Below are 57,046 nucleotides of genomic sequence, written 5' to 3' on the forward strand. Positions count from 1 at the left end.
CTTCGGAGAAAGACCAGACCTCATGTCCCCCTTCACGCTCCAACGCGCGATGGGGAAACGGTTCAAATCGGGGGTCGCCATCACCCAGACTTTTATCTTGCCGCCTCAAAAGCGATTGTCTGGTCGACGCGAACACTGTTTGCGACGCATCAAAGAAACAGATCGCCTCCGGAGCGATCCCCCATTCGAACTCCAGCGCGGCCACATCGATGGTCACAAAAATCGCACCTTTCGCAGGTGCAGCCCCATCGAGGACCCCCCGGCTCAGCCGGATCACCCTGCGGCCATCGTCGTCAAAAGCCGCTTCCAGCCCCAGACGACCGTTCAGCGCCGCGCGCAACAGGGATGTATCAACCGTGCCCTCGATCCGGTCCAGTTCCGTCTCGGGAGAGGAGGAAGCAACCAGACGACCGTCCGCGTCCGTCAGACTGATCCGGTCGGCGCCATATGTCAGAACCGAGTCGATCAGCAGATCGTCAGCGGCCTCAGGAGGAACCCCGTCAACGACACTACGGATCACCAGCGGATGTCGGGCCAGCAAATTGACCAGATAGGAATAGCCGGAAAGCTGTCCCATCAGGCGGTCGCTCGCCTGCTGCACGCGGATACGGCCTGTCTCCTCCAGTTGGTCGAGCGTCTCCAGATAGGCATAGCGATAGACCAGCCAGCCCGCGAGCAGGGAGACCAGCGCATAGAGCGCGCAAAGAATGACAACGATCGCTTTGGCCCGTGACATGGCACCCGGTCTGTTGAACGCATTCCCGAAACGAAAACGGGCCCACGAAATCTCAAGAAAATTTGCCCGAAAATCCGGACAAATGAACTTTTTGTGCACCTTAGCAAAAGTTAGTGCACTGACTTTAAAGAAAAAAAATTTCCTGCAATTTCACGATTGCCCAGTTGAAGCGGACAATTTCAGGTAACAGCCTATGCGGATTCAACCGCGTGTCTATTGGGAGGACACAATGAAGAAGTTTTTCGCTGCCGCTCTGGCGGCTGCCGCCCTTATTGCGCCTGGCGCCGCTTATGCCAATTGCGATGACGGCGAGGTTGTCATCAAGTTCAGCCACGTCACCAACACCGATCGGCACCCGAAGGGTATCGCCGCATCGCTGCTGGAAACGCGCGTGAACGAGGAAATGAACGGCAAGGCCTGCATGCAGGTTTTCCCGAACTCGACCCTCTATAACGACAACAAGGTTCTGGAAGCCATGCTCCAGGGCGACGTCCAGCTCGCCGCACCGTCGCTGTCCAAGTTCGAAAAGTTCACCAAGAAATTCCGCCTGTTCGACCTGCCGTTCATGTTCAAGGACATCAACGCGGTTGAAACCTACCAGGGCTCCGATGCCGGCAAGGGCCTGCTCGACAGCATGCAGCGCCGTGGCCTGCAGGGTCTGGCCTACTGGCACAACGGCATGAAACAGATGTCCGCCAGCAAGCCGCTGCTGATGCCGTCCGACGCCAATGGCCTGAAGTTCCGCGTGCAGTCTTCCGAAGTGCTGGTCGCCCAGATGGAAGCCATCGGCGGCACCCCGCAGAAAATGGCCTTCTCCGAAGTCTACGGTGCTCTGCAGCAGGGCGTTGTCGACGGTCAGGAAAACACCTGGTCGAACATCTACGGCAAGAAGTTCTTCGAAGTGCAGGACGGCACCACGGAGACCAACCACGGCATCATCGACTATCTGCTGGTCACCTCCGTCGACTGGCTGGAAAGCCTGAAGCCGGACGTGCGTGACCAGTTCCTGAAGATCGTTGCCGAAGTGACCGCAGCCCGGAACCAGGAATCCACCGCCGTGAACGAGGCTGCCAAGCAGTCCGTGATCAAGGCCGGCGGCACTGTCCGCTCGCTTACCCCGGAGCAGCGCGCTGCCTGGGTTGAAGTGATGAAGCCGGTCTGGGCCAAGTTCGAGAAAGACGTTGGCGCCGACAACATCGCCGCCGCGCAGGCCGCGAACAACTAGACACCTAAACTCCAAGGCCAAGGCTCGGACTTTAGCCTTGTCGCGCGGTGCGGACCTCCCTCCGCACCGCGCTTATTTCTGGGGGCGCCCGTAATGACGATAAAACCCCTTTCCGACCGGGTTGAGGAAACCGCGACAGCGGCGATCCTCGGGTCGATGACCGTGATCACCTTCGCTAATGTGATCGCACGCTATGTATTCGATTCCGGCATTCTCTGGGCTCTTGAGGTCACCGTATTCCTGTTCGGCTGGCTCGTGCTGCTCGGCGCCGCCTATGCGGTCAAGATTCGCGCCCATCTGGGCGTCGACGTTGTCACCGCGGGTCTTACCCCGCCGAAACGCCGGATCCTGGCGCTGCTCGCCTGCGCCGTCTGCATTGTCTATGCCTTCCTGCTGCTGAAGGGATCCTGGGATTACTGGGCCAACTTCGCCAACCTACCCGCCACGGAAGGACGCTGGTTCCCGCTCGGCTTCGAGGACAAGTTCCGGGAAAAAGGCTGGTACGAGACCGAAGACACCCCGATGCCGGACATTTTCGGCTTCCGCCCGCTCGACTGGTTGCAGGACGTCTTCAACGAGGGCGAGGTCTACGAGAAGATTCCCCGTCTCGTCCCCTACGCCGTTCTGCCTTTCGCGATGGCCTTGCTGCTTATCCGCTTTGTCATGGCCGGTATCGCCATCTGGCGCGGCCGCATGGAAGGGCTGATTGCCAGCCACGAAGTCGAGGACGCAGTCGACGAAGCCGCCAAAAAACTGAAGGATCTCTGATCCATGGAAGTCGCTCTTCTCTTCCTCGCCATTATCGTGCTGCTGCTGATCGGGGTCCCCATCGCGGTCGCGCTTGGTCTGTCATCTATCCTGTTCCTGCTGGCCTTTTCGGATTCGTCCCTGGCTTCCATCGCGCAAACCCTGTTCAGCGCTTTCGAGGGGCATTACACCCTGCTGGCGATCCCGTTCTTCATCCTCGCCTCCTCCTTCATGTCGACGGGTGGGGTAGCGAAACGGATCATCCGGTTCTCCATCGCCTGCGTCGGGCATTTTCCGGGTGGCCTCGCCATCGCCGGCGTCTTTGCCTGCATGATGTTCGCCGCGCTCTCCGGCTCCTCGCCCGCGACCGTGGTCGCCATCGGCACCATCGTGATCGCCGGTATGCGCCAGGTCGGCTACACCAAGGAATTCGCCGCCGGCGTGATCTGCAATGCCGGCACACTCGGCATCCTGATCCCGCCGTCCATCGTCATGGTGGTCTATGCCGCCGCAGTGGAAGTTTCGGTCGGCCGGATGTTCCTTGCTGGCGTGATCCCCGGCCTCTTGGCCGGTCTGTCGCTCATGGCGGCGATCTACATCATGGCGAAATGGAAGAACCTGCCGAAAGGCGAATGGGCCGGCTGGGGCGAGATCTATTCCAGTGCCAAGGAAGCCTCCTGGGGCCTGCTGCTGATCGTGATCATCATGGGCGGCATTTATGGCGGTGTTTTCACACCGACCGAAGCGGCGGCTGTCGCGGCCGTCTATGCCTGGATCATCGCCACCTTCGTCTACCGGGACATGGGGCCGCTGGCGACGGAGGGCGAGACCCGGAATGTCTCCCTGTTCCGCCAACCCAGCGCGTTGCTGACGGCGCTCTATCATCCGGACACGCGCAAGACCCTGTTCGATGCCGGCAAGCTGACGGTGACCCTGCTCTTCGTCATCGCCAATGCCCTCATCCTGAAGCATGTGCTGACCGACGAGCAGGTGCCGCAGCAGATCACCGAAACCATGCTGGCCTACGGCTTCGGACCGGTGATGTTCCTTGTCGCGGTGAACGTGATCCTGCTGATCGGCGGTCAGTTCATGGAGCCGTCGGGCCTGCTGGTAATCGTGGCGCCGCTGGTCTTCCCGATTGCCATGGAGCTTGGCATCGATCCGATCCATCTCGGCATCATCATGGTGGTGAACATGGAGATCGGCATGATCACGCCGCCCGTGGGGCTCAACCTGTTCGTCACCTCAGGTGTCGCCGGGATGCCGATGATGGCCGTGGTGAAGGCTGCCCTGCCGTTCCTGGCAGTTCTCTTCGCATTCCTGATTGTCGTTACCTACGTGCCGTGGATCTCGACCGTGCTGCCCAATGCGGTGATGGGGCCGGAGATCGTCACGAACTAAAAACCAGCGGGGCGCGCCGTTCCTGGGCGCGCCCCGCTGGATTATCAGATCTCAAGGCTATCTGATCCCGGAGCGATCAGATTGACGACATCATCTTGTTGAGATCGTCGCCGCTCAACCAGTCCGTATTGGTATCGCTTGCATAGCGGAACTCGGCGGGAACCAACTTGTGGCCCTCGGCCAGATAGTCATCCAGCACCCGGTCGCTCTGGGCCGGAAGAATGACGTAGCGATCTTCCAGCTCAACCGTCGTGCGGGAATCGTCTTCCGAGATCATCACCTCGTGCAGTTTCTCTCCCGGACGGATGCCGACATTGCGCAGCGGCAGGCCGGGCGCCATGGCCTTCGCCACATCCGTAATCTTCATGCTCGGGATCTTCGGCACGAAAATCTCGCGGCCTTTCATCATCTGCATGCTGGACAGCACGAAGTTCACGCCCTGCTGCAAGGTGATCCAGAACCGTGTCATGCGCTCGTCGGTGATCGGCAGATCCGGCGACTTCTCATCGATCAGTTTCTGGAAGAACGGGATCACGCTACCGCGGGAGCCGATCACGTTACCGTAGCGGACCACAGAGAACCGGCAGCCGTCCGCTCCGGAGATATTATTCGCCGCAACGAAGATCTTGTCCGAGGCGAGCTTGGTCGCACCATAAAGATTGATCGGGTTTGCCGCTTTGTCCGTCGACAGCGCAATGACTTTCTTGACCCCGGTCCGGAGCGCGGCCTTCACGATATTTTCGGCGCCATAGATGTTGGTCTGCACGCATTCGAACGGATTGTATTCGGCGGCCGGGACATGCTTCATCGCCGCGGCGTGGACCACATAGTCGACACCGCGCATGGCCAGCTCCAGCCGGTCCACGTCGCGCACATCGCCGATGAAATAGCGGATCGGCTTGCCCGGAACCGAGGGGAACTCCTGCCCCATGTCGTAATGCTTCTGCTCGTCCCGTGAGAACACGATGCAGCGGCGCATTTCCGAGGATGCCAATGCGGTGCGGACGAACTCTTTGCCAAAGGATCCGGTTCCGCCGGTGACCAGCACCGTCTTGCCGTTGAGATCTATATGATCTTCATCGAATGAGAATGGTTGATAGCTCATGCGGTCCAAGGCCTCACCCTAAGATATTCGAATCACTTCATTTTGCCCTGTTTCCCGCACATGCGGAAGGGGCAGCCGATATCCGTTACATTCCAAGTACCGCAGCCAGTTCCTCGACCACCCGGTCGACGTCGTCTTCACTCATCGCCGGGAACAGGGGAAGACTGAGGCAACGCGCGTAATAGGCGTCCGCGCCAGGCAGGGATTTGGGTTGATACCGGTTCGCGTAGTAAGGCTGGCGATGTACCGGAATATAGTGCACCTGGGTGCCGATCCCGCGCTCCTTCAGGGTCGTCATCACCGCTGTCCGGGTCGTGCCCAACGCCGCGAAATCGATCAGGGCAACGGCAAGGTGCCAAGCCGGGTTGCAGCCCGGTGCGACCTTCTGCATCGCCACATGCGGGCCGAGCGCATCGAGCCGCTCCTGATAGCGCGCCCGGAGAGCGCGTCGTTTGGTGACGAAACTGTCGAGTTTGCCCAGTTGGCTGAGGCCAAGGGCTGCATTGACGTCAGAGAGCCGGTAATTGTAGCCGGGCTCATGCATCTCGTAATACCAAGGAGCCGGGACACCGTCCTCAAAGCCCATGCGCTTGTTCAGGAATTTCTCCGGCTCCCGCACAAGGCCATGGTTCCGCGTCTGCCGCAGCGATTCCGCGAAACGGTCGCTGTTGGTCGTCAGCATCCCGCCCTCGCCCGTGGCAATAGTCTTCACCGGGTGGGTCGAGAACATCGTGATACCGCCATGCGGACAGGATCCGACAGGCACCATGCTGCCGCCGGTCTCGTAGTCGGCGCCGAGTGCGTGACACGCGTCCTCGACTAATACCAGCTCAGGAAACTCCGCGGCGAGCTCGTCCAGATTGACCGTATGTCCTGTCAGATGCACCGGGAAGATCGCCTTGACCGTTCCCTTGGACATGCCGGCGATGGCCCGCTGCACGTCCTCCAGACGCATCACGCCCGTTTCCGGGTCCACATCGGCGAACAGAACGTCCGCCTTTACGTATCGGGCCGCATTGGCCGTGGCGAGGAAGGTCACGCTCGGAACGATAACGATGTCGCCAAAATCAAGATCGAGAGCGATCGCTGCCATGTGCAGGCCTGCTGTTCCGCTGGAGCAGGCAATTGCATGCTTGGCTTCGACACGCTCGGCAAACGCCGCCTCGTAGGCCTCCACCGTCGGGCCAGTGGTCAGCCAGTCGCCGCGCAACACGTCAAGAACGGCTTGCTCGTCGGCCTCATCAATCGTTTGCCTGCCGTAGGGAAGAAAGGAACGGTTATCGGACGTATCATTCATCGGATCAATTTTCCCTCAATCCAAGCTCGAAACTGCGGACCAGCGGGGCAAGCAGATATTCGAGCAAGGTCTGGTCGCCGGTCGAGATTATCACGGTTGCCGGCATTCCCTGCACAAGCTCCAGTTTCGGCTGCTTCGCGAGACTGTCCCCGTCGAGAACAACCCGAGCTTCGTAGAACGGCGCCCCCTGTTCGGGCTGCACGATATCCGCTGAAATACTGACAAGTTCGCCGTCGATCGGCTGCGTGGTGCGCTGGCTGAAAGAGGTCAGCCGGACACTCGCCACCGCACCAACTGTAACCACGTCGATATCGGTCGGATCGATCCGCGCCTTCACCACCAGCGTATCGCCCTGGGGCACGATGCCCATCACCGGCTCCCCCGGAGCGACGACACCACCGACGGTATGAAACCGGAGACCATAGACGCGGCCGTCCTGCGGAGCCCGGATGCGGGTCCGGTCCAGCGCGTCCCGCGCGCCTTTCAGGCGGTCCTTCAGGTCGATCATCTGATCCTGCACCTGACGCAGATTGGTCTCCACCTCGGTCTTGAAACGTTCCTCGGTGTTCAGCAACTGGAACTCGGTCTCGGCAATGGTTTGCTCGGCTCGTGCGATCAAAGCCTTGCGATTTCCGATGCTGCCTTCCAGCTGTACCGCGGTCCGTTCGAGAGACAGCAGGCGCGGCTTCCGCTCCAACCCCTTCTCGTACAATACCCGGACATCCGCGATCTCTTCCTGGATCAGCTCATATTGCCGCGCATCGGCCCGCTGCTGCGCCCCAAGTGCGGTGATCTCCTCGCGGGTCTTCTGGATGCGGCGGCGGAGCAGCCCGAACTGACTGTCACGGGCATTGATACGGGTCTCGAACAGGCGCCTCTGGCCAGCGATCACTTCCCCGACATCCTCGTCCGCCGATTGCGACAAGAGCTCAGGCGGGAAATTGACCTCCGCAAGGTCATCCCGCTCAGCCACCAGCCGTGCCTTGCTTCCGAGATGGGTCAGGAACTGTTTGTGCAGCAGCTCGTATTCGACCCGCGCCCGTGTATCGTCCAGCTTGATCAGAATGTCGCCTTCGCGCACCACATCGCCGTCCCGGACATTGATCGCCTCGATGATCCCGCCTTCCAGATGCTGAACGGTTTTCTGATTTGACGAGACCTGGAGCTGCCCCTGCGCAATGGCACCGCTGCCGAGCGGCGCTAGCGATGCCCACAGTCCAAAACCACCGAAGAACGCCAGCAGAACGATAAAGCCCATCCACACAACAGGCCGCCAGGCTTTCGGGTTCTCAGCCTCCGAAAGGTCAAGACCGTCGCTCAGATCATCTGCGGCATTCGACATTAGTGGTTCCTGACGAGGGGCATCGCCCCTGGTTCCGAACAGTTACTGCTTGGCACGGGGGCGTCCCGAAATGGACTGTATGTCCGCGATATTGAGAGCTGCGACCGGCCGGGCATTCGTCGGCGGTGGCGGCGAGAGAGGACGAGAGACCGACGGTTGTTCTACAGGCTTCTCGGCACGCGGCTCCTGCGTGTTCGCCGGCTTCGGGGCCGGGCGAACCGGGCTGGCCGGCGGTGGCTGCAGGTGCACTGTCGTTTCCATTTTCGGCGGCCGTATCATTGGCGCTGACCCATCGGACGAACGCGAAGAACCGGATGACGGCGGAGCGCCAGGCCCGGCAGCCGGGCGAGCCGCCAGGATTTCCATCGCCTGGGCAGATCCTTGACCGAGCTGCGGCCGGACACCATGACCGGTACCGGGCTGCAGGGTTGGCGGCGTTGTCTTCCCGGAACGGGCACGGCGTGCGGAGGGCATGTCGGGAACGCGCGGTGGCGGCGGTAAATTCGCTGCGGCGGGCACACCGCGAGGCGCCGGTCCGGGTCCGGCCGGAGGCGGCGGTGACGGCATGCGGCGGCGCTCAGTTTCGGGCTTGCCCTTTTCAGGCTTAGCCGGAGCCGGCTGCGCGGGTTTTTGGGCAGCGGCCTTGGCCTCACCCGAAGAAGGAGGCGCAGAGGCAGACGCAGCGCCCATGCCGGCACTCGCCAGCACCTCATCGCGGGAGCCGTATTTATTGATCATGCCATCCTGCAGAACCAGCAGTTGGTTCATGTTTGCGAGGGTCTGCACCCGGTGCGTGATCATTATGACGGTAGCGCCACGTTCCTTCAGCACATTCACCGCATGTGCCAGAGCCTCGTCGCCCTTCGAATCCAGGTTCGAGTTCGGCTCGTCGAGGACGACAAGCGAGGGATCGCCGTAGAGCGCCCGGGCGAGCGCGACGCGCTGCCTCTGACCGCCGGAGAGAATAGCCCCGGCATTGCCGATATCGGTATCGTAGCCATTGGGCAGCTGCAGGATAAGCTCGTGCAACCCCGCAAGCTTCGCGGCATCGATCACCTGCTCCGGATCGGGATCGGCATCGAGCCGCGCGATGTTCTCCGCCACGGACCCGCTGAACAGCTCAATATCCTGCGGCATATAGCCGACATGCTTGCCGAGGCTTTCCGTATCCCAGTTGAAGATATCGGAACCGTCGAGCCGGACATGTCCGACATGCGGCTTCTCCACACCGACGATAAGGCGCGCCAGAGTGGATTTGCCGGCAGCGGACGGGCCAACGACGCCGAGGGCCTCCCCCGGCTTCACTTCAAGGCTGATGCGCTGAAGGATCGGTCGGGGCGCACCGCGCGGCTGATATCCGACATTCTCCAGAACCAGATGCCCTTTCGGGGCCGGCAGCTCCATCCGGCGCATGCCGGACTGGGCATTGACCAGCGCCGTCTCGATGGTCTTGTAGGCCGCGAGCGCATCGACCAGCTGGCGAGCCTGACTGATCCCCATCTCGACCGGCTGAAGCGCCCGGCCTAGGATCAGGGAACAGGCGATCATCATGCCCGGAGTCATGTCGACCGCAGGATCGATGATCTGCAGAACGGCAACGGTCATGATGACCATCTGGATCAGCATCCGCGCAGACTTCGACATCGAGCTGAGAATGGCGGCACGGTCGCTCGCCCTGCCTTGCAGGCTGAGAACCTTTTCGTTTTCCCGGTGCCAGCGCGCCATGATGTTCCGGCGCATGCCCATGCTTTCGACCACGGCCGCGTTGCGCACAGCCGATTCCGCAGCCGAATAGGCCTTGGAGGAAAACTCCTGCGCTGCATTAAGTGCCGGCCGCGTCATCCGGTCATTGATGATGCCGAGCAGCAGCATGACCCCAGCGCCCCCGAGGGCGGCCATCCCCATATGCGGGTTGATCCACATGATCAGGGCGAGGAAAACCGGAACCCACGGCACATCCAGCATGGTGAGCATGCCGGGGCCCGTCAGGAACATCCGAAGCGTTCCGAGCGAACGCAGCGGATTGCTGTTCGGCTGGCTGCCCCGGTCGAGTGCGTCGGTGATGATTGAAGAGAGCAGAATCGGGCCGATTCGGCGATCGATCCAGCCGCTGATCCGAACAAAAGCGTAAGCGCGAATTGTATCGAGCGTCGCCTGGATGCCGAGGGTGAAAGCGGCAATTCCGAGCAGCAGGTAAAGCGTCGCCTCGCTGCGGCTTGCCAGCACCCGGTCGAATACCTGGAACATGAAAACCGGCAGGGTGAGCATCAGCATGTTCACGGCGAAACTGAAAATGCCAGCCGACATCAAGGCCGTGTAGCAGGCTCGCATCAACCGGTTTACGGTTACGGGCTGATCCGCCCCTGCCATTGAATCACCTCGGTATCGAATATCCAATCAAAGCCACACAACTCAACTTGCGCGGCTTTTGCCTCGAAAACTATCAATACCATACATGATTCGCCGATGCGAAACATGAAGTTGAGCGTCTTGTTTATTGATTTACCGTCAAAAAAGCCCTGCTGGCGAAAAGTCCGGCAGGCCTTGGGGATCAATCCTCGGTAAATTTCGCCAAGTCGATATCGCCATGACGGAAAGGAACCCAGTATTTGGTTTCCGGGTTGTATTGCAGACCGTAGATGTTCGTGCAGAAAACCTTGGTCGGCGGGCTCACGCCCTCGCTCTCGGTCCGTGCGGCATCAACCAGTTCGGCCGGCTTGAAATAAGTTTCCCATGCCACCGACACGTCAGAGCGCTCTTGCTCGGAAAGATCATTCACCTGCATGGCGAGATCCCAAGTCCGCTCAAGGTCGTTCCAAAGGTCGTCGAGATACTTGCCCATCGATCGAAAATCCACAATTTCAAGTGCGGTTTGGCTTAATCGCTTATATCGGATCGCTTTCGAGAGGTGAAGGCGTAATTTACAACTTGGCGAAGCGCTTGGCCTTGGCCTAACTAGGCACTCTCCGATCAACCGACACCCTGTATAGGGGCCGGAGCAGGCGTGCTCGACAAGATTATCGACAAGTTTTTCGTCCGTCAGGACACGACCGCTCCACTGCTGATCGGCGCTACCGGCGGATCGGGAACCCGTGCACTTCACGGCGCGCTGGGTGAGTCCGGCTTTTTCGTCGGCACCCGGCTCAACCACGCCGGCGACGCAATGGATTTCGAACCTTTCCTGGACGAGATCATCAATCCCGTACTGCGGGAAACCCGCTCGCTCGACTATGCACTCGACCAGTTGTCCGGCGGAACACGCGCAGCCGCGGTGCGCGGCTTCAAGGCGGCCTTGAAGACATACACGGCAGAACTGCCGCAAAAAGCCAGGCATTGGGGTTGGAAGAATCCCCGCAGCATGTACATCCTGCCGATCATTGCCGCTGCCTGCCCGGGCATGAGCTTCCTGCATCTGGTGCGCGACGGGCGCGACATGGCGCTGAGCGACAACCAGAACCAGCCCAACAAGCATTACGAAGCCCTGTTCGGCGAAGCCTACGAAGATGCCACGCCCGAATTCGCCATCCGGCTTTGGGCGGCGGCCAACTCCCAGGTGGCCGATTGGGGCGAACGAGAGCTCGGTAACCGCTATATGCGCATCCGATTCGAGGATCTCTGCGCCGCCCCCGGCGCGGTTCTGTCCAATGCGTTGATCGGGGGCGGCATAGAGCCCGCGCTCGCCGACCGCGTCTGCGCCGGAGCCGACGCCGTGATAAGAACACCCTCTTCCATCGGCCGATGGCGCAACATACCGGGTGAAGACGCACACATCCTCACGGAGAAGGCCGCAGATGCGTTGGAGCGATTCGGTTACCAATCCTGAACCGGGCGAGGCGGCAATACCGCCAAAGCACATGGTTTGTGATATCCAAACGACCGGTCACGCGCGCCCCTGACGAAGCTCAATCGACGAGTCCCAGATTTATGGCATCCAAGTCCAAGACCTCCGCCAAGCCCCCAAGCAAACCGACAGCCGTCGTCATTCTCGGTATGCACCGGAGCGGCACGTCAGCACTGACGCGGGTCTGCAACATCCTCGGGCTGGACCTGAGCGATAATCTGCTACCGCCGGCCAAAGGCAATAACGAAACCGGGTTCTGGGAGCATCTGGACGCCGTCGTGACCAACGAGGAGCTGCTGGTTGCGTTCGACATGTTCTGGGACGACCCGCGCGCCCTGCCGGATGGCTGGACAGAAACGGAAGCAGCCAAGGCCGCGCGCGAGAAGATTCTTGCCTTCCTGAAGACGGACTTCGGCACGGCGCCGATCTGGGGCATCAAGGACCCGCGCATGTGCCGGCTGGTGCCGCTTTGGGAACCGATCATCGAACAGCTTGGCGCGGAGCCCGCTTACATCATAATGCAGCGGCACCCGCTCGAGGTTGTCGGCTCCCTGCTCCAGCGCGACGGTCTTTCGAGCGGCCGCAGCTTGGTGCTCTGGCTCCGGCATGTGATCGAATCGGAGCGGGCGACGCGCGGCAAACGCCGCGCCTTCGTCAACTACGACGCCCTGATGCAGGATTGGCAGCCAGCAATCGAAGGCATGGTAGGGCAGCTTGGCCTGCCTCTCGACAAGCTAACCGACGAGTCCCGCGCCGAGATCGAGAATTTCATTCGTCCCGACCTACGCCATTTTGCCTTTCATGACACCGAGCTTTACGGCTCTACCAGCCTCGCCCGCTGGACCGGTCGCGTCTTCGCTGCCTGCCGCACACTGGAGCAGGACCCACAGGCTCCTTCGGCCCTTGCCAATATCGACATGGTCGCGCGCGAACTCGATCAGGCCGGCAGCTATTTCGACGACATCGTCGGCGAAGGCGCCCCGCGCGAAAAAAAGCTGCGCGAAGAAATCTTCGACCTGCATTGCAAGGTAGCCGAGCGGGAAAACTGGCTAAAAGAGCAGATCAGCCGCGTGGCTGAGCGAGAGACTCGCCTGGTCGAACGCGATGCCCTGGCCGAGGCGAATAGACAGACAATCTCAGAGCTCCGGATCGAGAATTCCCGGCTGCATCGTGAGATCCAGTTCATCACCCGGACCTGGTCCTGGCGCCTGACCCGGCCGTTCCGTGGCGTGTCACACATTGCATTGCGCAGCCTCGGCGCCGTGCGCGTGATGACACATCAGATGACCGTCCAGTCCGTCGTCGATGCGGAGCCTCTGGGCAACAACAAGTTTCGTGCTTTGAAGCCTAACCCTCAGGTGTTGCTGGCATCGCCGTGGCGTTTCTTCCCACGCGGCTGGGTCGAGATCACCTACGAGATCGATGCTAACCGGATTGCGGCACCGTTCCTGTTCGCCGACACGGGCCAGGGCTTCGAGGAAGCAAACCGGTTCCGCCTGCCGCCGACGCGCAATGGCTTCGGGCGCGCCATCGTCCGCTTGCCGAACCATGTCTTTGCCCTGCGCTTCGACCCGGTGGATTTCGTCGGCACCTTCACGATCAAGGCGATTACCGTCCGCGAAGTCAGCCGGATCGGTCTCGGGCTGGCCGCACTGACACGCTGGCTGCACCACCAGATCGCGAGCGACCGCGCCCCCCGCAAGCCGGGCTGAACGGCCTTCTGGAAGGGTCTTGCCCGTGAGGCGAGAAACCCGTTGGCAAGCTGTATGCAATGGTACGGGACCCCTCGACTATTTCCGCGAGATCGAAAAAGGCGGGCATATCCGGGTGCACCGGGACAATGGCTTGGCTTACCGCCCTTCCCGCAACAGCTTCACGAAGTCCGTCAACCCCAGCCGCCGGTCGCGTTTCAGACGTTCGGCGGTGAGGATGGCGCGGACTGCCTCGACGCTCTCGTCGAGGTCGCGGTTGACGATGATGTAATCGTATTCGCGGTAATGGCTGATTTCATCCGCTGCCTTTGACATGCGCTGGGCGACAACTTCGGCGCTGTCCTGCGCCCGGCCCATAAGGCGGCGCTCCAACTCGTGGGTCGAGGGCGGCAGGATGAAGACGCTGACCAGATCCTCGCGGGCCGCATCTGCGACCTGCTGGGTGCCCTGCCAGTCGATATCGAACAGCACATCCTTGCCGCCACTCAGGACATCGTCCACCGGGCCACGCGGAGTGCCGTAGTAATTGTCGAAGACCTTGGCATATTCCAGGAACTCGCCGCGGTTAATCATCAGCTGGAATTCGGTCTGGTCGATGAAGTGGTAATCAACGCCATCGACTTCGCCCGGCCGCCGGGGCCGGGTGGTCGCCGAGACGGACATGGTGAGTTCGTCCTCGGTCTCCAGCAGGCGGCGGGAGATTGAGGTCTTGCCGGCACCGGACGGGGAAGACAGCACCAGCATCAGGCCGCGGCGCTGCATATCGGGGTAAAACTCGTCGGACATGCTCATTCGACGTTCTGAACCTGCTCGCGGAACTGCTCGACCGTCGATTTCAGCTCAAGGCCGATATTGGTGAGCGCAAGGGATGCCGCCTTCGAGCAGATCGTGTTGCTCTCCCGGTTCAGCTCCTGACAGATGAAATCGAGCTTCCGGCCAATCACCCCGCCAGCCGTCACCAGATCCCGGCAGGCCGCGACATGGGCGTCCAAACGGTCGACTTCCTCGCGGATGTCCGCCTTGGTCGCCAGCAGGGCCAGCTCCTGTCCCAGACGCTCCTCGGAGACAGGTGGGGACTGTTCCAGGATCTCGGCAATCTGCTGCTTCATCCGCTCCCGCTGCTGGCCCGGCTGCAGGTCCGCCGTATCCTTGGCGACCCTGGAGAGCCCGGCGAGCGTGTCGAGGTGCGTCGTCAGCATGGCGGCAAGATGGACGCCTTCCTCCCCACGCATTTCGGAGAGAGGTTTCAGCGCCTGTTCCAGCCCGGCCAGAAGCGCGGCGATGAGGGCTTCTTTCGCGGCCGCATCCTGCGCCGGCTCTTCCTCCGTCTCCAGAATACCGCGTACGGACAGCAGGCTGTCGAGACGCGGCGGCGACGGGTAGATCTTGCCCTCGGCTTCCAGCGTGGTCTGAAGCTCAAGGATCTGCTCGATCAGCTCGCGGTTCACGGTCAGCGCCTTGGAGGTTGTCTGGCGGGAGAGCATCAGGGAGACGGAAAGCGATCCCCGGCCGAGTTTGCTGCCGATCAGCTTGCGGGCCGGGATCTCCAGCGCATCGAAGCCGCCGGGCAGGCGGAAGCGGATATCGAGGCCCTTGCCGTTGACCGACTTGACCTCCCAGCTCCACTGCCATTGCGCCGCGCCGTCTCCAGCGTCATGGGTTCCCTCGACACGGGCGTAACCCGTCATGCTGTTGATCGCCACTCGCACCACCAGATCTTTGCTATAGATTTAGGAGGCGCACTATATCCGCGCCCTGTTACGGCAACAAGACGCGGAGCGGCCGATGCGCGCACCCAGAGCAATTCTCATCACCGGCGCCTCCAGCGGATTAGGCGCCGCACTCGCCGAAGCCTATGCGTCGCCGGGAAAGACCCTGTTCCTCGGCGGGCGAGATTCGGCCCGGCTGGAAGCGGTCGCCCGGATCGCAACGGCGAAGGGCGCGGAGGTCCACACAGAGACGATCGACGTGACCGAGCGGACGCATATGGAGGTCTGGGTCGCCTCGGCAAACAGGATCGCGCCACTCGACCTTGTCATTGCCAATGCGGGGATCTCCGCCGGAACCGGTGATGGCGGCCCCGAGCCGGCGGATCAGGTGCGCCGGGTCTATGCGGTCAATGTCGATGGTGTGATGAACACCGTCCTGCCGGCCCTGCCGCTGATGCAGGAGCGCGGCCAGGGGCAGATCGGAATCGTCAGCTCCCTCGCCGGGTTCCGGGGTTTTCCCGGGGCGCCAGCCTATTGCGGCAGCAAGGCGGCGGTGAAGGTATTTGGCGAAGGACTTCGGCCGACCGCCGACCGCAGCGGGATCGAAGTGTCGGTTATCTGCCCTGGTTATGTCCGCTCGCCTATGACGGATGTGAACGACTTCCCGATGCCGTTCCTGATGGAGGCGGACGAGGCCGCGGATAGGATCCTGCGCGGGCTGGAACGGAACAAGGCGCGGATTGCCTTTCCGTGGCCGATGTACGCTGTCGTGCAGCTTCTTCAGATTATCCCGCCATCCTGGATCGACGGGTTGATGGGACGCCTGCCGACCAAGTCGGGCTGAACCGGAAGCGCATCTTGCGCTAGGTCACCCAGAATTCGCGGTCGAAGATGACCAGAATGGTAAAGATCTCCAGACGCCCGAGGATCATGGCAAGGGACAGCAGCAGAACCACAGCCATCACCAGGATACCGATACCGCCGATCCATTGCAGGATGGAGCGCCAGAGCAGGATACCCGGCGGCAATTCGTCCAATCCCTTCATCACGGTCGAGCCGGTTGTGGTAATGCCCGAGGTGGCTTCGAAGATGGCATCGGCATAACTGAGGCCAAGATCGAGAAACGGCAGAGCCGCGAACAGCGGCAGCACCAGCCAGGACAGCCCGGTCAGCAGGAACGCCGTGCGCAGGGATATCCCTTTCGAACGCTCGTCCCGCGTCGCCAGGAGGCAGGTCCCGCCAAAGAAGCCCATGGCGGCCGCCGACACGGCGAAAACGACCCATTCGTGCTGACCGCTGACCGCATCGACCAGCAGCGGCAGGATTGCGGTAATCGCGGTCCCGAAGATAACCATGCTGAGTATGTGAAAGACGAATTTTACTTGCGTCGTCAAACCTTTGGCCCCATTGAGCCTGAAACGCGAACGCGCTTGTAAGGCTGCAATAATGCATGCTGAAGCGGGCTATAGAGATCCCGCGCCTCAAAGGTGACAAGTGCAATTGGCGCCCGTCAGGGCCGTGCTTCACGCATGGCGCTCAGTTCGCGTCGCGGATCTTGCGCCATTTCCGGACGTTGCGATTGTGCTCGGCAAGCGTCCGGGCAAAGGCATGGCCTCCTGAACCATCGGCGACGAAGTACAGGTAATCTGTCTGCACCGGGTTCATGACCGCACGGATTGCATCGATTCCCGGATTGGCGATCGGTGTCGGCGGCAACCCCTTGATCACATAGGTATTATACGGCGTCGGCCCCTTCAGATCCGCCCGGGTCAGTGACCGGTCAAGGCCGCCGGGAGCGATACCGTAAGCCACGGTCGGATCCGACTGCAGGCGCATGCCGCGCTTCAGCCGGTTGACGAAGACGCCCGCAACCAGGCCGCGTTCCTGCGGCACTCCGGTCTCCCGCTCCACGATGGAAGCGAGGATCACAGCCTCTTCCGGCGTCTTGACCGGCAAATCCGGTGCTCGCATGTCCCACAGCCGGGTGACGGTTTCCGCCATGGAGGCCTGCATGCGTTTGACAAGATCCTCACGGCTGTCGCCGTAGGAGAAATGATAGGTTTCCGGCAGCAAGGAGCCTTCATCCGGATTTCCTGCTGTACCGGTCAGCCCTTCAGCCAGCTCCAGCCGGGCCATGACTTCGGCGGCGGTCAGGCCCTCCGGGATCGTCAGCCGGCGGACGACCGTCTTTCCCGATGCAAGGATGTCCATCACCTGACGTGGACTGGCACCCGCCGGGATCAGGTATTCGCCGGCTTTCAGGCTGCGGGCCTGCTGCGAGACCCTGGCACCGATAACGAAGACGAAGTCACGCCGGATTGCGCCCGCCCTCTTCAGGGAGGTGGCGATGCCTTCAAGGCCGGTTCCGGAGGGGATAACGATAGCAGTGGAGACGGGGAGCGGCCCCGGGCTGGTGAACTGCGCATAAAGCCATGCGCAGCACACGGCACCGGCGATAGCCAGAACCACCAGACCAAGGAATGCACGCAGCAGGGCCCGGCCCATGCTGGGTTAATCCACGGCGGAGAAAATCAGGGAAGCGTTGGTGCCGCCGAACCCGAAGGAATTGGAAAGCGCGTGCTTGATCTTGCGCTCCTTGGCCTTGAGCGGCACGAGATCGACCGGCCCGACATTCTCGGACGGCGACTCGAGATTAAGCGTCGGCGGCAGCATGCTGTCACGAATCGCAAGCACCGAATAAATCGCCTCGACCGCACCAGCAGCACCGAGCAAATGCCCGACGGCGGATTTGGTCGATGACATGGAAGCACCGCCCAGATCGTCGCCCATCAGACGCTTCACAGCGCCAAGCTCAATCATGTCGCCCAGCGGCGTAGAGGTGCCGTGTGCGTTGATGTAATCGATCTGGTCCGTCGCCAGATTGGCGCGCTTGAGAGCGGCCTTCATGGCACGGAAACCACCATTGCCGTCAGCGGCCGGAGCCGTGATGTGGTGGGCGTCGCCGGACATGCCGTAACCGGTCACTTCGGCGTAAATCTTCGCGCCACGGCGTTTTGCGTGTTCGTATTCTTCGAGAACAACACAGCCACCGCCTTCACCCATGACGAAACCGTCACGGCCATCGTCCCAGGGACGGGAAGCCGTCTCGGGAGCATCGTTGAAACCGGTGGACAGAGCCCGTGCCGCGGAGAAACCGGCAATACCAAGACGACAGACAGCCGCTTCGGCACCGCCAGCCACCATGACATCGGCATCGTCCAGCATGATCAGGCGCGCGGCATCGCCGATTGCATGAGCGCCGGTGGCACAGGCAGTAACAACGGCATGGTTCGGACCACGGAATCTGAAGCGGATCGAAACATGGCCGGAAATAAGATTGATCAGTGCAGCCGGGATAAAGAACGGGCTGATACGGCGCGGGCCACGCTCCCGAATCAGATCTTCCGTCTCGGAAATGCTGGTCAGGCCGCCGATGCCGGATCCGATAAGAACGCCGGTGCGATCCTGGCTTTCCTCATCTTCGGGCATCCATCCGGAATCGCGCACCGCCTGATCGGCAGCCGCCACACCGAAAAGAATGAAGCGGTCGATCTTGCGTTGCTCTTTCGGCTCCAGGTAGGCGGACGGATTGAAAAGGCCGCCCCCGCCTTCACCTTCCTCAACGACACCAGCGATTTTCGCGGGCAGATCGGAAACATCGAATGAATCGATAGCCTTGATACCGGACTCGCTGTTCAGGAGCCGGGACCAATTATGTTCGACCCCATCGCCGAGGGGCGTAACCAGACCGAGCCCGGTGATTACGACACGTCTCATGCTTTGCACTTTTCCAGATTGCAAACGTAACCCCGGGCGGAAAGCTCCGCCCGAGGGCAGTCGTCAGCCAATTACTTGGAGGATTCTTCGATGAAGGAAATAGCGTCCTTCACGGTCAGAATTTTCTCGGCGGCATCGTCCGGAATTTCGACGCCAAATTCTTCTTCGAACGCCATGACAAGTTCAACCGTGTCGAGGCTGTCGGCCCCGAGGTCGTCGATGAAGCTCGCGGAATCGACCACTTTGGCCTCATCAACGCCGAGATGTTCGACCACGATCTTCTTCACGCTAGCGGCGACGTCACTCATTTTTGTTTTCCTCGAATCTTAAGCTCAACGGTTTGTCAGCGAAACGCCTGCGTTCACCGACCTCTAATATACTCCAAGAAACCCGTGTTTCATCATGGAGTCCGGAATAGTTAGGCAGCACGCCTGTAAGCGGCGGCGAGATAACACACTTTTTTTTACTTGCCTAGCATCAGAAACACCAAGCACCGCCCCGTGAACCCGGCATTGAAAAGGCGAATCGCCGTCCCCGCGCCGGGCAATAAGGACCTAGAGCATTGCCATGCCGCCATTCACATGAATGGTAGCACCCGTAACATAGGCCGCCTCCTCGGACGCAAGATAAACGACTGAGGCCGCGATATCCTCTGGCGTTCCGAGACGGCCGGCGGGTACAGCGGCCAGCAATTTCTCATGCTGCGCATCATCCAGGGCATCGGTCATCGCGGTCTTGATAAAGCCCGGCGCCACGACGTTCGCGGTGATCCCCCGGTTCGCGACTTCCTGGGCCAGGGACTTTGTGAAACCGACCATGCCAGCCTTGGAAGCCGCATAGTTCGCCTGACCCGGATTACCGGTCGCGCCAACGATGGAGGAAATGCCGACGATACGGCCCCAGCGCCGCTTCATCATGCCGCGCATCAGAGCACGCGAGAGGCGGAAGCCGGAAGTCAGGTTGACGTTCATCACCGCCTCCCAGTCTTCGTCCTTCATCCGCATCATCAGGCCGTCACGGGTCACGCCCGCATTGTTAATCAGAATGTCGATTCCGCCGTCAGCGACCTCTTCGGCAGTCTTGGCAAGCGCGGCGATCGACTCGGCATCACCGAGATTCGCCGTCACCACATGGGCCCGCTCCCCCAGCTCCCCGGCCAGCGCCTGCAGCGCTTCCTCACGGGTGCCGGACAGAATGACTTCCGCTCCCTGAGCATGCAGAGCCTTGGCGATTGCATTGCCGATACCGCCGCTGGCACCCGTCACCAGGGCCGATTTTCCATCCAGACGAAACATATGAATTCTCCCTCGCCCTCGAACGGGCCGATTGGACCTTAAAGGGTTTCAAGAAAGGCCGCGATCTCTTCCGGTGTGCCAACGGCACTGCCCTTGAGAGAGCGGTCGATGCGCTTGGCCATGCCGGTCAGCACCTTGCCGGCGCCGAGCTCGACGATATCGGTGACGCCCTGGGACGCCATCCACAGTACAGACTCGCGCCAGCGCACCATGCCGGTTACCTGTTCCACAAGACGTGTGCGGATCTCGCTCGGATCCTCCAGCTTGTCGGCCAGGACGTTGGCAACCAGCGGCACCATCGGTTCACGCAGGTCCGTTATCGCCAAGGCTTCCGCCATTGCATCCGCGGCAGGCGCCATCAGGCCGCAATGGAACGGAGCGCTGACCGGCAGCATCACACTCTTTCGGGCGCCCTTTTCCGGGGCCGCCGCGACGGCACGTTCGACCGCTTCCTTGGCGCCACTGATCACCACCTGCCCATCGGCATTGTCGTTGGCGAGGTCGCAGACACCGCCTTCTGCCCGACCGGCTTCCGCGATCTCGCGCGCCACATCGAGCGACACACCGAGCAGCGCGGCCATGGCGCCTTCACCGACCGGAACCGCCGATTGCATGGCTTCGCCGCGCAGCCGGAGCAGCTTGGCAGCATCCGCAATATCGAGCGCTCGGGCCGCCGCCAGCGCGGAATACTCACCAAGCGAGTGGCCGGCGACATAGCTCGCCATATCGCTGATCGACTTGCCGCTCTCGGTTTCCAGAACACGGACAACCGCAAGGCTGACCGCCATCAGAGCGGGCTGCGCATTGCGGGTCAGGACCAGCTCCTCTTCCGGCCCTTCAAACATGAGCCGGGACAGGGGCTCGCCCAGAGCCTCGTCAACCTGTTCGAAAACCGCGCGCGCCTCGCCATAGGCATCGGCGAGTGCCTTGCCCATTCCAACTACCTGAGAGCCCTGGCCCGGAAATGTAAATGCGCGAACCGTCGTCATTTGTGACATCCTTGTCTTTACACGGCGTTTCCAAAGCCTCTTCATGCGACTGGGCACACGGCCGAGCCATGAGAAGAAGTGCCTGACCGGCACCGGCTTTTTAGCGGCGCCAAAGAGAGCGACCCGCCAAAGCCCTGTCAAGCGGAACCGACAGCGGAGTTGCACGCCTGCCGGATTTGTGTATATTCCGCCGGTCCCGCGCTAAGGCACAACGTGCCGGGGCGGGTTTTTACATAACTCCTTGCCGGTTTTGCAGCCGGCTTAGCAGCGTTCCATGTGGAACGTTCTGATTATCCGTAAGGAGCACCAATGCCTCTCTATGAGAGCGTGTTTATTGCACGCCAGGACATCTCGTCCGCCCAAGCCGAGCAGCTTACAACCGAATTCTCCGAAGTCATCACCAACATGGGTGGTGAGATCAAGAACACTGAATTCTGGGGTCTGCGCTCCCTCTCCTACAAGATTAAGAAGAACCGCAAGGGCCACTATGTGCTGCTGCACATCGAAGCCCCGGCCGAGGCCATCACGGAGATGGAACGCCTGATGCGTCTGAATGAAGACGTGCTGCGTTACATCAGCCTGCGCCTGGAAGAGCTGCCGGAAGGCCCGTCTGCGATCGTTCTCGCCAAGACCGAACGCACCGACCGCGGTGGCCGTGGCGGCCGTCCGGGTGGCGGTGGCCGTTTCGACCGTGGCGACCGTCCGGAACGCGGTGACCGTCCGGAACGTGGCGATCGCCCGGAACGCGGCGACCGCGAACAGGCCTCAAGCGAAGCCCAGGGAGACTGATCCATGAGCACTCTTACAATTTCCCGCGCCGCTGTCCGCAAGCCGTTCATGCGCCGTCGCAAGTCCTGCCCGTTCGCCGGCGCCAATGCGCCGAAGATCGACTACAAGGACATCAAGCTGCTGCAGCGCTTCCTGTCCGAACGCGGCAAGATCGTTCCGAGCCGCATCACGGCCGTTTCCGCCAAGAAGCAGCGTGAGCTGGCGAGAGCCATCAAACGCGCCCGTTTCATGGCCCTGCTGCCGTACGTGCTCAGCTAAGGAACGTGCTCAGCTAACGGATTGGCCGATGCCCGCGATGCGGGCTTGACGAGGCAAGATGTGGTCCAGGTGGTTTCCCATCGGAGCGGCGGCAATCGCAAGCGCGCTCATGTATCTCTCCACGATCCTCGGATCGCTTGGGGCGATTCTGCTTGCGTTCCTGTCGCCTCTTCCGCTGTTCGCCATCGCTCTCGGGCGGGGGTGGATTGCGGGATTGGCCGCCGCACTGGCGGGGAGCGCCATCGTGCTGTTCGCCGCCAACGGTCTGGCTGCATTGTTCTTCCTGATCTTCTGCGGACTGCCCGCAGCCCTGCTTGCACGGCAGGCGTTGCTGGCGCGCCCGTTGAACGAGGATCAGGAGAACCCGGATCTCGAATGGTTCCCTCCAGGCATGCTGGCCATGTGGCTGACGGCTATCCCAGCAACGGGATTGCTTACAGCGATCGTGGTCGCCGGCTTACAGGGGGAAGGTCTCGAAGCCATCGTGAGGATGGAAGTCGAGGCGCTTTTCGAGGCCATGGGAACAACCCTCGAAGGACCATTGGCCCTGCCTCCGGAGCAGCTTGCTGCCGCCCGGGAGCTGACCATCGCCGTGTTTCCCGGTGTTGCCGGGTTACAATGGGCGGCGATGATCCTCGTCAATGGCCTGTTGGCGCAGGGCGTGCTCGCACGCTTCAACGCCAACCTCAGGCCTTCGCCCGACATGCGGGACATCCGTCTGCCGAACTGGGCTCCCTTCCCGCTCGCCGTTGCCGCCTTGCTGGCAGCGGTCGCGGATGGAACCCTCGGTTATCTCGGATGGAACGCGGTGCCAATTCTGTGCCTGCCTTTCTTCCTCTCGGGACTGGGGCTGGTACATGCCCTGGCGAATGGCAAGCGCTGGCTTCTGCACGTGACCTACACGCTGATGATCCTGTCCTTTCTGCTGCCTGCCCTGCAATTCGTCTGGCTCCTGCTGGTTTTCGCGGGACTGGTCGATCACTGGGCGGATCTGAAGGGCCGGATCGCACGGAACTCGAATTGAACGTGACCCTGGCCGGAACCGGCCTGCTCCGCGGCAACGCGGCAACGGCTTCGGCCTTTAAGGAGTAAGAAAAATGGAAGTCATTCTTCTGGAGCGTATCGAACGTCTCGGCCAGATGGGCGACGTCGTTACTGTAAAGCCGGGTTTTGCCCGCAACTTCTTGCTGCCGCAGGGTAAAGCCCTGCGTGCCAACAAGAACAACCTGACCCACTTCGAGGGCCGGCGGGCCCAGCTGGAAGCGGAAAACCTCGAGCGTAAGGCAGAAGCCGAACAGGTTGCCAAGAAGCTCGAAGGCCTGGTGGTTCCGGTCATCCGCGCCGCCGGCGACAGCGGCCAGCTCTACGGCTCCGTCACCTCGCGCGACATCGCCGAAGCAGTGACCGCCGCTGGCGTCACCATCAGCAAGCGCCAGGCTATTCTCGATCGCGCGCTGAAGGTCCTTGGTCTTGAGGAAATTCGCGTCGTTCTGCATCCGGAAGTCGCGGTGAACATCACCGTGAACATCGCCCGCAGCACGGACGAAGCCGAACAGCAGAAACTCCTCGGCCGCGCCGTCGGTACCGAAGAGAACGAAAACGACGACGAGGACGAAGTCGAAGTCGAAGTCCAGGCAGCCCCGGAAGCGACTGAAGAAGTTGCCGAGGACGCCGCCGAGGAAGAGAAGACCGAAGAGGCCTGAGCCTCCCGATTCTTCTCCATCTGGGCTATTCGGAAACGGCCACCCTTTTGGGCGGCCGTTTTCTTTTTCACAAGCCGAAGCCGTTGAAACGTGCGGGTCCGGTTATACTTATCCCCGTTATTCTGCTTTATCCACAAGCATAAGCCTTTGATATGTCACGGCTTGTGGATAAGATTGCAGAAGACGTCCACAGCCCTTCTTGGTATGTGTAGGCAATGTCGAATTCAGAGCCCGTTTCCACTGTTGCATCGCTCCCGCTCGCGGAACCCCAAGCCAGCGCGTATCGGGAGCCACCCCATAACCTGGAAGCGGAGCAAGGTCTGCTCGGCGCGATCCTTGTCAACAACCGCGCCTTCGAGCGGGTGAGCGAATACCTCGCTGCCGACCATTTCGCCGATGCTGTTCATGGCCGGATCTTCGCCGCCTGCGGACGCTTGATCGAAAAGGGCCAGATCGCCAACCCTGTCACCCTGAAAGGCTTGTTCGATCAGGATGAGTCCCTGCAGGAGGCCGGCGGCGCCCAGTATCTCGTCCGCCTCGCCGCCTCCGTCGTCACGGTGATCAACGCCGACGATTACGGCCAGGCGATTTACGACAGCTTCCTGCGGCGCGAGTTGATCGATCTCGGCGGAGAAATCGTCAACGAAGCCTATGAGCACGATCTCGAACTGCCCGCATCGGAGCAGATCGAAGCAGCGGAATCGAAACTGTTCGGCCTCGCCGAACGCGGCTCCAGCCAGGGCGGTTTCCAGGATTTCGGAGAGGCTCTCACAAACTCGGTCCGGATGGCAGAAGAAGCCTTCAAGCGCGATGGCGGTCTCGCCGGTGTATCTTCCGGCCTGACGGACCTCGATGCCAAGCTCGGTGGCCTGCATCCGTCGGATCTGCTCATCCTGGCCGGACGGCCTGCCATGGGTAAAACGGCGCTGGCGACGAACATCGCGTTTCATGTGGCGACAGCATCCTTGAAAGATCCGGAGCTGGAACGGCAGGTCGTCGCGTTCTTCTCGCTGGAAATGTCGGCCGAACAGCTCGCCACCCGTATCCTCGCCGAGCAAACCGAGATTTCCTCGGAGCATATCCGACGCGGTGAACTTACCACCGAGGATTTCCAGAAGCTGGTTGCCGCCAGCCAGGATCTGGAACGCGCGCCGCTTTATATCGATGACACGCCGGCGATCTCTATCGCCACCATGCGTGCCAGAGCGCGGCGCCTGAAGCGCCAGCAGGGCTTGTCGCTCATCGTGGTCGACTACTTGCAGCTGATGCGCCCTTCCGTCGGTCAGCGGACCGACAACCGGGTGCAGGAGATCTCCATGATCACCCAGGGCCTGAAGGCGATCGCCAAGGAACTGGATGTTCCGGTCATCGCACTGTCCCAGCTCTCCCGCGCGGTCGAGCAGCGCGACGACAAGCGGCCGGTGCTTGCCGACCTTCGTGAATCCGGATCGATCGAGCAGGACGCCGACGTCGTCATGTTCGTGTTTCGTGAGCAGTATTATCTGGAAAAAGGCGAACCGGCGCAGCGTATCGAGGAATCGGACGAGAAGTTCCACGATCGTCACGACCAGTGGAAAGAACGATGCGAATCGTCCTACGGTAAGGCGGAAGTCATTATCGGAAAGCAGCGACACGGCCCGACTGGCACCGTGACCCTGCATTTCGAAGGCGCCACAACCCGTTTCTCCAACTTCGTCGCAGACGACCATATCCCGGACAATTTCTAATGCTCGACACTCTCCCGGCGATTAACGGCTCCGGCGCCGCGTCGGAACTCGTGATCGACCTTGGTGCGGTCAAACAGAACTATCTCGATCTGAAAGAGCGCCTCGGCGGAGTCGAATGCGGCGCGGCGGTGAAGGCGGATGCCTATGGAACCGGCGTCGACCGGGTTGGACCGGCGCTGTTCGAGGCCGGCTGCCGGACATTCTTCGTCGCCACTGTCGACGAAGGTATCGCCCTGCGGGACGTACTTCCCCGTGCCCGCATCGCCGTGCTGAACGGCCTGCTGCAGGGCACCGAGGAGGTTTTTCCCGAATACGGCCTGATCCCGGTGATCAACGATCTCGAGCAAGTTGCGCGAATCAGACAGATGTGTGTCCAGGCCGACCGCGCCCTGCCGGCGATGCTGCATATCGACACCGGTATGAGCAGGCTCGGCCTGACCGCCGACGATATGAAATGGATTTCCGAAGAACCGGATGTGCTTGGTGGCCCGGACTGGCTCTATGCCCTTTCCCATCTCACGACTGCGGATGATCCGGACAACCCGTCGAACGCCGCGCAGCTTGCGCGCTTCAAGGAACAGCTGCCGCGCCTGCAAGGCAGGATGCAGGCCAGCCTTGCCAATTCCGCCGGCATCTTTCTCGGGCCGGATTATCATTTCAATCTCGCCCGGCCCGGCTTCGCGCTTTATGGCGGGCGGGTGAAGGACGGCGAGCCCAGCCCCATGGCCCCCGTGGTTAGACTTTCAGGCCGCATCCTTCAGGTTCGTGCCGTTAAAGCCGGCGATACGGTCGGATATGGCGGCACACACAAGGTTCGTAAAGACGGGCGAATCGCGACCGTTGCAGTGGGCTATGCGGACGGATATCTCCGCTCTCTGTCCAGCCAGGGCGCGGCCTATCTCGGAGAGCACAGGCTTCCGGTTGTCGGCCGCGTTTCCATGGATATGCTCGCGGTCGATGTCAGCGATGTCGACCGGGCCGAAATACATCCCGGCGGATTTGTCGAGCTTCTGGGACCGCACTATACGGTGAACGATGCAGCCGACGCGGCGGGAACCATCGGCTATGAAATATTGACAGGCCTCGGCCATCGCTATACCCGACGCTACATTGACGCGGGGAGCGGAGAGACCTGATCATGCCAACCCAAATGCCCGGTTCCCATGCAGAAACCCCACGCGCATGAATTTTCTTGCAGCGATCGGACGGACCTTTCTCGGCTTTCTCGCCGCCACCGGACGGCTGGCGGTGTTCACAGGCATCACGATCGGTCATTGCGTGCGTCCGCCGATCTACTGGCGCCTGCTCGGCCGCCAACTGGTTGATATCGGCTACTACTCGCTGCCGGTCGTCGGCCTGACGACCCTGTTCTCCGGCATGGTGCTGGCGCTGCAGAGCTATACCGGTTTTTCCCGATTCAATGCTGAAAGCGCGATCGCCACCGTGGTCGTGCTGTCCATGACCCGCGAGCTTGGACCGGTGCTGGCCGGCCTCATGGTCGCCGGCCGTATCGGCGCTTCCATGGCTGCGGAAATCGGCACCATGCGGGTCACGGAACAGGTCGACGCGCTGACCACTCTGTCGACCAGTCCCTACAAGTATCTTGTCGTGCCGCGGGTGCTCGCGGGCATTATCAGCCTGCCCTTTCTGGTCCTGATTGGCGATGTCATCGGCGTCTTCGGCGGCTATCTGGTCGGCGTCAACAAACTCGGCTTCAATGCCGGCAGCTACCTGAAGAGTACTTTCGACTTTCTGGAAACCCAGGATGTGGTATCCGGCCTGGTGAAGGCCGCTGTTTTCGGTTTCCTCATCGCCCTCATGGGCTGCTATCACGGTTACCATTCCGGACGCGGCGCCCAGGGTGTCGGCCGGGCAACGACCAACGCCGTGGTCTCTGCATCGATCCTGATACTGATTTCGAACTATCTGATCACCGAACTGTTCTTCGCCCGCTAGGCGGCAGGGAAACGCTATGGCCGAACGCACGGCGGCACTGCCGAAAATCAGGATCCGGGGCCTTACCAAGTCCTTTGGCTCGAACCATGTGCTGCGCGGACTGGACCTCGATATTGCCGATGCGGAATCCGTGGTGGTGATTGGCGGGTCCGGTACCGGCAAGTCCGTCCTGATCAAGACCATTACCGGCCTGATGGACGCCGATAGCGGCTCGGTTGAAATCGACGGGACTGACGTGTTGTCCCTGCCTCCGTCCGAGCGCCGCACCATGATGAGCCGCTTCGGGCTGCTGTTTCAGTCGGGCGCCCTCTTCGACTCGCTGACCGTGCTCGACAATGTCGCCTTCGGTCTGGTCGAGGCGCAGGGCATACCGCGCCGTGAGGCCCATGAACGAGCCGTGGACTTCATGGCCCAGGTCGGACTGGAGCCGGATGTCGGTGCAATGTACCCCGGCGAGATATCGACCGGCATGCGCAAGCGCGCCGCACTCGCCCGCACCATCGCCACGCGTCCCGAAGTGGTGTTCTTTGACGAGCCGACCACCGGACTCGACCCGATCATGGGCGACATCATCGACGAGCTGATCGTCAAATGCGTAGAGGAATTCAAGATCACCGCGCTTACCATCACCCACGACATGGACAGCGCTCGTCGGATCGGTAACCGCATCGCCATGCTCTATGAAGGCAAGATCATCTGGCAGGGCCCGACCACGGAGATCGATACTTCCGGCAATCCTTATGTGCACCAGTTCATCAACGGCCTCGAAGAGGGCCCGATTGAACTCGTTGCACGTCAAGCCTGAGCGGAGCGCACGCGATGGCGAAATCCCAAGCCCGCTACGTCTGCCAGGAATGCGGTGGCGTCCAGCCTAAATGGTCCGGAAAGTGCGATGCCTGCGGCGCCTGGAACAGCCTGATTGAAGAGGTTGTCGAGAAAAGCGCGCCGAAGGGACTCGGTGGAGCGAAAGGCCGGAAGATCGATTTCGTCAGTCTCTCCGGAAGTTCCAAGAAATCGCCGCGCCGGGTCACGAACATCGCCGAGTTCGATCGGGTCGCGGGCGGTGGTCTCGTTCCCGGCTCGGTCGTGCTGATCGGCGGCGATCCTGGTATCGGTAAATCCACCCTGCTGCTGCAGGTGACTGCCAAACTCTCCGAAAACTCCCGCTGCGCCTATGTCTCCGGTGAAGAAGCACTGGATCAGGTGCGGATGCGCGCCCAGCGTCTCGGTGTCGCCGAGGCGCCCGTACAACTCGCTGCCGCCACCAGCGTGCGCGACATCGTCACCACGATGGACGGCGAGGATGCACCGGACGTGCTGGTGATCGATTCGATCCAGACCATGTATGTGGATGCCATCGACAGTGCACCCGGAACGGTCTCCCAGGTCCGCGCCTCGGCCCAGGAGTTGATCCGTGTCGCCAAACGGCGCGGGATCGTGCTGCTGCTGGTCGGACACGTGACCAAGGAAGGCACCATCGCCGGCCCCCGCGTGCTTGAGCACATGGTTGACACGGTGCTCTATTTCGAAGGCGAGCGCGGCCACCAATTCCGAATTCTGCGCGGCGTGAAGAACAGGTTTGGCCCGACCGACGAGATCGGCGTCTTCGAGATGACCGAAATCGGTCTTGCCGAAGTCACCAACCCGTCGGCCCTGTTCCTCGGCGACCGCCAGGACAATGTCTCGGGCGCCTGCGTCTTTGCCGGCATGGAAGGCACCCGGCCATTGCTCGTCGAGATCCAGGCACTGGTCGCCCCCTCACCTTATGGCACACCACGCCGGGCCGTGATCGGCTGGGATTCCGGCCGCCTCGCCATGGTCACAGCGGTGCTTGAGGCGCGCTGCGGTGTCGTGCTGGCCGGCAGCGACGTGTTTCTCAATGTCGCCGGCGGCCTGAAGGTCAGCGAACCGGCTGCCGATCTTGCCGTTGCGGCCGCCCTGCTTTCCTCGCTGACCGGGAAACCGGTTCCGTCGAATTCGGTCGTGTTCGGAGAAATCGGCCTCTCGGCCGAGATTCGTGCCGTATCCCATGCCGAGGCGCGGCTGAAAGAAGCCGCCAAGCTCGGATTTGAGCGCGCCATCATGCCGGAGCCGCGCCGCTCGTCGGGCGACAAGAAAGCTCCTCGCAATGGCAGCCTAACTCTTGCCACGATCAAGCATTTGCATGACCTGGTAGCCATGTTCCAGGACGAAACAAATATCGGCCGCAAAGCGGGAGAGGCGTAAGCCATGGATAATCTGCCGGTCAATGTGACCGACATTGCGATCATCGCCGTGGTTCTACTCTCCGGTATTCTTGCCTTTGCACGTGGATTTTTCCGCGAAGTGCTGTCCATCGGCTCATGGGTCGCGGCCTTTTTTGCCGCCCTCTACCTCTATCCTGTCGCAGCTCCCTATGTACGTCAGCTTCTGGGCTGGGGCGATATGGCCGATCTGGCGGCAGGTATCGCGGTTTTCGTCGTCTCGGTCATTGTAATGTCGCTGGTCACCCACTATGTTGCGGCCGCGTTACAAGGTAGCGGCCTCAGCGCCGTTGACCGCTCTCTCGGGTTTCTTTTCGGGATTGCCCGGGGCGCGGTACTGGTTTGCTTGCTCTATCTCGGACTTAACTGGCTGATCGAGGATGATGGCTATCCGCAATGGGTAACCGAAGCGCGCACACTGCCTCTCATCGAACAGGGAGCGGAGTCCCTTGTCAGCCTCGTGCCGCCAAAATTACGGCCGAAGCTTCGGAACGCCGCCGGAACCGCCGGCGAGAAAGCCCGACAGCAAACAGAAAAGCTGCTTTTCGAACGTCTGATCAGCCCGCCGGCAAAATCCGATGCGCCGAAGGACGGCGACGGATATACTGCCGATCAACGTCGGGGACTGGAAAAGGTCATCGAGAGCACGGATTGACGCTTTCGATGAATGTGCCATGGACAGCAACCGGCAGGAGGATGTCGCCGTGACGGATCTGAAACAACCGTTGGACCGGTCCCCCGATTGGGACGACGATCATCTCCACGAGGAGTGCGGCGTCTTTGGCGTCTTCGGCGCTCCCGATGCGGCCGCACTAACCGCTCTCGGGCTGCATTCCCTGCAACATCGCGGACAGGAATCCTGCGGCATTGTTTCCTGGGACGGCAACCACTTTCACGCCCACCGGGCGCTCGGACATGTGGGTGAGAATTTCGGCGACGAGTCGGCAAAGATCATCAACCAGCTCAAGGGCCACGCCTCCATCGGGCATAACCGCTATGCCACTACCGGCGGGGCCAATCTCCGAAACGTCCAGCCGCTCTTCGCCGATTTCGAATTCGGCGGCATGGCACTCTGCCATAACGGCAACCTGACCAACGCCATCGACCTGCGCGACAGCCTGGTCCGTCAGGGCTGTCTGTTCCAGTCCACCTCGGACACCGAAACCATCATTCATCTGGTCGCCCGCAGCCCGCAGCACACCGTGCTGGACCGGGTGGTCGACGCCATGCAGAAGATCGTTGGCGCCTACTCTCTGGTCTGCCTCTCCCGCGACTCGCTGATCGGCATCCGCGATCCGTACGGCGTTCGCCCGCTGGTACTCGGCAAACTGGGCGATGCTCATATCCTTGCTTCGGAGACCTGCGCGCTCGACATCATCGGCGCCGATTTCGTCCGCGACGTGGAGCCTGGCGAAGTTGTTTACATCACGGAAAAAGGCGTTCAGTCGCTGAAGCCGTTTGCCAGCAAGCCGAGCCGTTTCTGCATCTTCGAATATATCTACTTCGCCCGGCCGGACAGCGTGATGGAAGGCAAGAGCGTCTATAACTCGCGCAAGGAAATCGGCGCGGTGCTGGCCAAGGAAAGTCACGTTGATGCCGACGTTGTCGTCCCGGTACCGGATTCCGGAGTTCCGGCGGCCATCGGCTATGCAGCGGCGGCTGGTATTTCCTTCGATCTGGGTATTATCCGCAATCACTATGTCGGCCGGACCTTTATCGAGCCAACGGACCATGTCCGGCATCTCGGTGTGAAGCTGAAGCACAACGCGAACACAGCACAGCTCAAGGGCAAACGCGTCATTCTGGTGGACGATTCCATCGTCCGCGGCACCACCTCGACCAAGATCGTGGAAATGGTGCGCGCCGCCGGTGCCAAGGAAGTCCATATGCGGATCGCCAGCCCGCCGACGACCCATTCCTGCTTCTACGGTGTTGATACGCCGGAACGGGAAAAGCTGCTGGCTTCCAAAATGTCGGTGGATGAGATGGCTGAGTTGATCGGCGTCGACAGTCTCGCTTTCATATCCCATGACGGCCTCTATCAGGCCGTCGGCGAGGCCGCACGCAACAATGAAAGCCCGCAATATTGCGATGCCTGCCTCACCGGCGACTATCCGATCGCGCTGATCGACCAGAACGACGGATCGAACGTCCGGCAGCTCTCCCTGCTGGCCGAGGCGTCCTGACCAAACCATATTTGCTGAGAGTTCCATGACCGGCATCCTCGACGGCCGCATTGCGGTGATCACCGGCGCGTCCCGCGGCATTGGCGCCGCCGTTGCCAAAGCCTTTGCCCGCGAAGGCGCACATGTCGTGCTTGTCGCCCGCACCGTGGGCGCGCTGGAGGAACTGGACGATGAAATCCAGGCCGCAGGCGGCAGCGCCAGCCTGGTGCCCATGGATCTGATGGACTATCCGGCCATTGACCGGCTCGGCGCCGCTCTGCACGAGCGCTATGGCAAGATCGATATCCTGGTCGCCAATGGCGGCATACTCGGCAATCTGACGCCGATGCACCATTACGATCCCAAGCTCTGGGAGCAGGTCATCGCGACTAATCTCACCGCGAACCAGCGCCTGATCCGCAGCCTCGATCCTCTGCTCCGCCAGTCCGATGCAGGCCGGGCGATTTTCGTGACCGCCGATGCCGCTCACGGCGACAAGCCATTCTGGGGAGCCTATGCAGTCAGCAAGGCTGCTCTGGAGGCCATGGTCCGAAGCTATGCCGCGGAAAACACCAAGAGCAACATCAAGGCGAACCTGCTGAATCCCGGCGCAACGCGCACGAAACTCCGGGTCAACGCCTATCCGGGCGAGGATCAGGCATCGGTCAAACCGCCTGAAGACCTCGTGCCCCTGTTCCTTGAGCTGGCCTCGCCGGAATGCAAGCGCAACGGCGATCTGGTCAATGCCTAGCAAGATCATCGGGCCTTTTGCGCTCGCGACGGCCCTGATCGCCGGGGTTTCCGGCATCGCTACCGCAGTAGAGATCCAGGGTCACCGCGGCGCCCGCGGCCTGCTTCCGGAGAACACCCTTCCCGCCTTCGAGAAGGCCCTCGACCTCGGAGTCGATGTGCTGGAGCTCGACACAGTGGTAACGGCGGACGGCATTGCCGTCATCCATCATGACCGCGCGCTGTCAAAGGACCACACACGCCATGACGGCGCCTGGATCGATCAGGAGATCCGGCTGAATGAACTGACGGCTGCGGAGCTGGAAGCCTACGATGTCGGCCGGATACGGCCCGGCAGCCGCTATGCGAAGCGCTTTCCCGATCAGGCACCGGTCGATGGCACACGCGTTCCGAAACTGGCGGATCTCTTTGCCATGGTGGCGGCACGCGGCGACCAGGCGGTTCGCTTCAATATCGAGACAAAACGCTCCCCGCTCTCGCCGGGCGACACTCCCGAACCGGAAGCTTTTGCGCGGCTGCTGATCGAAACCGCCCGGGGCGCCGGTGTCGTGGACCGGATCACACTGCAGAGTTTCGACTGGTCCACGCTGATCGCCGCCAAGCGGATCGATCCGGCGATCCCGACCGTGTGCCTCAGCGCCGAAGCGCGCTGGCTCGACTCGGCGGAAGCCGGCAAGGAGGGTGCCTCTCCCTGGCTCGGCGGACTCGATGTCGACGATTTCGGCGGCTCCATCCAGAAGACCGCAAAGGCGGCTGGCTGCTCGGTCTGGTCGCCCTATCATCGCAACGTCACCAGACAGGCCATAGAGAACGCCCATGCAGAAGGGCTCCAGGTCATTGTCTGGACCGTCAATAAGACGGAAGACATGAGGCGGCTGGTCGATCTCGGCGTCGACGGCATCATCACCGATTACCCGGACCGGACAAACGGGTTCTGATCCGGCGGCCCGGCATTGCCCGTTCGCGCCGTCTACATATACTGATGACTGGTATTTCCGTAACGGGGACGCGCGACGGATGGATGCATCGGACAGCGAAGACGGATTGATCGCCGGCATCGGCCTCACAGATGGACCTGCCCCGAAAGAGCTCGGCTGGGGTGATATAACAGCGGGCCGGCCGGAAGGGCTTCGTCTCTGCTGGCTTCATCTCGACCTGAAGGAAGAGCGCGCCAGATCCTGGATCAAGGAGCTGGCGGGATTGCCGGAAATTGCCGCCGCCGCGCTGGTCGCCGAAGAGACCAGACCGCGCGTGCAGCGCTTCGACCATGGTGTTCTCATTGTCCTGCGCGGCGTGAACCTCAACCCGGGTTCAAGCCCCGAGGATATGGTCAGCCTGCGGATCTGGGTGGAACGAGGGCTGATGATAACCGTACGCCTGCGTCGTCTGATGGCGGTGCAGGATACGCTTGCAGCCATAAGGGAAGGTTTCGTTCCGGAAGATACGGACGAGCTGCTGGCTGTTCTCGCGGAGCGCCTTTTCCGCCGAATGGAGCCGGTGATCGACGACCTGGAGGAACGTATCGATCTGGTTGACGAGGAACAGACTTCCGGCAGCATCAATCAGTCCCCCGGTGAGCTCCAGACGTTGCGGCTGCGGACCATCATTTTGCGTCGTTATATTCTGCCCCAACGGGATGCGTTGCGCCATCTCACCGCAGACCCGCCTGCATGGTTTGCACGCAAGACCCTGAGCAGCCTGAACGAGGCCGCGGACCGGGTCATCCGTTACGTGGAAAGCCTGGACGAAATCCGTGAGCGCGCCATGGTCATTCAGGACACGATACAGAACCGCAACAGCGAGGAACTTAACCGGCGCCTGTACATTCTATCCGTGATCTCGGCGATCTGCTTGCCACTCGGCTTGCTGACCGGGCTGCTCGGGATCAATGTTGCCGGCATGCCTGGGGCCGAAACCACCTGGGCGTTCTGGGCCGTGACGCTGATCATGATACTGATCGTGGGCCTGGAAGTCTGGGCACTCAAATCGCTTAAATGGTTCAAGTAATCCGAAGGACCGGACCACTGGAAATCATGCCATATCGTTTCAAGACCATTCTGGCGGTTCTGACGCTCTCTCTCGGCCTCGGCGCTCTCGCCCCGGCACTAGCAATCGCTCAGGATACCACCGAGAACACCGCAGTTGATGAAGCGGCCAAAGTCGGACCGCAGAGGCTTCAATCTCTGCTAGACACGCTGAAGGACGAGACCAAGCGCGACGCTCTAATCACCGATCTGGAGACGCTGCTGGTCGCAACCGAGGAAGAAGAAAAAGCGGACGATGCCTCCTCCGTCGCATCTGCAATGTCGGATGTGGTCTCGGGGATCAGCGGCTTTCTTCAGCAGGCAGTGAGCCGGCTTTCCGATACAGCGATTGCCCTCACCGACGTGAAAAGCCTGATCCCGGCACTTTCCGCCCTGGCTGCCGATCCGGATAAGCTGTTCCGGATCGGGCAATGGATGGCCGTGATTGCCGGCATCGTGGCTCTTGGCCTTCTTACCGTGCGCCTGACGAACCGATTATTGCGCCGTCCAGTCGACAAGATTGAGTCCTGGGTCATGCGCGGCACGTTGCTGCGCAATCTTGCCGCCCTGGTGCCGCTGCTTCTGCTCCGGGGTATCCGGGCCGTGATCTTTTTCGCCGTCACGCAAGGCATCCTGACAACGGTGAGCAGCACCAATGTCCAACTCGCCGGACGGGCATTCGTCTTCGCGGTGGCGTCGCACCTCGCCTGCCTCGCCCTGATCCGTACCCTGCTGAAGCCGGCCGGACTGGTCAGCCGTTCGCTGAACATCACGGAAGCGACCGGCGCCTATCTCGCGCTTTGGGCCAATCGTGTGGTTGCAACCGGCATCTACGGCATCCTGGGTCTGCAGAGCGCCTACATCCTTGGCATGCCGGCCACGACCTTCCTGTCCCTTGAAAAGGTGGTCTACGGCGCTCTCTGGATGCTTCTGACAGCGTTCATCCTGCAAAACCGGGCAAGCTTCGCCCAGGTCATCGCGGGCACCGACGAAAAAGCAACGGGCCGTACCTTCTGGTCCATTCTCTCCGCGATCTGGCACCTGATCGCGATAGCCTATGTTACCGCCGGCCTGATGATCCTGATATCCATGGGCGATGCGGGCTTCAAGCGCCTCGGCGAGATCGCCGCCTTCATGGTCATCATCTCGATCGTCTGGCGGCTCGCATGGCTCGCGGTCGACACGGCCGGCCGCTGGGCCTTCTCCATCTCCCATGAGATGACCGACCGCTATCCCTCGCTGGAGCGCCGGGCGAACCGCTACGTGCCGCATCTCCTCGCCGGTGCCCGCGTTCTCATCTCCGTTGTAGCTCTCGGCGCGCTGCTCGAGGTCTGGGGCATACAACTTTCCGCCTTCTTTGCCTCCGCGAACGGGCAGGTGCTGATCCGTGCCATCGCCACGATTATCGTCGTCGGCGGCGGCGCCGTCGCTTTCAGCGAAATTGTCAGCCTTTTCGTCGAGCGCCGGCTGTTCGTGCTGGAAAGCGCGGGCATCCTGAGCGGGCGAGAACGTACCTTGCTGCCGCTGCTGCGGCGGGCCGTGATCATCGTCATCAGCGTACTCGCGGTTTTCGTCATCCTGTCCGAGTTGGGCGTCAACATCACGCCCCTGCTCGCCGGTGCCAGTATTATCGGTCTGGCCATCGGCTTCGGCTCGCAATCGCTCGTCAAGGATGTGATCTCCGGGATCTTCCTGCTGATTGAGGACACACTGAATGTCGGCGACTTTATCGATGTCGGCGGCATGTCCGGAACGGTCGAAGCCCTGAGCATCCGCACCCTACGGGTGCGCGACGTCAACGGCGATCTGCATACCATTCCATTCGGCACCGTCGAGATCATCACCAACAAGACAAAGGACTACGCCTATGCGCTGGTCGATGTCGGCATCGCCTATCGCGAGGACACGGAAGCGGTGATGAAACTGCTGCAGGAAATCGGCGACGAACTGGCAAATGACGAAGCCTTACAGGGAGATATCGCCGGGCCGTTCGAGGTCTTCGGACTGCAGGACCTCGCCGATTCCAGCGTCAACATCAGGACCCGTCTGAAAACCAAGCCTGGCCGGCAATGGTCGATTCGGCGCGAATTCCTGCGTCGCGTGAAGCGGCGGTTCGACGCCGAGGGGGTCGAAATTCCGTTCCCGCATCAAACACTCTATTTCGGCGAGGACAAGGACGGCAACGCACCGTCAGCCAATGTCATGGTCACCCAGGCCAAATCCCAACGCAGCGGAAAGGATGCCGGCGGCGCAGCGCCGCAAAGCCAGGAGTATTTCAAGACCGCGAACCCGGAAATGGCCGACGCGGAAGCCGCCCGGAACGCCGAGAAGGAGAGCCAGGAAGCGGAGCGCAAGCGTCTCCTCAAAGAGCGTGAAGAGGCCGCAGAAGAAGCCAAAGAGGTGGAGCAGGAACTGATCGGCGACGACGAGACTGTCGCCGAGAAGGACGACGCATCCCCGACCGGGAAAAAGCCGGGCTAGTCCCGGCTTTCGCCGCCATGCGCAAGATTGATTGTCTCATCATCGGTGCCGGTGCCGCCGGCATGATGTGTGCTGCCGAAGCCGGCAAACGCGGGCGTTCTGTGCTGCTCGTTGACCATGCCGGGGCGCCGGGGGAGAAGATCCGCATTTCCGGCGGCGGGCGCTGCAACTTCACCAACCTGCGAGCCGCGCCGGAAAACTTCCTCTCGCAAAACCCGCGATTCTGCATCTCGGCGCTGCGCCGCTATACCCAGCGCGATTTCATCGCCCTCGTCGAGAAGCACAACATCGCCTACCACGAGAAGACGCTGGGCCAGTTGTTCTGCGACAGCTCGGCAAAAGCCATCATCGACATGCTGCTGGCCGAACTCGGCGAGGCTGGCGTCCGGTTGGAACTGTCAACGAAAGTGGACGGCATTGAGCGGCATGGAGAGAGTTTCCGCGTCGCTCTCTCCTCCGGATTGGTCGAGACGGCATCCGTCGTCATCGCCACCGGCGGCAAGTCGATCCCGAAAATGGGCGCCACCGGATTTGCTTACAATATCGGAGAGCAATTCGGCATCGGGGTGATCGAGACGCGGCCCGGTCTGGTGCCCCTCACCTATGACGCCGCCATGCTGGAGCGGCTCAAACCGCTCTCCGGTATCTCCGTGGATGCGGTCGTCGCGTCCGGCAAGACCCGGTTCGCCGAAGGGCTGCTTTTCACCCATCGCGGCCTCAGCGGACCGTCGATCCTGCAGATCTCCTCCTACTGGCGCGAAGGAGAGGAAATCACAGTCGATCTTGCACCGGGAACAGACATTGCCGGCCGCCTGATCGCGGATAAATCCTCCAACGGAAAACAGGCGGCCCAGACCGCGCTGTCAGGCTACTTGCCAAAACGGCTGGCGGCGGCGATCACGGAAGAAGCAAATCTCACCCGTCCACTTGGCGATACCAGCGACAAGGCGCTCCGCCAGCTCGGAGAGCGGGTAAACCGCTGGCGCGTGACGCCCTCCGGATCGGAAGGCTACCGGACCGCCGAAGTGACCCTCGGCGGCATCGACACCGCCGCGCTCAACCAGAAGACCATGGAAGTGAAAGCCCAGCCCGGCCTCTATTTCATCGGCGAGGCAGTGGACGTGACGGGCTGGCTCGGCGGCTACAATTTCCAATGGGCCTGGTCCAGCGGCTGGAGTGCCGGGCAGGCTGTCTAAGGAACTGTCTTTGCCGCTGGCCTGTGGATCCCGAACACAAGCCCGAGCAGAAGCAGGGCACAGATCCCGGTCAGCACCCAAAGACTGACGGTGAAGCCGCCGGTGATGTCATGGATGACTCCGATGGCGACCGGGCCGGAAACACCGCCCACTTCCGCCGCCGAAAAGAACAGCCCGCCGGCTGAACCTGCATTCTTCGAGCCAACGCCGCGCGCCTCCACGAGGAACAGCAGCGCGATGGTCATCATCGAGCCACGCGCCAATCCCTGGAAGATCAGCGCCAGGATCAGCCCCGGCCCCTCACCCAGCTGCAGCAGCAGTGTGCAGAGCCCCGCGAGGACGAACAGTCCGCCCAGGATCGCGCCGCGCCGCTCCGGCGTTGCCAGGCGCGGGATGGTCAGCGAGCCGATCACGCCAACAATGGTTGGCAGAGCTGCCCAGTAACCGGCATCGACCGGACTCATACCGGTCGACTTCAGGATCTCCGGCAGCCAGTTGCTGGTTCCGTGATTGAAAAAGAAGATGCCTATACTCATCAGGAGAATGACCCGGACTACAGGATTTGCCATCAGCTCCCGGAAGATTTCGAGCTGCGGCCGTTTCGGCATCGCCTTTTCCGCCGCTTCCCGCGCCCGCGCTTCCGGATGCTGGGCGATCAGCAGCCAGAGCAGACCGGCAATTGCGGTGACAGCGGCATAGTCCAGCACCACCATACGCCAGTCACCGTCATGAAAAGGTAGTACCACCGCATTGGTCAGGCTGAGCGAAAGGATGCCGCCAATGGCCGGGCCGGTGATGTAAATGCCCATGGCGAAGCCGCGTTCCTTGCCCTCGAACCATTCGGCGATGATCTTCGGCGCCCCGATGGAAATCAGCGGCCCGCCAAACCCGAAAATACCGACGGCAAGAAACAGGGACAGGTGATCAACCGCCACCGCCCGGCACAAGCCGGACGCGGCCATGATCATTGCGGCAAGCAGCAACGCCCGCCGTGCGCCGACGCGGTCCAGCAAAATGCCGCAGGGCACCGCCGCACCGATATAGATGAAAGGCCAGGCTCCGAGCACGGTCCCCATGGCACCATGACTGAGCCCGAGATCTTTCGTGATCGGTCCAACCATCGGAGCCAGAGCGCTGATCGTCAGCCCGAAGGCGAAATAGATCAGCCAGACGCCGAACAGCATTGCCCAGCGGTAGGGGTGCTGCGTCGGATCCGCAGCGGAAACGCCGATGGTCTGATTCACGTGAAGGGCTCAATCGAAAAAGCAGAAATGACGTGATAACAGTACGGCCTTCGTCCAAGGCCACGCAAGGGCAGCGCCCTTCTACTTGTCCGTGATGTTTTTCACGCCCTGGGCCGCCAGCCGGAGATTGCGAGCCATCTGCTCCATCTCCCGGCGCTGGCGTATCGTGAGGTCCTCGTAGCGAAGGGCGTATTCAATACCGTCGGCCCGCTCTTGCAGGCGTTTCAGCCGGACTTCGTCCTGTACAACTTCACGTTTGCGCTTGGAATTGAACACGGGTGTCTCGACCTTCCAACGGCGGTAATAGCGCCTCTTCTGGCTCTCCAGAAGCGTGTCGTAGAGAGCGGCGATATCGTCGACCGTAAGCTGGTGACGGGTGATGCGGCGGCGGCTCATACCATGGAGTATGACGGCTAAGCCGCCGCCGAAACAAGGCCGGATCGCGGTACTGACGCACTCGCGATCCGGCGTGACACAGATGCTAGAGCAGTCCCTTGCGGCGCCAGAGTTCGTGGACCTGGATACCGTTCGCCCGCTCCAGACACTCCGCCGCGTCCAGCGTCAGGTCTTCCCGGAAGCGCCGGCCGATGATCTGAACCGAGAGCGGAAGCTCCTCGTGATACCCCGCAGGCGCAATGGAAGCAGGCAAGCCGAGGAAGTTGATCAGCCAGCTATAGACGGACGAGTCGAAGATATCCCTCACACCCGCCGAGCTCTCCGCATCCTCGTTCCAGGTGAAGCCAGGGCGCATCATGAACGGCGTCAGGACCAGCGGGTATTCTTCCAGGAAGAGGTTCCAGGCCCGCAGATACCGTGTCCGGCGGGACATCGTCCGCAGCAGACCGACGGCATCGGTCGGCGGATAATTCTCGAAATAGAAGTCGAAGACTTTCTTGATGTCGGCGCTGCCATATTTCTGGATCGCCTCACCGATGAAGATCTCGCAATCGGCATAGAGTGCCGGCAGGGCTTCAGCCGCTGCCTCCTGGATCATCGGAGGGCTTGCTTCCTCGACGATATACCCGGCCTTGTCCAGCTCAGCCGCTGCGCCTTCCAGAGCAGCCTCGACCGCCGGATGGATCTTGTAGCCGTTGGTCTCGCGACAGAACGCGACCTTGATCGGCTGGTCCACAGCCGCGCCGTCGAACGGCATCGGAACCTGCAATGGATCGTGCGGATCGGGCTGCATCAGCACCCGGGTCGCCAAACGCACATCGCGCACCTCTCGGGCGATGATGCCCTGAACCGACATCAACTGCGCCAGCAGGGAGCGTTCCTCGGCGCCGGAGGGATTGTAGGCTGGCACCCGGCCCTGGCCCGGCTTCACGGTCACGGTCCCGGTCTGGTAAGCCGGGAACCGCAAAGAACCGCCGATATCGTTGCCATGGGCGATCGGACAGAAACCCGCCGCCACAGCGGAAGAGGCACCACCGGAGGAGCCGCCCGGCGAATGGTTGTCGTCCCAGGGATTATAGGTCCGGCCATGCAGCTCGTTCACGGTGGTCGCCCGGAAAGAGAATTCCGGAGTGTTGGAGCGTCCGACGATGATCGCACCGGCCTTTTTCAGGTTCCGGACAACCGGAGCGTCATCCGGTGCAATCAGGTCCTTGAAGGCGATCACGCCATTGCTGTTTGCGGTGCCTTTCTGATCGACATTGATCTTTATGGCGACCGGGACACCGTGCAGTGGGCCGATCGGGCCATCCTGCTTCAGGATTTCGTCATAGGATGCGGCCTGTTCCAGCGCGGCGTCCGTCTGATCGACGACGATGGCGTTCAGATGGCCGTTCTCGGCACGAATCCGCTCAACGACAGAGTTCACGGCGTCCGATGCGCTGACACGCGCATCCCGGATGGCTCCGGATAGCTCTACGGCGCTCCATTGCCATAATGGAGCGGGGTTCTTTGGTGCGGCAGACATGGCGGGACCTCGATTGGGACAGGCAGGACCACCATGATGTCCCCTTCCCCAACGATTGCCAAGTCCACTCTGAAATCAGGCGCTTAGTCGTCGTTGACGTAAGGGTTCTTGCTGCCGCGCAGATAGAACCGGATCGGCACCGCCGTGAGCTGGAAGCTCTCCCGCAGGCCGTTGACCAGATACCGGATATAGGCTTCCGGCAGTTCAGTCGGTTGGCTGACGAAGGCGGCAAAGGTCGGCGGACGGGTCTTGATCTGCGTCATGTAGCGCAGCTTGATCCGGCGCCCCTTGGCCAGCGGCGGCGGGTGCTGGCCGGTCATGTCGGCAAGCCAGCGGTTCAGCCGCGAGGTAGAGACCCGGCGATTCCAGGTATCGTAGGTCTCGACAATGGAATGCAGCAGCTTGTCGAGATTGCGGCCGCGTTCGGCGGAAATGGTGATGTAGGGAATGCCCTTCACCTGCGGCAGAGAGGTCTGCAGACGGTCGCGGAGCTGACCGAGGGCCTTCTCACGGTTCTCGACGATATCCCACTTGTTGGCTGCGATGACGAGGGCCCGGCCCTCCTCGACCACCATGCGGGCGATTGTCAGGTCCTGCTTTTCCAGCATGGTGCTGGCATCCAGCATCAGCACCACGACATGAGCAAACTGAATGGCCCGGCGGGTATCCTCGCCAGAGAGGTATTCGAGCCGCTTGGTCACTTTCGAGCGGCGGCGCAGACCGGCTGTATCGAAAAGCTTGAAAGGCTGGCCCTCGAATTCCCAGTCGCTCTCGATGGCGTCGCGAGTGATCCCGGCCTCGGGGCCGGTCAGCATGCGGTCCTCGCCGAGCAGGGCGTTCACGAATGTCGACTTGCCGACATTCGGCCGGCCGACAATGGCAAGCCGGATCGTGTCCGGCGCCTTGGCGTCACGCCAGGTCACAGCCCCGTCGGGCGATTCCTCGATAATATCGTCAGCGGCTTCTCCGCCATCATCGAGGTCGCTGTAATCGTCATGCGCGCTCTCCGGCGCAAAGGCGGTGAGCGCATCGTAAAGCTCGCTCAATCCCTCGCCATGCTCGGCGGAAAGCGGTACCGGGTCGCCAAGCCCGAGGCCGAAGGACTCGTAAAGGCCCGGCTTGCCTGCCTTGCCCTCACATTTATTGGCGACCAGAATCACCTTCTGCTTCTCGCGGCGGAGCCAGCGGGCGAAGTGATCGTCCAGCGGCGTGACGCCAGCGCGGGCGTCAATCACGAACAGAACGGCGTCCGCTTCGGCAACGGCCGCCTCGGTCTGCTGCCGCATCCGGCCTTCAAGGCTTTCGTTATCGGCGTCTTCCAGACCAGCCGTATCGAACAGGCGGAAGGTCAGGTCACCGACCCGGCCCTCGCCCTCACGGCGATCGCGCGTGACTCCGGGCTGATCGTCGACGATAGCGAGACGCTTGCCGGAAAGCCGGTTGAATATGGTCGATTTGCCCACATTGGGCCGACCTATGATGGCGACTGTAAAACTCATGGCTGTTCCGTAGTCCTGAGACACGCCTCAGATCAAGCACTGTTGCGGCATAGCCGCCATGCGGGAGCCCCGCTCCCGCAGGCAAGAAGACTAGCGGTAAGCCTCGAGATCGCCATTGTCTGTCAGGAAGTATACCGTTCCCCCTGCGACGATGGGCGGCACGAAAACCGGCGAGCCAATATCGATCTTGCCAAGAATATCGCCTGTATAGGGCGAAAGCGCATAGACATCCCCGGTCGAGGCCCCCACCAGCAGGCGGTCGCTGACCAGCACCGGCCCCGCATAGGTGATGATGCCTTCCTTGTCTTCGGGATTTTCGAACACCGGCAATTGCTGGATCCACCGGATCTGGCCGCGGCGCTTGGTCAGGGCCAGCACTTCGCCGAGGTCCGAGACCACGAAGATATAATCGCCGGCGACCCATGGAGTCTGGTTCCCGCCGATCCGCGCTTCCCAGACCCGTCGGCCGGACTTCAGGTCCGTTGCCAAAAGGCGCCCGGCCTGGCTGATGGCGACAACGAGACCGTCATCCACCACCGGATTACCGCGAATATCGGACAGTCGGGAGACCGCGTTGCGGCTCCGGATTGCGCTCAGGTTGTCGCTCCAGATCAGGCGGCCATTCTCGACCCGGAGAACGAACAGCTCACCGGAGGAATAGGGAATGATCGCCGAGCCGCCACTCACAGCCGGGCTGGCGATGCCAAGCAGAGCTGATTCTTCGGAGATTCCGGTATGGGACCAGACCCGGGTGCCATCCCTGAGGTCGAGAGCGAAGGACTGATTGCCCAGAATGCTGACGAAGATCCGGCCGTCTATTACCGTCGGCGCAGCCCGGACCGGTCCCGGCAACCGGGAGCGCCAGAGTTCCATTCCATCCTTCAGATCGAAGGCGATCACTTCGCCATATCCGGTCGCTGTGATCAGCTTGCCGTCACCGGCAGCGATCGCGCCCGGAAAGATGGTTTCATCCTCGTCGTCCGGCCGCGTTTCAGCGGACCATACCCGCCCGCCATCCAGCACGGAGAGCGCAGAAACCTCCCCTTCGCTGTCCATCGTGTAGATCAAACCGTCCACGACGATCGGGCTCGCGATAAGCTGGGTTTCATCGTCCGAGCCACTGCCGATACTGGTCGACCAGGCCCGTTTCAGAACATCTCCAGCCGCCAGATGCTGCATGGCGTGCACGGCATTGCCGCCCGGCTGCGGCCAGTCCTTGTTCTCGAACGGGCGCGGCAGAACAATCTTCAATCCGGCAAGATTCGGATCCGCCGTCAGACTCTTTTCAAGTGCGAGGATCGGCAGGCGGTCGCCTTCCAGCGGCGGGCCTTCCTCTTCCTCTCCGAAAAACAGGGAGTCAGCACTACAGCCCTGCAGGAGAGTCGCCGCAAAAAATGCCAGGCCAAGGGCCCGCCAGGAACGCATACCGCTCATGGAACGCTCCCGCTCACTCGGCGCCGATGGCGCTGATCAGTTCCGTCACCCGGGCTCGCTGCTGCCGTGGTGTCGCCGCATCGGCATTCAGCATCTGCAGGATCTCAAGGGCCTTCGCATTGTCCCCGGCCTTGAGCGCGATCATCGCTTCGGTCTCGCGGGCCAGAGCGCGCCAAGGGCCAGTGGTGTTGGCGAGCGCAGAAACTTCCCGGGAAAGTTCCGCCGGGTCCCCGCTATCGATCCGATGCGAGATGGAAAGCAGGCGGGCCAGGTCGCGCAACAGTGCAGGCGCGCTCTGGTCCCCGGCCATTTTCTTGTAGATCAGCACCGCGCCTTCGGTATCGCCGGCCTCAATCGCGGCGGCAGCCTGACGCAGTGTCGCAAGAGCCGCGTAACCGGCATTGCCGTCGATTGCGAGCGCGCCGAACCCGGCCGCTGCTGCCGAAGGATCTTCGCCGAGAGCTTTTGCCGCAGCTTCATAGCGAGCGGACTGGGCCGCACGCTGATCTGCCTCGTAGGATTGCCAGAAACGGTATCCGGCAACTGCCGCGATAACCAGGACTGCAAGCGCGATGACATAGGGGCCATACCGTTTCCAGAGTTTGGCCGCCTTCTCCTGCTGGAGTTCTTCGTCAATCTCGCGAAAAATGTCTGCCACGCGTGTCTCCGTTGCGATGCGCCGTCCCCGTTTCGCTCGCTCGAACGAATGGCCGACGGACAAGTCCCTGCGCCTTTGTTCCAGACAGCATTCCGCGCGTCTGGCTTCCAGCGGAAGAGCGCAACCTACATGGCGCGCCCGCCGAAATCAAACCGCTCTCACGCTCTCCGTACTTTCCGGTATCGCGGCCTTTACGCCGGGCGATTTTTCGGGAAAACTGTCTTTCATGAAACGGCAACAAATCCAACGGTGATCAGCTCATGGCGGATTTGATTCGGCTCAAAAAAAGCCGGTCGCCGCAGCGCGGTCTCTTCTTCACAAAAAAAGAACTCGGCCAGCTCCTCGCGCTTTATTCAAGCCGCGTGATTTCCGGCGAATGGCGCGACTATGCAATCGACCATTCCGATGACGGCGCAGCCTTCTCGATTTTCCGCCACAGCCACGAGCTACCGTTGTTCTCGGTTTCCAAGAAGCAGCGCAAAGGCCAGCGCCAGCCGACCTTTGAGCTGGTGTCGGGTTACAAAAAGATCGCATCGTCACCATCTTTGGTAGACGTTATCTCTCGCTTCGAGAAATTGCCCCGCCTCGTCACCGGTTGAAACCATGTCCCCATTCGATGCCTTCCTCTCCGAAATCCGGAAAGCCGCCCGGCTGCCCGACCGGCCGGCGCCAACCGTCGCCAACCCGGGTGTTCTGCCCTCTGCCTATGCGGTAACGGATCTGGCATCCGCCTCCTTCGCCGCCGCCGGAGAGGCCATCGCCGAATTGATCAATGTACGGCACGACGCGGATCCCGCTGTCGAAGTGGACCGGCGGCTTGCCTCCTTCTGGTACAAAAGCTCGCTGCGGCCGGACGGATGGGACTTGCCCGCACAATGGGATGCCGTGGCTGGAGACTACGCAACGAAGGACGGCTGGATCCGGCTTCATACCAACGCGCCGCACCACCGCAAGGCTGCCCTGACGGCCCTTGGCGTACCTGACACCAAAGGAACCGAGCGAGCGAATGTCGCCGCCGCCGTGGCCGCATGGAATGCCGCGGAACTCGAAGACGCCGTGGTCTCCGCCGGTGGCTGCGCCGGTGAGTTGCGTTCCAGCGCCGCCTGGGCCGCACATCCACAGGGCGAGGCCGTCGCCAGCGAGCCACTGCTGCATCACGAGGCTTTCTCCGGCCCCTCTCCGGCGAGTTGGGAAGTGAACCGCGCCCGCCCGCTGGACGGTATCCGAGTGCTCGATTTGACCCGGGTTCTGGCCGGGCCGACCGCCACCCGCTTTCTTGCCGGATACGGGGCAGACGTGCTCCGGGTCGACCCGCCGGCCGATCTCTGGAACGAGGCGCTGGCAGAGGAAATGACCCTCGGCAAACGATCGGCCATTCTCGACCTGCGCAAGGATAAAGACCGGGAGCGCCTGAAAGAGCTGATTGCCGAAGCCGATGTCATGGTGCATGGCTATCGCTCCGATGCCCTTGCCGACCTAGGCCTTGGCGCGTCCGTACGCCGCTCCCTCAACCCCGGGCTGGTCGATGTCGCGCTTTGTGCCTATGGCTGGACCGGCCCATGGGCCGAGCGGCGCGGCTTCGACAGCATCGTGCAGATGAGCAGTGGCCTCGCCGAGACCGGAATGCGTCATTACGGCAAGGATAAGCCGACACCGCTTCCCGTCCAGGCACTGGATTACGCGACCGGTTTCATCGTCGCGACAGCGGCCGTAAGCGGTCTTGCCGAGCGCATCAGGAGCGGAGACGGCAGTCACTTCCGCACCTCCCTCGCCCGCACTGCCGTTCTGCTCGAAAGCCAAAGGCAGAGCACGGATATGCCGGAATTCGCCCCGGAAACGGAAGCCGATCTCGCCCCGGCTATCGAAGAGACCCATTGGGGCCCTGCACGCCGCCTGGCCTCCGCAGTCACGGTCGCAGGCGTGCCGGTTTCCTGGGATATCCCGGCCGGCCCCATCGGCACGGCGGAGCCCGCCTGGCCACGACGCTAATCGTCACCGGAACGTAGTCTGCAAGATCTCGTCATCCGCTTGTTCGCCACAAATGTTCTTGTTATGTTCTCATTCTGATTTCCAACATGGACACGACGGATGGGACGTTTCAAAGACAGGGCCCTGCAGCGGGACGAACAGCGCAGCCGACCGGCTACTCTCGCTGATCTTGCTCGCGCCGGGATCGGCGTGTTCTGCTGGTGCAACCGCTGCGGTCACAATGCCGAAGCGGCCACGGCCATGCTGATCTCGCAGCTCGGCCCGGATTATCCCGTGCCGGAAATCGGCACCCGGATGCGCTGCAGCGCCTGCGCCTCGAAAGATATTGCGACCCGGCCAGCCTGGCCCGCCCGTGATCAGGTCATTGCCCGGCATAGCTAGGCACGCGAAGCCGGTCCGGCAGTTTCAGTCCGGCAGAACTTGCCGAACCGGGCCAGGCCACGCACCCGTCCTTACAAAAAACAACAAAACTCAAACTATTTTAAGGAATTGTCGCGACGGCCGAAAAAATGGCACGCAGGTTGCTTACATTTCTGGCATCCACCGCGGGCCGGAACAGAAGGGCCGGGACCGCCAAGAAAACCGCGAATGACAGAAACGAGGCCGCAGATGTCGCAGTCCACCGCCCAGCCTGCCGAGCAGTCACTGGCAAATGAGCGCCGCCGTGCACCACGCGCAACAGCCCCGATGACGGCCGTGGTCGGATCGACCCCCTACACGATCGACGACTGGAATGCGCACGGAATCAAGATTGTCGGCTATTACGGCAACCTGAAGCCGGACGACCGGGCGGAACTCCGCGTGCTGGTGCCGACCGCCGGTCCCGGAGCGTTGTTCAACGCCAAGATCTCCGTCCGGCGCTATGATCCTGAAACGGCTGCCCTTACCCTGTTGTTCGATCCTGCCGAGCCTGTTGCAACGACGACCCTGAACCGCTACTTGCATGAAATGGTCGCGCAGGGATGCGCGTGAGGTTTATGCGATGAACAGCTTCAGAGGAGCCGCCAGCCTGATGGCCGACGACCGTACACCCTCCGTGTTCGATCTGACACGCGATGCCTCTTCTGACGACAAAAAGGACCGCGACAACGACTCGGCATTTCCCAGCCTGAAACGGCGCCCTGCGGAAGAGCGGGCGAAAGAGATCGTCGACGACCTGAAAGAGGTGATCCTCAATCCCGGCCGGACCGACGGCAAGACCGGGATGCGTGTCGGTGACTGGACCAAGCGCGCCCGCAAGGACATCACCAAGGCAATCCGTGATGCCGAAACCAGCGCCGCCTTCCGAGAGCTGATGTCGGCCAACCGCATCGGCGGACTCTGCATCCGCATCGGCTTCCTCTTGATGGCCGCCGTCGCCTCATTTTTCTCCTTCTGGTACGGCATCGTCTTCATCGGCCGCGAATACGGCCCGCTCTGGGGCTTCGGCGCCACCATGTCCGCCCTCGGCCTTTCCCTCGCCTTCGTTATCGCCGGCCTGGTCTATGGCAGCGAGAACAAGGAACAGGCCCGCGACAAAGCGAAGAGCCGGTTCGAAAAATAGTCTGGTTTTTCTCCTCCCTGGAATGAATCTCGCGCCGTTTTCCCTGCTGCCGCACTGCAGCAATCCCGCTATAGTCACTTTTCCAGACCATCGAAAATCTGAAAATTGGGGGAAACCATGAAGCTCGACTTAACGGGCAAGCGCGCACTGATCACGGCGGGCGCCGGGGGCATCGGCCGCCGCACTGCCGAACTGTTCAGCGAAGCCGGCGCCAAAGTGTTTATCTGCGATATCGATCAGGACCAGCTTGAAGACGCACGGGACAAGGTTCCGAATCTGAACGGCACCCTGACGGACGTCTCCGACAAAGAGGCGCTGAAAAAAATGTTCAATGCCGCGATCGATGATCTCGGCGGGCTCGACATCCTGGTGAACAATGCGGGCACCGCCGGGCCGACCGGACCGGTCGAAGATGTCGATCTGGAGGACTGGGAGTCCTGCATCGACATCAACCTTACCTGCACCTTCCTGATGACCCAGATGGCCGTGCCGTATCTGCGTGAGGCGGGAGGCGGCTCCATCGTCAATCTCTCCTCGGCCGCGGGTAAATTCGGCTTCCCGATGCGCAGCCCCTATTCCGCCGCGAAATGGGGCATCGTCGGATTCACCCGGACGATTGCCATCGAACTCGGCACCGACCGGATCCGCTGCAACACCGTTCACCCGGGCGCGGTCGAAGGCGCCCGGATCGACCGGGTGATCAAGGCGAAGGCCGCGGCAAAGAAGGTCTCCGAGAATGCGATGCGGGACGAGTTGGCGTCGATAGCCTCTCTCAAGACCTTCGTCACGGCGGACGATATTGCCTCCATGATCCTGTTCCTCTGCTCGAAAGCCGGCGCCCATATCACAGGCCAGGCGCTCGCCGTCGACGGTGGCCTCGAAGGACTCGTTTGATCCATGCCAAAAGCAGCGCTCTCCAACAATCTCCAGGGAGCGCTGTGGATCCTCGCCTCCTGTCTGGCGGCGACAGTGATGACCGTCGGGGTCAAGATGGCCTCCGACGGTCTCTCCTCCACGCAGATCGTATTCGTCCGCTGCGTGCTGTCGCTGGCCATGACGGCCCCTTTCGTCATCGGCTACGGCAAGCGCCTGCTGTTCAGCCGGCGCTGGAAAATGCATCTGGTGCGCGGCGCCATTGGCGCCATCTCGATGAATGCGGGCTTTTATGCTCTCAGTAACCTGCCGATCACCACGGCCTCTGTTCTGTTCTTCTCAACCCCGTTGTTCATGACCGCGCTGGCCGGGCCGATGCTCGGCGAGAAGGTTGGCATTCACCGCTGGGGCGCCACCCTGGTCGGCTTCGCCGGCATTGTCGTTGTGGTGAACCCGACCCTGGACACGATCGAGTTCGCCATGCTCTCGGCGCTGATCAGTGCCGTCCTGTTCGCCGTCCTGCTGATCCAGGGCAAGATCCTCTCCAAGGACGACCCGCCCGGCACACTGATGATCTATTTCATGGTGATGAGCACGCTGGCCAGCGCGCCGCCCGCACTGTCTCACTGGGTCTGGCCGGACCAGTCGCTCTGGATTGTGCTGATCGTGCTCAGCATCGGCGCCACGGCGCGTGTCTATTTCGACATCAAGGCCTACGCCGTCGGTGAAGCCAGCGCGATTTCGGTGTTCCAGTATCTCCGCCTGATCACCATCGCCGGTGCCGGCTATATCGTGTTCGCGGAGGTCCCGGACGAACGCACAATCATCGGCGCCGGTCTGATCGTCGCCAGCACACTCTATATCGCCCAGCGCGAGGCGTTCCGGCAAAGACGGGCGCGGCTTGCAGCGAAGGCACAGGCAGTCGAGTAAAGACTTTCGACTAACCGGCCAGCTCCTGATCCAACCAGCGGGCTGTGCGCAGCAGTTTACCGTCGTCGCCCGGCTTGCCGACGAGCTGAACACCGAGCGGCAAACCGTCGACGCTCAATCTCGGCAGGGTCACGCAGGGCACGCCGAGATAGGTCCAGAGACCGTTGAACACGGCCGATCCCGTGGTGGCGAAACCGTGCGGCGCCGGGCCGGTCGCCGGCAGGCAGAGCACCGCGTCGTAGCGATCCAGCAGCGATATCAGCGAGTCGTTTATCGGCCCGCGCGCCAGCACCGCCTCCACGTAATCACCGGCGGCGACCTTGCGGGCCGTGGCGAGGCGTGCCTTCACCATGTCGCTGGCCTTGTCAGGACTGGCGTCGATGAGGGGGCCATAATAGGGCACCATTTCCGCCGCCATGACCGTGGCGTGAAAGTCGAGAATGCGATCGAAGGGAGACGGCAGGTTCTCCCGGACGCACCGGGCGCCAAGCCCGTCTACCACGCGCTCAATGGCCTCGCGCGCACCCGCGTCGGCCTCCGGCCAGGCCGGGGTCTCGAGGAAGGCAAATCTCGGCGCTGGGGTTTCGAGCCTGGACTCCGCGACGAGATCCGGGCGCCGGCCGCCAAAGCTGAAAGAGTCCGCGGCATCGAAAGCGGAAAGACTGCCCGCAATCAGTGCAAGATCCTCCACGGAACGGCCGTAGACGCCGACCGTGTCGAGCGTATGCGACTGCATCAGGACGCCCTCGCGCTGGATCAGCCCGAGAGACGGCTTCAGGGCATGGATGCCATTGAACGAGCCGGGCCGGATCACCGAACCGCCGGTCTGGGTCCCGAGGGCCAATGGGACCTGGAAATCGGCGACCGCCGCTCCGGAGCCTGCGGAGGACCCTCCCGGCGAGTGCTCCGGATTATGCGGATTGCGGGTCTTGCTCGGGTTGGTGTTCGCGAGCTCCGTCGTCACCGTCTTGCCCATGATCACCGCACCGGCATTGCGCAGCCGGGCAACGCAATCGGCGTCGCGCCCGGTCCGCTGCCCCCGGAAGAGGTCGGAGCCGTTCTCGGTCGGCATGTCCGCGGTCTCGATGATGTCCTTGATGCCCACCGGCACACCGTGCAGAGGGCCGAGCGTGTTGCCTGCCTTGCGATGCCTGTCCGCGGCGCGTGCGTTGGCGAGCGCCAGTTCCGGATCGAGGAAAGCCCAGGCCCGGACCGTGTCATCGCGTGCGCCAACGCGGTCCAGGCAGGCGCGCATCATATCTTCGGCCGAGGCTTCCCCCGCCGCCAGAACCCGGACGGCTTCGGACGCAGTCAGTTCGTTCAATTTTGTCATCGCGGGTCCCCTATCCGGCTGAGCGAACGTCTATCAGGGCACCCGGATTCTCAAATGTCGAGCGTGGTTTCGCGCTCCCATTCGGTGAGGTGCGATGTGTAGGAATTCCACTCGCCCAGTTTCAGCTTCAGGAAAGCGGCCGAGAATTCCTCGCCAAGGATCGCTTTCAGCCCCGAATCCGCATCGAACGTCCGCAACGCGTCCAGCATGTTCAGCGGTAGGCGGGCTGCATCGGCCGCCAGCTCCGGCTGAGCATACATGTCGTTATCATGGCGCTTGCCTGGATCGGCCTTGGTTTTAAGGCCGTCGAGACCGGCGGCGATGACAACCGCCTGCAGCAGATACGGGTTCGTGGCCCCGTCCGGCAGGCGCAGCTCGAAGCGGCCCGGACCCGGCACACGGACCATATGGGTGCGGTTGTTGCCGGACCAGGTAACCGAATTCGGCGCCCATGTCGCACCGGACGCCGTACCCGCCGCATTGATACGCTTGTAGGAGTTCACTGTTGGATTGGTGATCGCCGTCATGCCCTGGGCATGTTTCATGATGCCGCCGAGGAAGTGCATTCCCTCTTTCGAGAGGCCCAGTTCGTCCTTCTTGTCGGCGAACGCGTTCTCCTTGCCCTTCTTGTCCCAGACCGAGACATGGCAATGGCAGCCATTGCCGGTCAGGTGCTTGAACGGCTTCGGCATGAAGGTCGCGCGCAGGCCGTGTTTCTCGGCCACGGACTTGACCATGAACTTGAAGAAAGAATGTTTGTCCGCCGTCTTCAGGGCGTCGTCGAATTCCCAGTTCATCTCGAACTGGCCGTTCGCGTCCTCATGATCGTTCTGGTACGGACCCCAGCCGAGCTCCAGCATGTAGTCGCAGATCTCGGAGATAACGTCATAGCGGCGCATCACCGCCTGCTGGTCGTAGCAAGGCTTCTCGGCGGTATCGAACGGGTCGGAAATCTCGGTACCGTCCGGCAGGATCAGGAAATATTCGGCCTCGATCCCGGTTTTCACGCGCAGTCCCTGCCCGGCGGCCAGATCGACCATTCGCTTCAGCGTATTGCGCGGCGCCTGTTCGACCGGCTTGTCCTCCATCACGCAATCGCCCGCGACCCAGGCCACGTCCTTACGCCAGGGAAGCTGGATCGCCGTCGAGGCGTCCGGCACCGCAAACAAATCCGGGTGGGCCGGCGTCATGTCCAGCCAGGCCGCGAAACCTGCGAAGCCCGCACCTTCTGACTGCATGTCCGCAATAGCCTGGGCCGGAACCAGCTTGGCGCGCTGGGCGCCGAACAGGTCGGTAAAGGAGATCATGAAATACTTGACCCCCTTCTCTTTCGCGAAAGCCGCGAGATCCTTCGTCATGAAACCTCCTGTCTCCGGTAAACGGTGCTGCACACCGCCCTGTCTGTCCCTGTCTTAAAGTCCGGTCTTGCCCGGTATCCAGTCCGTCCCGGCCAGCGGCACGCCCGCCATGGCCGATGCCTCAATGCTCAGCGCACAAAGGTCTTCCGGCTCAAGATTATGCACATGGTTCTTGCCGCAGGCCCGGGCGATGGTCTGCGCTTCCAGCGTCATCACCTTCAGATAATTCGCCAGCCTGCGCCCGGCCGCAACCGGGTCGACCCGCTTCATCAGCTCCGGGTCCTGGGTGGAAATGCCCGCCGGATCGCGTCCCTCGTGCCAGTCGTCATAGGCACCGGCAGTCGTGCCGAGGGCGCGGTATTCCTCTTCCCAGCGCGGATCGTTATCGCCGATGGCGACCAGTGCCGCCGTGCCGATGGAAACAGCGTCAGCACCCAGCGCCAGTGCCTTGGCGACATCCGCACCGTTCCGCACACCGCCGGAAATGACGAGCTGAACCTTACGATGCATGCCGAGATCCTGCAGCGCCTGTACGGCGGGCCGGATGCAGGCCAGCGTCGGCAGACCGACATTCTCGATAAAGACTTCCTGAGTCGCCGCCGTGCCGCCCTGCATGCCGTCGAGCACGACCACGTCGGCACCGGACTTCACCGCCAGCGCGGTGTCGTAATAGGGCCGCGCGCCGCCGACCTTCACATAGATCGGCTTTTCCCAGTCGGTGATCTCGCGCAATTCCTGGATCTTGATTTCCAGATCGTCCGGCCCGGTCCAGTCCGGATGACGGCAGGCGGAGCGCTGGTCGATGCCCTGCGGCAGGGTGCGCATCTCCGCGACCCGGTCGGAGATTTTCTGGCCCAGCAGCATACCGCCTCCGCCCGGCTTGGCGCCCTGCCCGACCACCACCTCGATGGCGTCGGCCCGGCGCAGATCGTGCGGGTTCATGCCATATCGGGACGGCAGGTATTGGTAGACGAGGATCTCGGAATGCCCACGCTCCTCCTCGGTCATGCCGCCATCGCCAGTGGTCGTGGAGGTCCCGGCGAGCGTCGCACCGCGTCCCAATGCCTCCTTGGCGGGACCGGAGAGCGAGCCGAAGCTCATACCCGCGATGGTGATCGGGATCTTCAGCTCGATCGGCTTCTTCGCGTGCCGCGCGCCGAGCACCACATTGGTACCGCACGCCTCACGGTATCCTTCCAGCGGATAGCGGGAGATCGAGGCACCAAGGAACAGAAGATCGTCGAAATGCGGCACCTTGCGCTTCGCACCGGCACCGCGAATGTCATAGATGCCGGTCGCGGCGGCGCGGCGAATTTCCGACAGCGTGTAATCGTCGAACGTGGCGGATTGGCGCGGCGTGGTCGGGGGATTTTTATAGGTCATCTGTCCGGCCTCAATACGCGTCGACATTGTCGATGTTGAAATTGTAGAGCGTGCGGGCGGAGCCGTAACGGGTGAACTCCTCCGGCTTCGCATCCGTGATACCGGCCTTTGCCAAGAGATCCGCCAGCAGCGCCAGATGTTTCGGCCGCATCTTCTTCTTCACGCAATCGGCCCCAAGGCTCTTCACCTCACCGCGCACGAAGAGTTTCGCTTCATACAGCGAGTCGCCGAGCGCATCGCCGGCATCGCCAAGCACGACAAGGTTTCCGGCCTGCGCCATGAAGGCGGACATATGGCCGATATTGCCTTTCACGACGATATCGATGCCTTTCATGGAGATGCCGCAGCGCGAGGAGGCATTGCCTTCGATCACCAGCAGGCCGCCATGGCCCGTGGCACCGGCATACTGGCTGGCATCGCCCTTCACCACGACGGTACCGGACATCATGTTCTCCGCCACCCCTGGGCCCACGCTGCCATGCACGGTGACCGTGGCCTCAGCATTCATGCCCGCGCAGTAGTAACCGACGCTGCCATGCACATCGACGTGCACCGGCTTATCGATCCCGACTGCCACCGCATGGGCGCCGCGCGGATTGATCACCTCGAAATCACTCTCGTTCGTTCCCGCCCCGACAGAATGGAGCGCCTGGTTCAGGTCCCGCAGGGGAACCGACGCCAGATCAAAGGTCGGCATCGCTCAATGCTCCCAGAAATAGACGGTTGCGGGCTCGGGCTCCCAGACCCGGGCTGTTTCGATGCCCGGCAGGTTGACCAGCGCCCGATATTCGGACCCGAAGGCGACATATTCGTCCGTCTCGGCCATCACCGCCGGCTTGCAGGCAATCGGATCGCGCAGCACGCCGAAGCCGGACTTGGTGCCGACGACGAAGGTGTAGAAGCCGTCGAGATCGCTCAACCCGCTTTCCAGCGCCGCGCCCAGATTGCTGCCGGTCGCCAGCTTGTGGGAGAGATAGGCGGCGGCAACCTCCGTATCGTTCTCGGTCTCGAAGCTGAGCCCGTTGCGGACCAATTCACGCCGCAGATTATTATGGTTGGAGAGCGAGCCGTTATGCACCAGACACTGGTCCGGCCCGGTGGAGAACGGATGCGCGCCGAAGGTGGTCACGGCGGATTCGGTCGCCATCCTGGTGTGTCCGATGCCGTGCGTGCCGCCCATCGCACCAATCTTGAAGCGTTCCGCCACGTCCTGCGGCAATCCGACTTCCTTGTAGATCTCGACACTCTCGCCGCTGCCCATAACGGTGACGCCCGGGCGGAGCTCCTTCAGGACTGTCCGCGTCTCATCCAACTTGGCGACATCAACCGCTATCACCGCATGGGTCGCCCGGACGGACACCGAGACGGCAACGCCCAGCTTCTTAGCAAGCGCAGCCTTGAGGCCTTTGAAGTCCGAGGCCGGATCGGCGGACTGCACCGTGATCTTTCCGGCACCCGCTTCGCTCGGGCCATAGATCGCAATACCGGCACTGTCCGGACCGCGATCCGTCATGGTGATCAGCATATCCGACAGCAGCGCGCCGAGCCGTGGCTCCAGCGCCTTGTCCTTCAGGAACAATCCAACGATGCCGCACATGGCCGGCAACCCTCCGTATCAAGTTCTGAGGGAGGTTAGCAGCCCACCTTCAGGAACTCAATTACGAAGAATAATAGTTTCCCCTAAGGAATAATTTATTCAATCCTGCGACCCACGCTGAGGATAAGAAATGATCGAGAGATAGCGGATCGGCCGGGTGATCAGCTCTTCCGGCCCGTGCGGCGCATCCGCATCAAAGAACAGGCTGTCCCCCGGCAGCATCCGGTAGGTCTCGTCCCCATGCCGGTACAGCACCTCGCCCTCCAGCATGTAGATCAGCTCGGTGCCCTGATGCTGGAAGGCCGGGAAGATATCGGAATCCTCGGTCAGGCTGATCACATAGGGCTCGACCAGAACGCCGCTGGTATTACCTTCGAGATAACCGAGCAGGTTGTACTGGTGCCCGGCCCGGGTCCCCCTGCGCTCGACCTGAACCCCCTCGCCCGCTTTCACAAAGACCGCGTTGCGCGGCTCCTCGAACCGTTTGAACAGATCGGTGATCGGCACGCCGAGTGCGCGGGCGACAGCCTGAAGCGTGGTCAGGGACGGAGAAATCGCGCCGTTCTCGATCTTCGACAGCATGCCGACCGACAGGCCGGTGGCGGTGGCGAGGTCCGCGACGGTGATCCCAAGAGCCTTGCGGAATTCCCGCACCTCGCGGCCGATCGCTTGCTCCAGATTGTTCTCCTTAGGCTCCTTGACCGCATGCGGGTCCTGGGCCAGCGCCGGCCTGCCGCTTGCGGTCGCCCCTTTATCGGCCTTTGGCTTACCGGAAGACATCAGGAATAACGGGAGAGGCGGTTGAGCAAACGGGCG

56 protein-coding genes (2 of these 56 running past the window's edge) are annotated in these 57,046 nt (G+C 61.8%); 29 read left to right on the top strand and 27 right to left on the bottom strand.

Translation table 11 applies throughout. The features are described from left to right. Positions 1–736, bottom strand: partial view of a sensor histidine kinase gene (locus tag IG629_RS07725; RefSeq protein ID WP_193171390.1) — the start only. It extends 983 nt beyond the left edge of the window; 736 of the gene's 1,719 nt are visible here — the first part of the coding sequence; its start codon is at positions 734–736; the stop codon falls past the left edge of the window. A gap of 229 nt (positions 737–965) precedes the next feature. Between IG629_RS07725 and IG629_RS07730 the strand changes: the two genes are divergently transcribed. From IG629_RS07730 to IG629_RS07740, 3 genes are all read left to right on the top strand, one after another. Next, positions 966–1,961 (top strand): DctP family TRAP transporter solute-binding subunit, encoded by a 996-nt coding sequence (locus IG629_RS07730; RefSeq protein WP_193171391.1) that lies wholly within the window; start codon positions 966–968, stop codon positions 1,959–1,961. A gap of 93 nt (positions 1,962–2,054) precedes the next feature. Continuing rightward, positions 2,055–2,729 carry a TRAP transporter small permease gene (locus IG629_RS07735; RefSeq protein WP_193171392.1) on the top strand — a complete coding sequence of 225 codons (675 nt, stop codon included), beginning with the start codon at positions 2,055–2,057 and terminating at the stop codon, positions 2,727–2,729. Between the two features lie 3 nt (positions 2,730–2,732). Next, positions 2,733–4,109 carry a TRAP transporter large permease gene (locus IG629_RS07740; protein WP_193171393.1) on the top strand — a complete coding sequence of 459 codons (1,377 nt, stop codon included), beginning with the start codon at positions 2,733–2,735 and terminating at the stop codon, positions 4,107–4,109. Between the two features lie 76 nt (positions 4,110–4,185). On the opposite strand, the gene pseB is transcribed toward IG629_RS07740, so the two are convergent. The 5 genes from pseB to IG629_RS07765 all read right to left on the bottom strand — a co-directional run bounded on the left by pseB (position 4,186) and on the right by IG629_RS07765 (position 10,695). Then, positions 4,186–5,214 carry a UDP-N-acetylglucosamine 4,6-dehydratase (inverting) gene (gene pseB / locus IG629_RS07745; protein ID WP_193171394.1) on the bottom strand — a complete coding sequence of 343 codons (1,029 nt, stop codon included), beginning with the start codon at positions 5,212–5,214 and terminating at the stop codon, positions 4,186–4,188. 85 nt (positions 5,215–5,299) lie between these two features. Continuing rightward, entirely contained in the window at positions 5,300–6,511 is a 1,212-nt protein-coding gene (gene pseC / locus IG629_RS07750; RefSeq protein WP_193171395.1) for a UDP-4-amino-4,6-dideoxy-N-acetyl-beta-L-altrosamine transaminase, read from the bottom strand. A 4-nt stretch (positions 6,512–6,515) separates the two neighbouring features. After that, on the bottom strand, positions 6,516–7,853 hold the full coding sequence (locus IG629_RS07755) for an HlyD family type I secretion periplasmic adaptor subunit (protein WP_193171396.1): 1,338 nt from the start codon (positions 7,851–7,853) through the stop codon (positions 6,516–6,518). A 42-nt stretch (positions 7,854–7,895) separates the two neighbouring features. Continuing rightward, on the bottom strand, positions 7,896–10,223 hold the full coding sequence (locus IG629_RS07760) for a type I secretion system permease/ATPase (RefSeq protein ID WP_193171397.1): 2,328 nt from the start codon (positions 10,221–10,223) through the stop codon (positions 7,896–7,898). A 181-nt stretch (positions 10,224–10,404) separates the two neighbouring features. After that, on the bottom strand, positions 10,405–10,695 hold the full coding sequence (locus IG629_RS07765; protein WP_193171398.1) for a hypothetical protein: 291 nt from the start codon (positions 10,693–10,695) through the stop codon (positions 10,405–10,407). A 162-nt stretch (positions 10,696–10,857) separates the two neighbouring features. Here IG629_RS07765 and IG629_RS07770 point away from each other — a divergent pair, with 162 nt between their 5' ends. Together IG629_RS07770 and IG629_RS07775 are read left to right on the top strand one after the other, a co-directional pair. Next, a complete protein-coding gene (locus IG629_RS07770; protein ID WP_193171399.1) occupies positions 10,858–11,676 on the top strand; it encodes a sulfotransferase in 819 nt (272 codons plus the stop codon). 101 nt (positions 11,677–11,777) lie between these two features. Next, complete coding sequence (locus tag IG629_RS07775) at positions 11,778–13,406, top strand: sulfotransferase family protein (RefSeq protein WP_193171400.1); 1,629 nt, start codon at positions 11,778–11,780, stop codon at positions 13,404–13,406. A gap of 138 nt (positions 13,407–13,544) precedes the next feature. Here the strand turns inward: IG629_RS07775 and gmk are convergent, their stop codons facing one another. Together gmk and IG629_RS07785 are read right to left on the bottom strand one after the other, a co-directional pair. Further along, complete coding sequence (gene gmk, locus IG629_RS07780) at positions 13,545–14,192, bottom strand: guanylate kinase (RefSeq protein WP_193171506.1); 648 nt, start codon at positions 14,190–14,192, stop codon at positions 13,545–13,547. A gap of 2 nt (positions 14,193–14,194) precedes the next feature. Further along, positions 14,195–15,109 (bottom strand): YicC/YloC family endoribonuclease, encoded by a 915-nt coding sequence (locus IG629_RS07785; protein WP_319025037.1) that lies wholly within the window; start codon positions 15,107–15,109, stop codon positions 14,195–14,197. An 82-nt stretch (positions 15,110–15,191) separates the two neighbouring features. On the opposite strand from IG629_RS07785, the gene IG629_RS07790 reads away from it, so the two are divergent. Then, complete coding sequence (locus tag IG629_RS07790) at positions 15,192–15,959, top strand: SDR family NAD(P)-dependent oxidoreductase (protein WP_193171401.1); 768 nt, start codon at positions 15,192–15,194, stop codon at positions 15,957–15,959. Between the two features lie 19 nt (positions 15,960–15,978). On the opposite strand, the gene IG629_RS07795 is transcribed toward IG629_RS07790, so the two are convergent. From IG629_RS07795 to fabD, 6 genes are all read right to left on the bottom strand, one after another. Further along, positions 15,979–16,509 carry a potassium transporter TrkG gene (locus tag IG629_RS07795; RefSeq protein ID WP_226886534.1) on the bottom strand — a complete coding sequence of 177 codons (531 nt, stop codon included), beginning with the start codon at positions 16,507–16,509 and terminating at the stop codon, positions 15,979–15,981. 142 nt (positions 16,510–16,651) lie between these two features. Further along, on the bottom strand, positions 16,652–17,620 hold the full coding sequence (mltG, locus tag IG629_RS07800; protein WP_193171402.1) for an endolytic transglycosylase MltG: 969 nt from the start codon (positions 17,618–17,620) through the stop codon (positions 16,652–16,654). A 6-nt stretch (positions 17,621–17,626) separates the two neighbouring features. Continuing rightward, complete coding sequence (gene fabF / locus IG629_RS07805; protein WP_193171403.1) at positions 17,627–18,892, bottom strand: beta-ketoacyl-ACP synthase II; 1,266 nt, start codon at positions 18,890–18,892, stop codon at positions 17,627–17,629. 71 nt (positions 18,893–18,963) lie between these two features. Then, complete coding sequence (locus IG629_RS07810) at positions 18,964–19,200, bottom strand: acyl carrier protein (RefSeq protein WP_028465581.1); 237 nt, start codon at positions 19,198–19,200, stop codon at positions 18,964–18,966. A 246-nt stretch (positions 19,201–19,446) separates the two neighbouring features. Further along, positions 19,447–20,187, bottom strand: coding sequence for a 3-oxoacyl-[acyl-carrier-protein] reductase (fabG, locus tag IG629_RS07815; protein ID WP_193171404.1), 741 nt, complete (start codon positions 20,185–20,187; stop codon positions 19,447–19,449). Positions 20,188–20,225: 38 nt separating this feature from the next. Then, positions 20,226–21,176 (bottom strand): ACP S-malonyltransferase, encoded by a 951-nt coding sequence (gene fabD / locus IG629_RS07820; protein ID WP_193171405.1) that lies wholly within the window; start codon positions 21,174–21,176, stop codon positions 20,226–20,228. 309 nt (positions 21,177–21,485) lie between these two features. Here fabD and rpsF point away from each other — a divergent pair, with 309 nt between their 5' ends. From rpsF to IG629_RS07900, 16 genes are all read left to right on the top strand, one after another. Beyond that, on the top strand, positions 21,486–21,965 hold the full coding sequence (gene rpsF / locus IG629_RS07825) for a 30S ribosomal protein S6 (RefSeq protein ID WP_193171406.1): 480 nt from the start codon (positions 21,486–21,488) through the stop codon (positions 21,963–21,965). Positions 21,966–21,968: 3 nt separating this feature from the next. Then, entirely contained in the window at positions 21,969–22,223 is a 255-nt protein-coding gene (rpsR, locus tag IG629_RS07830; RefSeq protein WP_193171407.1) for a 30S ribosomal protein S18, read from the top strand. A gap of 58 nt (positions 22,224–22,281) precedes the next feature. Further along, on the top strand, positions 22,282–23,247 hold the full coding sequence (locus IG629_RS07835) for a DUF2232 domain-containing protein (protein WP_193171408.1): 966 nt from the start codon (positions 22,282–22,284) through the stop codon (positions 23,245–23,247). Between the two features lie 73 nt (positions 23,248–23,320). Next, positions 23,321–23,926: a 50S ribosomal protein L9 gene (gene rplI, locus IG629_RS07840; protein WP_193171409.1), complete on the top strand. Its 606-nt coding sequence runs from the start codon at positions 23,321–23,323 to the stop codon at positions 23,924–23,926. A gap of 215 nt (positions 23,927–24,141) precedes the next feature. Further along, entirely contained in the window at positions 24,142–25,653 is a 1,512-nt protein-coding gene (locus IG629_RS07845; RefSeq protein ID WP_193171410.1) for a replicative DNA helicase, read from the top strand. Further along, positions 25,653–26,789 (top strand): alanine racemase, encoded by a 1,137-nt coding sequence (gene alr / locus IG629_RS07850; protein ID WP_193171411.1) that lies wholly within the window; start codon positions 25,653–25,655, stop codon positions 26,787–26,789. The genes IG629_RS07845 and alr overlap by 1 nt, the downstream gene beginning before the upstream one ends. 46 nt (positions 26,790–26,835) lie before the next feature. Then, entirely contained in the window at positions 26,836–27,609 is a 774-nt protein-coding gene (locus tag IG629_RS07855; protein ID WP_193171412.1) for an MlaE family ABC transporter permease, read from the top strand. Positions 27,610–27,625: 16 nt separating this feature from the next. Continuing rightward, positions 27,626–28,414 carry an ABC transporter ATP-binding protein gene (locus IG629_RS07860; protein WP_193171413.1) on the top strand — a complete coding sequence of 263 codons (789 nt, stop codon included), beginning with the start codon at positions 27,626–27,628 and terminating at the stop codon, positions 28,412–28,414. Positions 28,415–28,428: 14 nt separating this feature from the next. Next, positions 28,429–29,835 carry a DNA repair protein RadA gene (gene radA, locus IG629_RS07865; protein ID WP_193171414.1) on the top strand — a complete coding sequence of 469 codons (1,407 nt, stop codon included), beginning with the start codon at positions 28,429–28,431 and terminating at the stop codon, positions 29,833–29,835. Positions 29,836–29,838: 3 nt separating this feature from the next. Continuing rightward, a complete protein-coding gene (locus tag IG629_RS07870; protein ID WP_193171415.1) occupies positions 29,839–30,507 on the top strand; it encodes a CvpA family protein in 669 nt (222 codons plus the stop codon). Between the two features lie 19 nt (positions 30,508–30,526). Next, on the top strand, positions 30,527–32,038 hold the full coding sequence (gene purF / locus IG629_RS07875; protein ID WP_051284647.1) for an amidophosphoribosyltransferase: 1,512 nt from the start codon (positions 30,527–30,529) through the stop codon (positions 32,036–32,038). A 25-nt stretch (positions 32,039–32,063) separates the two neighbouring features. Then, positions 32,064–32,768, top strand: coding sequence for an SDR family NAD(P)-dependent oxidoreductase (locus tag IG629_RS07880; protein ID WP_193171416.1), 705 nt, complete (start codon positions 32,064–32,066; stop codon positions 32,766–32,768). Further along, on the top strand, positions 32,761–33,705 hold the full coding sequence (locus tag IG629_RS07885; RefSeq protein WP_226886535.1) for a glycerophosphodiester phosphodiesterase: 945 nt from the start codon (positions 32,761–32,763) through the stop codon (positions 33,703–33,705). Before IG629_RS07880 ends, IG629_RS07885 begins: the two co-directional genes overlap by 8 nt. Positions 33,706–33,784: 79 nt before the next feature. Beyond that, the gene (locus IG629_RS07890) at positions 33,785–34,774 is read left to right on the top strand and encodes a zinc transporter ZntB (RefSeq protein WP_193171417.1); all 990 of its coding nucleotides are present in this window, start codon (positions 33,785–33,787) and stop codon (positions 34,772–34,774) included. Positions 34,775–34,800: 26 nt separating this feature from the next. Next, on the top strand, positions 34,801–37,272 hold the full coding sequence (locus IG629_RS07895) for a mechanosensitive ion channel family protein (RefSeq protein WP_193171418.1): 2,472 nt from the start codon (positions 34,801–34,803) through the stop codon (positions 37,270–37,272). Between the two features lie 17 nt (positions 37,273–37,289). Beyond that, complete coding sequence (locus IG629_RS07900; RefSeq protein WP_193171419.1) at positions 37,290–38,468, top strand: BaiN/RdsA family NAD(P)/FAD-dependent oxidoreductase; 1,179 nt, start codon at positions 37,290–37,292, stop codon at positions 38,466–38,468. Here IG629_RS07900 and IG629_RS07905 read toward each other — a convergent pair. The 6 genes from IG629_RS07905 to IG629_RS07930 form a co-directional block, all read right to left on the bottom strand. Further along, the gene (locus tag IG629_RS07905; protein ID WP_319025038.1) at positions 38,465–39,712 is read right to left on the bottom strand and encodes an MFS transporter; all 1,248 of its coding nucleotides are present in this window, start codon (positions 39,710–39,712) and stop codon (positions 38,465–38,467) included. The two genes, IG629_RS07900 and IG629_RS07905, sit on opposite strands and share 4 nt — an antisense overlap. Positions 39,713–39,793: 81 nt before the next feature. Beyond that, positions 39,794–40,108: a hypothetical protein gene (locus IG629_RS07910; protein WP_193171420.1), complete on the bottom strand. Its 315-nt coding sequence runs from the start codon at positions 40,106–40,108 to the stop codon at positions 39,794–39,796. 85 nt (positions 40,109–40,193) lie between these two features. Beyond that, positions 40,194–41,633: an amidase gene (locus IG629_RS07915; RefSeq protein WP_193171421.1), complete on the bottom strand. Its 1,440-nt coding sequence runs from the start codon at positions 41,631–41,633 to the stop codon at positions 40,194–40,196. An 83-nt stretch (positions 41,634–41,716) separates the two neighbouring features. Further along, positions 41,717–43,132 carry a ribosome biogenesis GTPase Der gene (gene der, locus IG629_RS07920; protein WP_193171422.1) on the bottom strand — a complete coding sequence of 472 codons (1,416 nt, stop codon included), beginning with the start codon at positions 43,130–43,132 and terminating at the stop codon, positions 41,717–41,719. Positions 43,133–43,222: 90 nt separating this feature from the next. Further along, positions 43,223–44,566, bottom strand: coding sequence for an outer membrane protein assembly factor BamB family protein (locus tag IG629_RS07925; RefSeq protein WP_193171423.1), 1,344 nt, complete (start codon positions 44,564–44,566; stop codon positions 43,223–43,225). Positions 44,567–44,579: 13 nt separating this feature from the next. Beyond that, the gene (locus tag IG629_RS07930) at positions 44,580–45,224 is read right to left on the bottom strand and encodes a tetratricopeptide repeat protein (protein ID WP_193171424.1); all 645 of its coding nucleotides are present in this window, start codon (positions 45,222–45,224) and stop codon (positions 44,580–44,582) included. A 260-nt stretch (positions 45,225–45,484) separates the two neighbouring features. On the opposite strand from IG629_RS07930, the gene IG629_RS07935 reads away from it, so the two are divergent. The 7 genes from IG629_RS07935 (at position 45,485) to IG629_RS07965 (ending at position 50,559) form a co-directional block, all read left to right on the top strand. After that, on the top strand, positions 45,485–45,823 hold the full coding sequence (locus IG629_RS07935; RefSeq protein ID WP_193171425.1) for a DUF2794 domain-containing protein: 339 nt from the start codon (positions 45,485–45,487) through the stop codon (positions 45,821–45,823). Positions 45,824–45,827: 4 nt separating this feature from the next. After that, entirely contained in the window at positions 45,828–47,213 is a 1,386-nt protein-coding gene (locus IG629_RS07940; RefSeq protein WP_193171426.1) for a CoA transferase, read from the top strand. 99 nt (positions 47,214–47,312) lie between these two features. After that, on the top strand, positions 47,313–47,594 hold the full coding sequence (locus IG629_RS07945; protein WP_028465605.1) for a hypothetical protein: 282 nt from the start codon (positions 47,313–47,315) through the stop codon (positions 47,592–47,594). Positions 47,595–47,822: 228 nt separating this feature from the next. Then, positions 47,823–48,185 (top strand): hypothetical protein, encoded by a 363-nt coding sequence (locus IG629_RS07950; protein WP_156901203.1) that lies wholly within the window; start codon positions 47,823–47,825, stop codon positions 48,183–48,185. 10 nt (positions 48,186–48,195) lie between these two features. After that, the gene (locus tag IG629_RS07955) at positions 48,196–48,756 is read left to right on the top strand and encodes a hypothetical protein (protein ID WP_028465607.1); all 561 of its coding nucleotides are present in this window, start codon (positions 48,196–48,198) and stop codon (positions 48,754–48,756) included. A 117-nt stretch (positions 48,757–48,873) separates the two neighbouring features. Beyond that, on the top strand, positions 48,874–49,650 hold the full coding sequence (locus tag IG629_RS07960) for an SDR family oxidoreductase (protein ID WP_028465608.1): 777 nt from the start codon (positions 48,874–48,876) through the stop codon (positions 49,648–49,650). A gap of 3 nt (positions 49,651–49,653) precedes the next feature. Then, the gene (locus IG629_RS07965) at positions 49,654–50,559 is read left to right on the top strand and encodes a DMT family transporter (protein WP_193171427.1); all 906 of its coding nucleotides are present in this window, start codon (positions 49,654–49,656) and stop codon (positions 50,557–50,559) included. A 10-nt stretch (positions 50,560–50,569) separates the two neighbouring features. Here the strand turns inward: IG629_RS07965 and IG629_RS07970 are convergent, their stop codons facing one another. The 7 genes from IG629_RS07970 to IG629_RS08000 all read right to left on the bottom strand — a co-directional run. Continuing rightward, positions 50,570–51,892 (bottom strand): amidase, encoded by a 1,323-nt coding sequence (locus IG629_RS07970; protein ID WP_193171428.1) that lies wholly within the window; start codon positions 51,890–51,892, stop codon positions 50,570–50,572. Positions 51,893–51,942: 50 nt separating this feature from the next. Next, positions 51,943–53,250, bottom strand: coding sequence for a type III glutamate--ammonia ligase (glnT, locus tag IG629_RS07975; protein ID WP_193171429.1), 1,308 nt, complete (start codon positions 53,248–53,250; stop codon positions 51,943–51,945). Between the two features lie 54 nt (positions 53,251–53,304). Then, complete coding sequence (locus IG629_RS07980; protein ID WP_193171430.1) at positions 53,305–54,633, bottom strand: FMN-binding glutamate synthase family protein; 1,329 nt, start codon at positions 54,631–54,633, stop codon at positions 53,305–53,307. Positions 54,634–54,643: 10 nt separating this feature from the next. Then, complete coding sequence (locus IG629_RS07985) at positions 54,644–55,330, bottom strand: GltB/FmdC/FwdC-like GXGXG domain-containing protein (RefSeq protein WP_193171431.1); 687 nt, start codon at positions 55,328–55,330, stop codon at positions 54,644–54,646. A 3-nt stretch (positions 55,331–55,333) separates the two neighbouring features. Continuing rightward, a complete protein-coding gene (locus IG629_RS07990; protein ID WP_028465614.1) occupies positions 55,334–56,230 on the bottom strand; it encodes a class II glutamine amidotransferase in 897 nt (298 codons plus the stop codon). Between the two features lie 99 nt (positions 56,231–56,329). After that, positions 56,330–57,010: a helix-turn-helix domain-containing protein gene (locus tag IG629_RS07995; protein ID WP_193171432.1), complete on the bottom strand. Its 681-nt coding sequence runs from the start codon at positions 57,008–57,010 to the stop codon at positions 56,330–56,332. Next, positions 57,010–57,046: the end of a nucleoside hydrolase gene (locus IG629_RS08000; RefSeq protein ID WP_193171433.1), read on the bottom strand. The gene runs 875 nt beyond the window's last position; 37 of the gene's 912 nt are visible here — the last part of the coding sequence; the start codon falls outside the window, past its right edge; the stop codon is at positions 57,010–57,012. Before IG629_RS08000 ends, IG629_RS07995 begins: the two co-directional genes overlap by 1 nt.

It is taken from the genome of Nisaea nitritireducens (assembly GCF_014904795.1).
GTDB classification, from domain to species: Bacteria; Pseudomonadota; Alphaproteobacteria; order Thalassobaculales; family Thalassobaculaceae; genus Nisaea; species Nisaea nitritireducens.

Excerpts from the sequence above, each read along its gene's own strand:
- IG629_RS07730 (WP_193171391.1), top strand. The coding sequence starts at position 966 with ATGAAGAAGTTTTTCGCTGCCGCTCTGGCGGCTGCCGCCCTTATTGCG.
- IG629_RS07735 (WP_193171392.1), top strand. The coding sequence starts at position 2,055 with ATGACGATAAAACCCCTTTCCGACCGGGTTGAGGAAACCGCGACAGCG.
- IG629_RS07740 (WP_193171393.1), top strand. The coding sequence starts at position 2,733 with ATGGAAGTCGCTCTTCTCTTCCTCGCCATTATCGTGCTGCTGCTGATC.
- pseB (WP_193171394.1), bottom strand. The coding sequence starts at position 5,214 with ATGAGCTATCAACCATTCTCATTCGATGAAGATCATATAGATCTCAAC.
- pseC (WP_193171395.1), bottom strand. The coding sequence starts at position 6,511 with ATGAATGATACGTCCGATAACCGTTCCTTTCTTCCCTACGGCAGGCAA.
- IG629_RS07755 (WP_193171396.1), bottom strand. The coding sequence starts at position 7,853 with ATGTCGAATGCCGCAGATGATCTGAGCGACGGTCTTGACCTTTCGGAG.
- IG629_RS07760 (WP_193171397.1), bottom strand. The coding sequence starts at position 10,223 with ATGGCAGGGGCGGATCAGCCCGTAACCGTAAACCGGTTGATGCGAGCC.
- IG629_RS07765 (WP_193171398.1), bottom strand. The coding sequence starts at position 10,695 with ATGGGCAAGTATCTCGACGACCTTTGGAACGACCTTGAGCGGACTTGG.
- IG629_RS07775 (WP_193171400.1), top strand. The coding sequence starts at position 11,778 with ATGGCATCCAAGTCCAAGACCTCCGCCAAGCCCCCAAGCAAACCGACA.
- gmk (WP_193171506.1), bottom strand. The coding sequence starts at position 14,192 with ATGTCCGACGAGTTTTACCCCGATATGCAGCGCCGCGGCCTGATGCTG.
- IG629_RS07790 (WP_193171401.1), top strand. The coding sequence starts at position 15,192 with ATGCGCGCACCCAGAGCAATTCTCATCACCGGCGCCTCCAGCGGATTA.
- mltG (WP_193171402.1), bottom strand. The coding sequence starts at position 17,620 with ATGGGCCGGGCCCTGCTGCGTGCATTCCTTGGTCTGGTGGTTCTGGCT.
- fabF (WP_193171403.1), bottom strand. The coding sequence starts at position 18,892 with ATGAGACGTGTCGTAATCACCGGGCTCGGTCTGGTTACGCCCCTCGGC.
- IG629_RS07810 (WP_028465581.1), bottom strand. The coding sequence starts at position 19,200 with ATGAGTGACGTCGCCGCTAGCGTGAAGAAGATCGTGGTCGAACATCTC.
- fabG (WP_193171404.1), bottom strand. The coding sequence starts at position 20,187 with ATGTTTCGTCTGGATGGAAAATCGGCCCTGGTGACGGGTGCCAGCGGC.
- fabD (WP_193171405.1), bottom strand. The coding sequence starts at position 21,176 with ATGACGACGGTTCGCGCATTTACATTTCCGGGCCAGGGCTCTCAGGTA.
- rpsF (WP_193171406.1), top strand. The coding sequence starts at position 21,486 with ATGCCTCTCTATGAGAGCGTGTTTATTGCACGCCAGGACATCTCGTCC.
- rpsR (WP_193171407.1), top strand. The coding sequence starts at position 21,969 with ATGAGCACTCTTACAATTTCCCGCGCCGCTGTCCGCAAGCCGTTCATG.
- IG629_RS07835 (WP_193171408.1), top strand. The coding sequence starts at position 22,282 with ATGTGGTCCAGGTGGTTTCCCATCGGAGCGGCGGCAATCGCAAGCGCG.
- rplI (WP_193171409.1), top strand. The coding sequence starts at position 23,321 with ATGGAAGTCATTCTTCTGGAGCGTATCGAACGTCTCGGCCAGATGGGC.
- IG629_RS07845 (WP_193171410.1), top strand. The coding sequence starts at position 24,142 with ATGTCGAATTCAGAGCCCGTTTCCACTGTTGCATCGCTCCCGCTCGCG.
- alr (WP_193171411.1), top strand. The coding sequence starts at position 25,653 with ATGCTCGACACTCTCCCGGCGATTAACGGCTCCGGCGCCGCGTCGGAA.
- IG629_RS07855 (WP_193171412.1), top strand. The coding sequence starts at position 26,836 with ATGAATTTTCTTGCAGCGATCGGACGGACCTTTCTCGGCTTTCTCGCC.
- IG629_RS07860 (WP_193171413.1), top strand. The coding sequence starts at position 27,626 with ATGGCCGAACGCACGGCGGCACTGCCGAAAATCAGGATCCGGGGCCTT.
- radA (WP_193171414.1), top strand. The coding sequence starts at position 28,429 with ATGGCGAAATCCCAAGCCCGCTACGTCTGCCAGGAATGCGGTGGCGTC.
- IG629_RS07870 (WP_193171415.1), top strand. The coding sequence starts at position 29,839 with ATGGATAATCTGCCGGTCAATGTGACCGACATTGCGATCATCGCCGTG.
- purF (WP_051284647.1), top strand. The coding sequence starts at position 30,527 with ATGGACAGCAACCGGCAGGAGGATGTCGCCGTGACGGATCTGAAACAA.
- IG629_RS07880 (WP_193171416.1), top strand. The coding sequence starts at position 32,064 with ATGACCGGCATCCTCGACGGCCGCATTGCGGTGATCACCGGCGCGTCC.
- IG629_RS07885 (WP_226886535.1), top strand. The coding sequence starts at position 32,761 with ATGCCTAGCAAGATCATCGGGCCTTTTGCGCTCGCGACGGCCCTGATC.
- IG629_RS07890 (WP_193171417.1), top strand. The coding sequence starts at position 33,785 with ATGGATGCATCGGACAGCGAAGACGGATTGATCGCCGGCATCGGCCTC.
- IG629_RS07895 (WP_193171418.1), top strand. The coding sequence starts at position 34,801 with ATGCCATATCGTTTCAAGACCATTCTGGCGGTTCTGACGCTCTCTCTC.
- IG629_RS07900 (WP_193171419.1), top strand. The coding sequence starts at position 37,290 with ATGCGCAAGATTGATTGTCTCATCATCGGTGCCGGTGCCGCCGGCATG.
- IG629_RS07910 (WP_193171420.1), bottom strand. The coding sequence starts at position 40,108 with ATGAGCCGCCGCCGCATCACCCGTCACCAGCTTACGGTCGACGATATC.
- IG629_RS07915 (WP_193171421.1), bottom strand. The coding sequence starts at position 41,633 with ATGTCTGCCGCACCAAAGAACCCCGCTCCATTATGGCAATGGAGCGCC.
- der (WP_193171422.1), bottom strand. The coding sequence starts at position 43,132 with ATGAGTTTTACAGTCGCCATCATAGGTCGGCCCAATGTGGGCAAATCG.
- IG629_RS07925 (WP_193171423.1), bottom strand. The coding sequence starts at position 44,566 with ATGAGCGGTATGCGTTCCTGGCGGGCCCTTGGCCTGGCATTTTTTGCG.
- IG629_RS07935 (WP_193171425.1), top strand. The coding sequence starts at position 45,485 with ATGGCGGATTTGATTCGGCTCAAAAAAAGCCGGTCGCCGCAGCGCGGT.
- IG629_RS07940 (WP_193171426.1), top strand. The coding sequence starts at position 45,828 with ATGTCCCCATTCGATGCCTTCCTCTCCGAAATCCGGAAAGCCGCCCGG.
- IG629_RS07945 (WP_028465605.1), top strand. The coding sequence starts at position 47,313 with ATGGGACGTTTCAAAGACAGGGCCCTGCAGCGGGACGAACAGCGCAGC.
- IG629_RS07950 (WP_156901203.1), top strand. The coding sequence starts at position 47,823 with ATGTCGCAGTCCACCGCCCAGCCTGCCGAGCAGTCACTGGCAAATGAG.
- IG629_RS07955 (WP_028465607.1), top strand. The coding sequence starts at position 48,196 with ATGAACAGCTTCAGAGGAGCCGCCAGCCTGATGGCCGACGACCGTACA.
- IG629_RS07960 (WP_028465608.1), top strand. The coding sequence starts at position 48,874 with ATGAAGCTCGACTTAACGGGCAAGCGCGCACTGATCACGGCGGGCGCC.
- IG629_RS07965 (WP_193171427.1), top strand. The coding sequence starts at position 49,654 with ATGCCAAAAGCAGCGCTCTCCAACAATCTCCAGGGAGCGCTGTGGATC.
- IG629_RS07970 (WP_193171428.1), bottom strand. The coding sequence starts at position 51,892 with ATGACAAAATTGAACGAACTGACTGCGTCCGAAGCCGTCCGGGTTCTG.
- glnT (WP_193171429.1), bottom strand. The coding sequence starts at position 53,250 with ATGACGAAGGATCTCGCGGCTTTCGCGAAAGAGAAGGGGGTCAAGTAT.
- IG629_RS07980 (WP_193171430.1), bottom strand. The coding sequence starts at position 54,633 with ATGACCTATAAAAATCCCCCGACCACGCCGCGCCAATCCGCCACGTTC.
- IG629_RS07985 (WP_193171431.1), bottom strand. The coding sequence starts at position 55,330 with ATGCCGACCTTTGATCTGGCGTCGGTTCCCCTGCGGGACCTGAACCAG.
- IG629_RS07990 (WP_028465614.1), bottom strand. The coding sequence starts at position 56,230 with ATGTGCGGCATCGTTGGATTGTTCCTGAAGGACAAGGCGCTGGAGCCA.
- IG629_RS07995 (WP_193171432.1), bottom strand. The coding sequence starts at position 57,010 with ATGTCTTCCGGTAAGCCAAAGGCCGATAAAGGGGCGACCGCAAGCGGC.